This is a genomic window from Micromonospora sp. NPDC049529, from assembly GCF_055586685.1.
The window spans coordinates 324681-382351 of record NZ_JBVJHT010000005.1; the positions used below are offsets into that span (position 1 = coordinate 324681).

The window sequence follows — 57671 nt, forward strand, 5'->3', positions numbered from 1 at the left end:
ATCCCCCCCCCCCCCCCCCCCCCCCCCCTCCCCCCCCCCCCCCCCCCCCCCCTCCCCCCCCCCCCCCCCGCCCCCCCCCCCCCCCCCCCCCCCCCCCCCCCCCTCGCCCCCTTCGTGTTCCGGCCCGGTCCGCACCGGCGCCTGCCGGGCCCGGCAGCTGCGGACCGGGCCAGCGGACCCGCCGGGACGCCCACTGCGGCTTTGGTCGGCCCCTAATTGCTGGGTTGTGCGTTTTCATGCCCATCGGGTGCTTCGTCATGATTCAGTAGATACTGGACGTTTAGTACATGATTGTGCGGTGAGGTGGACGACATCCCGTGCAGCAGAAGACACCTCAGCGGAGGAACGACCATGACCGACATCCCGTCCCCGGCGCAGGTCGCCGAGCCGACCACCGACGACCCCCGCCGGCTCTACACCGACCTGCTGAAGAAAACCCTCACCCGGTGCGTGTTCGGCGAGACCTGGACCCCGTTCCAGCCCCGCCGCCGGTCCCTGGGGGGCGCGGTGTACCGCCGGGGCCGGCGGCTGCTGCACCAGCGCGGGATGGAACTGGTGCGCCGATTCCCGTTCGACGCCGAGGCGCGCGAGCACGGCCGGGACTGGCCGCCGGAGGCGGAGACCATGATCGGCCTGCGCCGGTTGGACAACCTGGAGCACTGCGTACGGGACGTGATCGAACGCGGCGTACCCGGTGACCTGATCGAGACCGGGGTGTGGCGGGGCGGCGCCTGCATCTTCATGCGCGCGATGCTCAAGGCGTACGGGGACCACGACCGTACGGTCTGGGTGGCCGACTCGTTCGGTGGCCTGCCCAAGCCCGACCCGGGCCGGATCGAGGACTTCGAGGACGCACTGTGGACCGTCCCGTTCCTGGCCGTGTCACTGGACCAGGTCAAGAGCAACTTCCGCCGGTACGGCCTGCTCGACGACCAGGTCGGCTTCCTGCCCGGCTGGTTCAGGGACACCCTGCCGAAGGCGCCGGTCGACCAGCTCGCGGTGATGCGTCTCGACGGCGACCTCTACGAGTCGCTCGACGTGGCGCTGCGGTCGCTCTACCCGAAGCTCTCCATCGGCGGTTACGTCATCATCGACGACTACCACTCCGTACGCGGCTGCCGCCAGGCCGTCGACAACTTCCGCGCCGAGCACGGCATCACCGACGAACTACACCGAGTCGACTGGACCTGCCGCTACTGGCAACGCACCCACTAACCCGCCCCGCCCCCCCGCCCCCCGCCCCGCCTCCCCGCCGTCTGCGGGCGCCTCATGTAGAGAATGAGTGGTAATTCCGGTGCGGATAGCGCCTCATTCTCTACAAGAGTGCGCTCTGCGGGCGGGCGGGCGGGCGGGCGGGGGGCGGGGGGCGGGGGGCGGGGTGGGGGTGGGGTCAGGGGTGGGGGGTTAGTTGGGTGGTGAGGTCTTCGAGGGTGTTGAGGCCGCGGCCGGTGCCGGAGAGGTCCAGTTCCACGTCGTACTCGGTCTCGATCGCGTCGATCAGCCGCAGCAGGCCCAGCGAGTCCACACCGAGGGCGACCAGGGAGGCGCCGCTGACCAGTACGTCCTCCGTGTCGACGGTGCCGTCGGTGACCTCGTTGATCAGCTCGGCCAGTCGCCGACGCAGGGCGTCGTTCCCACTCATCGTCCAGCTCCCGAACGTCGTACGAACTCGGCGATCTCCCTGATCGTCGGAGTGTCGAAGAAGACGTCCAGCGGCACCTCCACGCCCAGGTGCTGGTAGATCCGGCCGCTGATCCGGGTGATCGTGAGCGAGTGACCGCCGAGGTCGAAGAGATCCTCCTCCAGACCGATCTCGTCGATCTGGAGGACGTCCTGCCAGATCGAGCGGATCCGCGCGACAACCTCGTCACCACCACCGTCGCCCGCTGGGTCCGGCGAGGCGGTCGGTGGGGTACCGGCGCGTTCCCGTGCCGGCTCGGGCAGGGCGGCCCGATCCAGTTTCCCGTTCGGGGTGAGCGGCAACCGGTCCAGGAACACCCACGCGTCGGGCAACATGGCGGCGGGCAACGTTCCCGCCAGGTGCGTACGCAAGGTGGCCGGTTCGGGTGGGGCGCCGCGCGTCACGACGTACCCGACCAGCCGCGCCTGCGCCTCCTCGGTTCCGCCGCCGCGCAACAGTACGGCCGCCGCGACCACGTCCGGGTGTGTCGACAGACGCGCTTCGATTTCGCCCAACTCGACCCGGTGGCCCCGGATCTTCACCTGTTGGTCGGCCCGGCCGATGAAGTCGAGTCGGCCGTCGGGTAGCCGGATGACCAGGTCACCGGTCCGGTACAGCCGCCCCGCCCCCGACGCCGCCTCCGACTCGGAGGAGGGCGCGGACGGTGGGGCAGCGACCGTGAACGGGTCGGGGACGAAACGTTCGTCGGTGAGGTCGGGTTGGTGCAGGTAGCCGACGGCGACGCCCCGACCGCCGAGGTACAACTCGCCCGGCACACCCACCGGCACCGGACGCTGGTGCTCGTCCAGGACGTACGCGCGCACGTTGGGCAGCGGACGGCCGATCGTCACCCGGTCCGGATGCTCGGGCAGGTCGGCGACGGTGGCGTAGATCGTCGCCTCGGTCGGCCCGTACCCGTTGACCAGGCGGGTCACCCGTTGCCGCAGGTCACGGGCGAGCGACGCCGGCAGCGCCTCGCCACCGGCGAGCGCGACGGCCGGCAGCCCGGGTTCCCGGCCGAGCCCCGCTTCGAGCAGGATCCGCCAGCCGGACGGGGTGGCCTGGACGTGGGTGACCCGCTGGTCGCGGATCAGCCGGCAGACGGCCGCCCCGTCGGCCGCGTGGGTGTTCGACGCGACCACCACGCGGCCCCCGGTCACCAGCGGCAGGAACACCTCGACGGCGGAGATGTCGAACGACAGCGAGGTCAGCCCGAGCCAGCGGTCGGCTGGTTGGCTGGACAGCAGGTCACCCATGCCGAGCAGCAGGTTCGTGAGCGCGCCGTGGCGTACCGCGACGCCCTTCGGTCGTCCGGTCGAGCCGGAGGTGTAGAGCACGTAGGCGAGGTTGTCGGGCCCCGGAACGGAAGCTGTCGTTTCGTCCGGCCCCAGACCGGAAGCAGGAGCGGGAGCGGCTGTGGTGTCCGGGCCGTGCGGGCCGAGGTCGAGGGTGTCGACGGTGAGGACCGGTCGGCGCGGGTCGAGGGCGGCGGCGGCCGACGCGGTCGCGATGACCAGGGCGGGATTCGCGTCGGCGAGGATGAGTTCCTGCCGGGGCAGCGGGTAGCCGGGGTCCACCGGTACGTAGCCGGCGTCGGCGCGCAACACCGCGAGCAGCGCCGCGACCGCCTGCCAGGACCGGTCCAGGCAGACCGCGACGAGGGCGCCGGCCCCGATGCCCCGGCGGCGCAGGACCGCGGCGAGCCGGCCGCTGACCGCGTCGAGTTCGGCGTACGTAAGCCGCCGGTCCCCGTCGACCACGGCGACCTGGTCCGGTCGCTGCCGAACCTGGGCGGCGAACAGCACGGGAACACTCGTGTCGGCGGGGTAGTCGCGGTCGGTGGCGTTCCAGCCGTGCACCAGGTCGGACAGTTCACCCGGCGGCAGCACCGGCAGCGTCAGCATCGGCCGGTCGGGCTCGTCGACCACCGCCGCCAGTACGGTGCGCAGGTGCGCCCCGATCCGGTTGACCGACTCCCGGTCGATCGCGGCGGGGCTGTGCTGGAGGCTGACCGTGACCGCCTCCGGCCCGTCCACGATCTGTACGTGCAGCGCGTTGCGGGCCGTCTCGTTGAAGATCGTCCACTCGACCGTGGTGTCGAGACCGGCGAAGTCCGGGGCGGCCCCGCGTCGCCGGTAGCCGACCGACACCGGGGTCAGCGCGGGAGCGGGTCGCAGCCCGCCGACGGCCTGGGCGAGCGGGACGTGCCGGAAGCGGTACAGCTCGCGTACGCCGGCCCGCACCGCCCGTGCGTGGTCCCGGAAGGTGCCGGCCGGCGCCGGCGGGTGCACCGGCAGTTCGTTGACGAAGAGTCCGACCTGCCCGGCGGTCCCGGCGGTACGGGTGGACAGGGCGACGCCGACCGGCAGGTCCCGGTTGCCGTACCGGTCCAGCAGGGTGTGCACCGAGGCGAGCAGCAGCTCGAAGCGGGTCACGCCGATCTCCCGGGCGGCCCGGTCGACACCGGCGACCAGGTCCGGGTCGAGGGCGAACTCGACGCTGGCGCCGGGTTCGGCGGCGGTCGGCACCCGGTGCAGTCCGGGCAGCCGGACCTCGCCGGGTGTCGACCATCGGCCGGCCCAGTGTTGCCGGGCCGAGGGCAGGTCGGCGGCGACCCGGTCGTGTTCGGCCGCCGCGTGTCCCGCGTACGGGTCGGGAGCCGGGCCGAGGTCGACCGGCAGCCCGGCGACCGCCGCCCGGTACGCCGACGCCAGCTCGCCGAGCAGCACGTCCTTGGACATGCCGTCGAAGACCAGGTGGTGCGCGGTGACCAGGAGCAGGTGCCGGTCGGCCGGCCCGGTGAGCAGGGTGAACCGGGCCAGCGGCCCCCGGCCGAGGTCGAACGGCCGGGTGAGTTCCGCGCGGATCCGCTCGGTGCTGAGGTCGCCGGTGGTGAGGGTCAGTTTCTCCACGGCGGGAACCAGCCGGGGCGCGCCCTCGGGGTCGGGTTCGATCGCCGTGCTCAGCACCTCGTGCCGACCGATGACCACGGCACACGCCTCGGCCAGCGCGGCCCGGTCGAGTCCTGCGCCGAACCGGACGCCGATCGCCAGGTGGTACGCCGTGCCGGCCACCCCGGCCTGTTCGGTGAACCAGACGGCGTGTTGGGCGTACGTCGTCGGTGCGGTGTTCACGGGCCCTCCGGGTGGTGGTTGTGCGTGCTGGGGGTGGGTGCGGACGGGACGTGCCCGAGCCGGTCGACGAGGTGACGTTTGAGTACCTTGCCGGCCTCGTTGCGGGGCAACTCGTCGACCAGCAGCAGTCGGGTCGGGAGTTGGTAGTCGGCGAGTCGGGTGGCGAGGAAGGCGCGCAGCGCGGGCAGGGTGACCTCGGTGGCGGGTGTCTGCGGGTGGGGTACGACCACCGCCGCCACACTGCTGCCCAGCACCGGGTGCGGCACCCCGACGACGGCGGTCTCGGCGATGCCGGGGTGCTCGTACAGGGCCGCCTCGATCTCCAGGGTGGAGATCTTGAACGCGCCGGACTTGACCACGTCCTCGTGCCGGTCGGCGAGGTAGAGGTAGCCCTCGGCGTCCATCCGTCCGACGTCGCCCATCCGTACCCACTCGCCGTGGAAGGTCGCCCGGCTCGCCTGCTCGTCCCGGAAGTACGCGCGCGGGTGGCGGCAGCGCAGCCAGACCTGCCCGGTGGCGCCCTGGGGCAGGGCCCGCCCCTGCTCGTCGGCGATCATCAGGGCACCCACGGTGGCCTTCCCGACGGCGTCCGGGCGGGCCGGATTGAAGATCATGGTGGTCTGTGCGGGTGCCGCCTCGGTCGACGTGTAGTAGTTGACGATGACCGCGCTCGGGAACGCGGCGGCGAGCCGGACGGCGACCGCCGGCGCCAGCGGTGCCGCCGTCGAGCCGATCAGCTGCACCCCGGCGGTGTCGCGGCCGTCGAGCACACCGGCGTTGAGCAGTTCGATCGCCATCGACGGGACGACGAAGACCGTTCCGGTGCCGGCGGTCTCGATCAGTCGGGCGAACCGGGCCGGGGTGAACTGGGGCAGGGTCAGCGCCGTCGGTTTGGCGGTGAGCGCGTTGAACAGCATCGTCTGGGCGGCGTTGGTGCCGATCGCGAACGCGTGCAGGAACCGTTCGGAGTGGCCCAGTGCCAGCCGCCGGGGGTGGGTCGGTGCGGCCACGGTCAGGTTCGCGTGGGTGGCGCCGACGCCCTTCGGTCGGCCGGTCGTACCGGAGGTGTAGAGGATCTGCGCCAGGTCCTCGGGGTGGACGGTGACCTCGGGCGGCGGTGCGCCCGTACCGGCCGTGACGAGTTCGGCCACGGTCGCGGCCGGCACCGCCGTCGGGATGGGCTCGGCACCGGCACCGTCGATCAGGACGGTGGCGGCGCAGTGTTCCAGCGCCTGCCGTACCTGGGTGGCGGCGAGCCGGTCGGAGAGCGGGACGGCGACGCCACCGGCGCGCTGCACCCCGCAGTAGGCGACCGCGAAGTCGGTCCAGTCCGGTGCGCCGAAACGCAGGCCGACCCGGTCACCGGCGGCCAGGCCGCGCCGACGCAGGGCGGCGGCCACGGCGGTCGCGCCCGCCTCCCACTGCGCGAAGGTGAGGGTGGCGACCCGGTGCACCTCGATCGCCACCCGGTCCGGGTGCGCGGCGGCCCGCCAGCTCAACAGCTCGGGTACGGTCCGGGCGGCGAGGATCCGGTCGTTCACCGTACGGGTCATGTCAGCTCCCATTCGTCCGGGTCTCCACCTGCCGGGCGGCTCCGGCCCTGGCCAGCCGGGCCTCGATGCCGAGCAGGCCGTCGGGCGGGGCGTCGGGCACCTCGTCGTCGAAGCGGGCCGACACCCGGGTACGCAGTGACACCACCGCGGTCAGCGCGATGCGGAGCCCGAGCATGACGTAGAGCAGGCCGATGCCCCGGCCCGGTCCCACCCCGATCACCAGTGGTACGCCGACAGTCGCGGCCACCTCGACGGTCGGGGTGCCGTCGGTGGTCTGGGTGAACCGCATCCGCAGGCTGTCGTGCCGTACGGGTAGGTCGACCTCGGTCACGCGGACTGCCTCACTTCGCCGAAGACGCCAGAGGGCCTCCCCGTGTCGTGGCCGCATCGTCGGTCTGTTGGTCGGTCTGCGGTTCGCCGTGCCGTCGCTCAGTGTTAGGTCGGCGTTCCGATTCGCAGTGTGCCCGGTGTGGCCGGTGGCGGGGATCGGCCGAACGGGGCAGCGGATTGGGACCGAACCACTGATGTCCTCCACATAGGACGAATCACCGGAGGAATGCGCTTTCCTTCAGGATGGGCGCGACCAGGGAGCCGACGGCCGTCGGCCGCGCCCGGCGCCGGCCGATACCATCTGGGACCCGACGATCTGGAGGAGCGCATGAGGCGGATGGCGGTGCCGGTCGATTCCGGGTCGGAGCACCCGGTGTACGCCGAGTTCGCCGGTGGCCGGGAGCGGGTCGCGCCGCTGACCTGGGGGCAGCGCGCCATGTGGTGGACGATGGACGACTTCGGGTCGCGCAACAGCTTCCTCAACCTGTGCCGGGTGGTGACCGTACCGCGCCGCTCGCCGGCCGACGTGCCGGCCGTGGCCGAGGTGATCGGCACCCTGGTCGGGCGGCACGAGTCGCTCCGGACCCGGGTACGGCTGGTCGACGGCGAGCTGCGCCAGGAGTCGTACGGTTCGGGCCGGCTGCCGCTGCTCGTGGTCGACGCGAACGCCGCCGCCGAGCGGGTCGGTGACACCGCCGAGCGGGTCGGGACCACGGTGGCGCACACCGACGACGACGGCGCCGGCCTCGCGGCGCAACTGACCGACCGGCTGGGGGTCGTCCCGTTCGACCACACCGAGGAGTGGCCGCTGCGGGTGGCCCTGGTGGTGGTCGACGGCCGGGTACGCCGGATCGTGCTGGTCTTCAGCCACGCCACGGTGGACTTCCACGCCACCGAGACCGTGCTGCGGGACCTGCGGCTGCTGCTCGTACGCGGGCGGATCGACACCGCACCCGGCCTGCAGTCGATCGACGTGGCCGGGCGGGAGGCCCGCTCGCAACAAGGCCGCTCCGACCGGGCGATCGTCTCCTGGACGGACCGGTTCGCCCGGCTGCCGGCCGGCGGGTTCGCGTCGGTCGGTCCGGCGCACGCCCCCCGGTACCGGGTGCTGTCGATGGTCTCCGAGACGGTCGACCTGGCCAGCCGGATGATCGCCGCCCGGCACCGGGTCAGCACCTCGACCGTCCTGCTCGCCGCCACCGCCGCGCTGACCGTCGGCGATCCCGACGATCCCCGGTGCGGCCTGGTCAGCATGGCCAACAACCGCTACCAGCCGGGACACGGCGACGCGGTCGCCAAGCTCAACCAGCTCGCCCTGATCGCCGTCGACCTCGCCGACCGGCCGACCTTCGCCGGGCTGCTGCCCCGGGTCGGGCAGGCCGCGCTGGACGGCTACCGGCACGCGTACTACGACCCACCGGCGATCCGGCGGGCCTTCGCCGACCTGGGGCTCGACTACCTCACCATGCTCGGCCCGTACTGCCTGGTCAACGACGTCAGACTGCCCGGCGACCCCGGTGCGGCCGGACCGGATCTCGACGAGCGGGCGCTGCGGGCGACCCGGTCGGGGACCACGCTGCGCTGGTCCGAACCGGCCAACAGGTTCGTCTGGCGGTGCCGCCTCCAGATGGTCGACGCACCCCGCGCGGTGGGCCTCGTGCTCACCCTCGACACCTGTTACCTGCCGCCGGAGGCGGCCGTGGGGCTGCTGCGCGGGATCGAGGAACTGCTGGTCCGGGCGGCCGTCGGCGACGTGCCCTGGCCCTGGCGACCCGATGGGCGGGCGGACCCGATTTGATCCGGTCGGCTCGGCTGTGCCGGGTCCGGATCAGAAGCCGAGGTCGCTCAGTCCCGGGTGGTCGTCGGGACGCCGGCCGAGCGGCCAGTGGTACTTCCGCTCCGACTCCTGGATCGGCAGATCGTTGATGCTGGCCAGCCGGACCCGCATCAGCCCCTCGTCGTCGAATTCCCAGTTCTCGTTGCCGTACGAACGGAACCAGTTCCCGGAATCGTCCCGCGACTCGTACGCGAACCGCACGGCGATGTGGTTGCCGTCGAACGCCCACAGTTCCTTGATGAGCCGGTATTCGATCTCCCGCGCCCACTTCCGGGTGAGGAACCTGACGATCTCGTCGCGCCCGGTGAGGAACTCGGACCGGTTGCGCCAGTGCGAGTCCGGCGTGTACGCCTGCGCCACCTTCTCCGGGTCGCGGGAGTTCCAGCCGTCCTCGGCCAGGCGAACCTTCTGGATCGCGGTGTCCCGGGTGAACGGGGGAACGGGCGCCGGCATCTTCGCCTCCCGAGCATGGTGAAGGAATTGGGACGAACTACTCCGGTCGAGCGAATATAACAGCGCGGTCGGTGCCGGGGCGGACGATCGGCGTACCGGTCCGCCGGATAGGTTGAACCGATGCATGATCGTCTCGGGCCGGACTCGGGGCGGTCCGGCGGTCCGGTCGTCGCGGGACCCGAACCGGTGGTGCCGGCGCCCCGGCCGCCGGTGACGATCCGTTCCCTCGGACCGACCGTCTACCTGCCGACCGCCATCTACAGCCTCGGGCAGGGCGCGGTCGCCCCGGTGGTCGTCCTGTCCGGCACCGCCCTCGGTGCGTCGGCCAGTGCCGCGAGTGTCCTGGTCGGCCTGATCGGCGTCGGGCAGATCCTCGGTGCCGTACCGGCGGGCGCGCTGATCGCCCGGATCGGCGAGCGGTCGGCGATGCTCTGGTCCACGGCGCTGGTCGTACCGGCCCTGCTCGCCTGTGTCTTCGCCACCTCGGTCTGGGCGCTCGGGCTGGCGGTGGCCGGAATCGGGCTGGTCGGCGCCGTCTGGGGCGTGGCCCGCCAGGCGTACGTCACCGAGGTGGTGCCGTACGGGTTGCGGGCCCGTGCCCTGTCCACCCTCGGCGGGGCGAGCCGGATCGGGGCGTTCGCCGGCCCGTTCGTCGGGGCGGGGGCGATGACCCTGGTCGGCACCGACGGCGCGTACTGGGTGCACGTGGTCGCCGCGACCGTGGCGGTGACGGTGCTGCTCGTCCTGCCCGCCCTGCCGGTCGACCGGGCACCCGGTACGGCACCGGCGAAGGTCCGTACGCTCGCCGTGGTCCGCGACAACCTCGCGGTGCTGCGGACCCTGGGCCTCGGGGTGCTGCTGGTCGGAGCCCTGCGCGCGTCGCGCCAGACGGTGATCCCGCTGTGGGGAGCGCACCTCGACCTGGACCCGGCCACGCTCAGCCTCGTCTTCGGCGTCTCCGGCGCCGTCGACATGCTGCTGTTCTACCCGGCGGGCCGGGCGATGGACCGCTGGGGGCGGCGGGTCGTCGCGGTCCCGTCGATGTTCCTGCTCGGGCTGGCGCACGCGCTGCTGCCGCTGGCCACGACCGTCGTCGGCCTGGCTGCGGTGGCGATGCTGATGGGGCTGGGCAACGGCCTGAGCAGCGGGCTGATCATGACCCTCGGCGCGGACGTGTCACCGGTGACCGGCCGGGCGCAGTTCATCGGCGCCTGGCGACTCTGCGCGGACCTCGGCAACGGCGGCGGGCCGTTGCTGATCGGCTCGGTACTGGCGATCGGGCCGTTGACCGCCGCCGTGCTCACCATGGCCGGGGTCGGCGCGGCGGCGGTCGCCGTGCTGTACCGCTGGACCCCGAGACCGGCGGCGGTCGGTGAGGTTGCCCGGTAGCCGTCGGTGAATCCGCTCGCGTCACAGCGACCGGCACGGGCATGCTGAGCCGACGACCTACGGGGGAGGCGTGGCGTGAGACGTGACCGTGCGGTGTTGCGGCACCGATTAGCGGTGGCCGGGGTGTTGCGGCGTCGACCGGCGGTGGCCGGGGTGTTCCGGGCCGGACTGGCGGTGGTGGTGTCGCTGGCCGTCGCCGCGAGCGGGACCGGCTGTGTCGACCGGGACGACCCGGGTCCGGACCGGCAGACCCGGGTCGAGCAGGCATTCGACCGGTACGCCGACGAGGCGGTCGAGAGGGCGGGGGCATCGGCGGCGCCGGCCCGACACCTGCTCGCCGGCAGCGACAAGCTGGCCGGCGGCACCGAGGTCACCCTCTGGGTCACCGATCCCGATCCAGGCCCCGGCGTCGGTGCCCGGTGCTTCTACCTCGACCTGGAGGACCGGGGCGGCTGGGTCAGCGGGTTCGGCGGCTGTGGCGGCGCCGACGACCAGGTCACGCTCAACCGCAACAGCGAGATCGTGTTCGGCACGGTCGGCCGCTGGCCGGCGACCACCGTCCGGATCAGCCGGGGCGGGCCGCCGACCGACGTCGCCGTGACCGGTGGCTGGTTCCTGGTGCCGCAGTCGCTGACCGGTGCGGCCGACACCAGCTACTCGATCGTGCTGGTCGGCGCCGACGGAGACATGCTCTGCGCGGTACGGGACCTGACCCCGCCGGGCAGCGTCACGCCGGTGACCTGAACCATCCCGCCCCTGCCACCGGACCGGTTCCGGGCAGGCCGTGTGCGAGGATGCGGCCGTGCGCGCGGTGGTGTTCGACGAGTTCGGTGGCCGTCCCGAGGTCCGTACGGTGGCGGATCCGTCGCCGCCGGTCGACGGTGTGGTGGTCCGGGTCGAGGCGACCGGGCTGTGTCGGAGCGACTGGCACGGCTGGCAGGGGCACGATCCGGACATCCGGCTGCCGCACGTGCCCGGTCACGAGTTCGCCGGGGTGGTCGCCGGGGTCGGCGCCGGGGTGTCGGGCGTACGGGTCGGCGACCGGGTCACCGCCCCCTTCGTCTACGGCTGCGGTCGGTGCGCGGAGTGTCTCGCCGGAGAGCAGCAGGTGTGCGCGTTCCAGACCCAACCCGGCTTCACCCAGTGGGGCTCGTGGGCCGAGTACGTGGTGGTCGACCACGCGGCGGTCAACCTGGTCGCGCTGCCCGACGAGGTGGACTACCCGGTCGCGGCGGCGCTCGGCTGCCGGTTCGCCACCGCTTTCAGGGCGGTGGTGACGCAGGGCCGGGTGGCGGCCGGTGAGTGGGCGGCGGTGTACGGCTGCGGCGGGGTGGGCCTGTCGGCCGTCATGATCGCGGCGGCGAGCGGGGCCAGGGTGGTGGCGGTGGACCTGTCCGAGCCGGCGCTGGCGCTGGCCCGCGAGTGCGGCGCCACGGCGACCGTGAACGTTGCCGGGCTGGCCGGGCCGGTCGAGGTGGCGACGGCCGTACGCGACCTCACCGGTGGCGGCGCGCACCTGTCGGTGGACGCGCTCGGCAGCCACGACACCTGCGTGGCCGGCATCCGTAGCCTGCGTCGACGGGGTCGGCACATCCAGGTCGGTCTGCTGCCGGCGGTACTCGGCGCACCGGCGCTGCCGATGGACCTGGTGATCGGCGCCGAGCTGGAGGTACGCGGCAGCCACGGGATGGCCGCGCACGCGTACCCGGCGCTGCTCGGTCTGATCACCGGCGGGGTGCTGGACCCGGCCCGGCTGGTCACCGGGACGATCGGCCTGGACCTGGCCCCCGAGGCACTGACCACGATGGACCGTCCCGGCGCCGCCGGGATCCGCCTGATCGAGCCCGGCGCGCACGCGTGACGGCGGGATGGACGATCGAGGTGCGGCCGTGGGACGACCCGGTCGGCGTGACCCTGCGGGCACGGCAGGAGGCGGAACTCGACGCCCGTTACGGCATCGACAATCCTGAACCGGGACAGCACCCGTCGGCCGCCGACGTCGCTCACTTCGTCGTCGCCGTCGACGCCCACGGGGTGGCCGTCGGCTGCGGTGCCCTGCGGCAGCTGGACCACGGCTCGGCGGAGATCAAACGTATGTACGTGGACCCGGCCGCGCGCGGTTCCGGTGTCGCCACCGCCCTGCTGCGTGCCCTGGAGGCGGCTGCCGCACAGCGGGGCTGGTCGACGCTGCGGCTGGAGACGGGCACCGCCCAACCGGACGCCATGCGCTTCTACGAGCGCGAGGGTTACCGGCGTATCGACGCCTTCGGAAGCTACGTGGGCTCGGCTCTGTCGGTCTGCTACGAACGCCGACTCGGCACCGGGGACCGGCCCGCCGACCGGTGAACCAACCGGCCCGCTCCAGGGCGGATCGAGTGGATCCCGCTACGGGCAAGCGAGATCGTTTACGGGATGGCAATCTGCCCGACGCGGGCTCACAACAGTGGGGCCGTGTCCTTCTCCGTGATCCACATCTTCTCGATCCACTCCGCGCTCGGCCCACCCGGCCGGGCGCGGCCTCATCGAAGGGTCGTACAGGTGCACCAACCCCTTGCGCTACCCCGGCCGCGACGCGTGTCCCGGCTTGCCCTGCTCACCGCCGGCCTCACCGCCGTCGCCGCGCTCGTGGCCGCCGCGCTCGGCGCCGCCCCCATCGAGGCCACCGACCGGCACCGCCCGTTCCCGATCGACCTGGAACGCGCCAGCATCCCGCAGCTGCGCGACGCCCTGAACTCCCGCCGGGTCAGCTCGGAGGAACTGGTCGAGGCGTACCTGGAGCGGATCCGGGCGCTCAACACCAACGGCCCCGGCCTGAACGCGGTCCGGGTGCTCACCCGCGACTCGATCGAGCAGGCCCGCCAGGCGGACTCCGACCGGCGCAAGGGCCGCGCCCGGGGACCGATGCACGGCATTCCGGTGCTGGTCAAGGACAACATCGACGTCAAGGGGCTGCCCACCACCGCCGGTGCGCTGGCGCTGGCCGACTCGTACCCGTCGAAGGACGCCTTCCTGGTCACCCGGCTGCGGGCGGCCGGCGCGATCATCCTGGGCAAGACCAACCTGACCGAGTTCGCCAACTTCACCACCAACGGCATGCCGTCGGGCTACAGCGGCCTGGCCGGCCAGGTGCTCAACCCGTACGACGTGAGCCAGACGCCGAGCGGCTCCAGTTCCGGGTCCGGTTCCGCCGCCGCGGCGGCGCTCGCCGCCGTCACCATCGGTACCGAGACCTCCGGCTCGATCCTCAGCCCGTCGGCGGCGAACTCGCTGGTCGGGGTGAAGCCGACGGTCGGCCTGGTCAGCCGGACCGGGGTCGTCCCGATCGCGGCCAGCCAGGACACCGCCGGCCCGATGACCCGTTCCGTGTACGACGCCGCCGCGCTGCTCACCGCGCTCACCGGCATCGACCCGGAGGACCCGATCACCTCCACCAGCAAGGGCGTCGTCGGCACCGACTACACCCGCGCGCTGTCCACCACCGCGTTGCAGGGCAAGCGGATCGGTGTGGCCAGCACCCCGACCGGCAACCAGGGCGTGCTGTTCAACGAGGCGCTGGACGTGCTCCGGGCCCGGGGCGCCACCGTCGTACCGGTCACGGTCGCCACCGGTGGCCTGCCGCCGGGCATCCTGGACTACGAGTTCAAGCGGGACCTGAACGCCTACCTCGCCCGGCTGCCGCGCAACGCGCCGATGGACACCCTGGACGACGTGGTCCGGTACAACCTGGCCCACGCCGCCGAGGGGACGATCAAGTTCGGCCAGACCCAGCTGGTCACGTCGAACAACATCGACCTGACCGACCCGGTGGCCAAGGCGGCGTACGAGACCAACCGTGACACCGGCATCGCCGGCGCGCGGGACCGGATCGACTCGGTGCTGCGGGCGCAGACCCTTGACGCGATCGTCTTCGTCGGCAGCGGTTCGGCCGGCATCGGCGCCCGCGCCCAGTACCCGTCGGTCGCCGTCCCGATCGGGTACGACCCGGCGAACGGCCGCCCGGTCGGCCTGTCCTTCCTCGGCACCGCCTACACCGAGGCGTCCCTGCTGGCCCTCGCGTACGACTACGAGCAGGCGTCGAAGAAGTGGCTCCCGCCGTCCCAGGTGAACCCGTCCCTGTTCCGTTGCAGTTCCCTGGAGCGGCGCGGATCGAGCTGCGCACCGTGACCGGAGAGCGGTCGCGGCAATGAGTTCGGCCTGCACCTGAGGCAGGCGGCACGAGGCAACGAGTCGGCCCGGTGGATACCGCGAGGTGTCCGCCGGGCCGACCCGTTTCCGGGGACCGTGGGCCCGGTCGGACGTCGCGATCCCGGCGGAAGCGTTGATTACCGACATCTTGGGCTATTCGGGTGAATGCCGACCCAACCGTACTTTAGTCTTCGAAAGACGCATTCGAGACTTGGCATGATCAGTACGGGGGAACAGGGTGAATGGCGGCAGCAGTCTGCGCGGGCTACGCCGGAACTGGTGGTTGGTGCTGGTGGCGGTGATCTCCGGGATGGGGATCGCGGGCGCGGTCACCACGATGGAGGTGCCGCAGTACGCGACCACCACGACGTACTTCGTCACCACGCCCGGCAAGGGAACAACCGACGTCATGCAGGGCAGCGCCTTCTCCCGAGAGCGGATCAAGTCGTACGTGGATCTGGTCCGCGGTGACCGGTTGGCCGGCATGGTCGCGGGCAAGCACCCCATGGGACTCTCCGTTCGGCAGATCCAGGAGCGGATCACGGCGCAGGCCGTACGCGACACGGTGCTGTTGACGGTGACCGTCACCGACTCGGACCAGGTTCGCTCGGAACGGCTGGCGCGTGCCGTCCTCGGTGAGCTGACGGTCCTGGTCGAGGCCCTCGAAGGGTCGCCCGGTGCCGATACGCCGGCGGTGAAACTGGAGGTCATCGCCGGCCCCACCCCGGTGACGGTGGCGTCGCGACCGCTGCGCAACCTCGCCCTCGGCCTGCTGGCGGGCCTACTGGTCGGCCTGGCGGCGGCACTGCTCCGGGAGGCGCTCGACAAGACGATCCGGACGTCCGGGAAGCTGATCGAGGCGACCGGGGTGCCCGTCCTGGCGGTCGTTCCGCACCAGGGCTCGATGGCGAGGAGACCCGCGTTGCTGCGGGGCAGGTCCTCACCGGGGGCGGAAGCCTTCCGTCAACTGCACACGAACCTTCGCGCCGTGCACCCCGGGATGCGAGTCCTCGCCGTCACCAGCGCCATGCCCAGGGAGGGCAGGTCCACCGCCGCCGCGAACCTGGCCGTCATGGTCGCCGAGACCGGTCGGCGCGTGCTGCTGGTGGACGCGGACCTGCGGCGTCCGCGGATCGCGAAATACCTGAACCTGAAGAGCACGCCCGGGTTGTCCGACGTGCTCATCGGTCGGATCGACGTGTCCGAGACGCTACAGCGGTGGGGGCAGCACCCCCTCTGGGTACTGCCCAGCGGCGCCATTCCGTCGAACCCGAGCGAACTCATCGGTTCGGGGAGGATGTTGGCGCTCCTCGACGACGTGCGGTGGAATTTCGACCTGATCGTGATCGACACGCCGGCCCTGTTGCCGGTGACGGACGCAGCCGTCGTGGCCAACGCCGCCGACGGTGTGGTCCTGGTGGCGCGGGCGAACAGGACCGGACAGGAGCAGGCCCAGGCAGCGTCCGCCGCACTCCGGACGGTCCACGGACAGGTCGTGGGCTGCCTGCTCAACGACGTACGGCGTCGCGACCTCGGGTTGGCGCACCGCTATCTCGTGGGTGCGGGGATCGGCGCGGGGTCGTGGTCCAGCGGTGACGTCATGCCGTCGCAGCCGGCCGGCCACGCGCACCACCGCGCCGGCCCCTGGTGGCACGACGAGGCGCCATCACCCGTGCGCCGGCCGATCGAGGCGGTCGTCAGCCCGGCCGAGTCGGCGGAGGTCGAGGTTCCGTTCACCTCGGCACGCTGATTCCGCCCAACCCTCTCCCGATCACACCGCTGTCTTTCGCTTGCCCCGAACGTCGCGTCCAGGAGGCGTCGTTGAGAAAGCTCCCCGGCACCCTGCCCACCCAGGCGACCGCGTCGCCGGTCGTCGACGGGGTGCATGGCGTCGATCAGCTGCCCGGCATCGACGAGCCGCGCGACGACCGCCTGCCGGACACCCGTCGACGTCGGGGCAGGACCGCCTTCGGCGCCTCCCACCCCGCCCCGGGCGGCGCTGCGACGACCGAGGGCCCCGATTCCGGGGTACGGGTGTCCGCACCGGCCCGCAGACGGGTCCGGGTGGCCGTGGTGGACTCCGCCACCCATCCCGCCGCCGACCGCCTGGACGAGGAATTCGAAGTCGTGATGCGACTGTCCACGCCGTTGAAAGTGGAGCAACTGGACGCGCTGCTCCTGCTCTGCCGGCCGAAGATGGTGCTGATGAAGGAGCCGCTGGACTCGGTCGACCCGCGACTGATGGCCGCCTGCCTGACGCGTCAGGTCGACCTGCTGGTGCTGGCGCGCCCGACCTACGGCCTGCTCCGACCGGCCCGGCTTCGTCGGGTCGGCGGGCTGCTCTGGGTGCACGTCCGATGGCCGTCCGGTCCTTCCGCATGCGGGCGGGTCAAGCGGTGCCTGGACGTGGGGTTGGTCCTCGCCAGCCTCCCCTTGTTGCTGCCGGTGCTCCTGATCATCCTGGCAGCGGTGCGTGTCCGTGGGCCGGCCCTCTACTTCCAGGACCGCGTCGGTGAGGGCGGCCGGCTGTTCCGCATCGTCAAGTTCCGTACGATGCGCCCCAACGCCGAACACGGCCTCGGGCCGCAGATGGCCACGCCGAACGACGGTCGGGTGACCGCGATCGGGCGAACCCTGCGCCGGTCCCGCCTGGACGAGTTGCCCCAGCTCTGGAACGTTCTGCGCGGTGAGATGAGCCTCGTCGGGCCCCGCCCGGAGCGGCCCGAATTCGTCGACGGCTTCAGGGCGCTGCCCCACTACGACCTCCGGCACCTCATCCGACCCGGACTCACCGGCGTCGCGCAGCTCACCGGCGGGTACGCGGCCACGGCGGAGGAGAAGCTCCGCTACGACCTGCTCTACCTCAGCTACCGCTCGTTGCGGTTGGATCTGACCCTGCTCGTGCTCACCCTTGCCGACATGGTGCGGGGGTTCCCCCGTGGCTAGCGTCGCGCACACCGCCGGACGACGGATCGCCCACAACACGGGCAGCCTGTTCGTCGCGCGGGCCGTGGTGGCGGTGGCGAGCCTGGCGACACTGCCGGTGCTGTACGACGGTCTCGGGGTACGGGGTTTCGGCGTCTGGGCACTGCTGGGTGTGCTGGCCGCAGTCGTCTCCCTGGCCGACCTCGGGCTCGGCACGGCACAGGTACGGGAGGTGGCCCGGGCGCACGACGACGAGGGGCGCCGTCGTGCCCGTGCCATCCTCGGCCTGGGCATGTTGTGCTCGGTGGGTCTCGGCCTGCTCGCCGTCGTCGGGACGCTGCTGTGTTGGCCCCTGCTGGCCCGCCTGTTCGACATCGGTGACCTGGTCCACGAGGCACGCAACAGCGCGCTCTGGCTCATGGTCGGAGTGCTCCTGGACCAGGTGTCGCTGCCCTGGCGGTCGATGCTGGCCGGAACGCAGCGGTACACGGCGATAGCCTGGACCACCGCGGCGACCGCCCTGCTCGGGGCGCTGCTCGGGGTGGTCGTGATACGGCTCGGCGGTGGCCTGGCCGCACTGGGCGCGTCGACCGCCGCCACCAGTGCGGTCCGCGCCGTGGTGTTGATGGTGACCGCGCACCGGGGTATCGGATGGCTGACCCCCAGGGTTGCGGGCATCCGCCGATCCGACGTACGTTCCGCCGCCGGTTACGGCCTGCCGGTCCAGGTGACCCGCGCGTCCGGGGTGGTGAACGCCGAGGTCGGCCGGCTGGTCGTGGGTGGATCGTTCGGCCCCGCGCCGGTTGCCGGATTCGACCTGGGCAGTCGGCTGCTGAGTGTACTGAGACTGCCGCCGGAGCTGATCTTCACCGTCCTCTTCCCGTACGCCGTCGCCGGCGTCGCCGAGCACGGTCGCGACTGGCTCGACCGGTTCTACCTGACCACCACCCGGTACGTGGTGGCGTTCGCCGGTCCGTGCGCCGCCGCCCTGATGGTCTGCGTCGATCCGCTGATCCGGGGCTGGATCGGTGAGCCGGTGCCATGGGCGGCCGCGACCGTCCTGATCCTGGCACCCGGTTACACCCTCGGTCTCGCTGCCGGCGCCGCCACCCTCGTCACCCGGGTGGAGGGGCGGCCGGACCGGGAGACCTGGTACCTGCTGACGGCGTTGGGACTGAACCTGGCGCTGGTGCCGCTCCTGATGCGGCTCTTCGGTCCGCTCGGGGCGGCGCTCTCGACCACGATCGCGATCACGGCCAGCAGCGTGTACTTCTGCCTGCGGTTCCACCGGGCGACCGGGCGACCGGTCGCGGGACTGCTGCGCGCGGTGTACCCCGGACTGCTCGCCGCGGTGGTGGCCGGTGTCTGCGGCGGCCTCGTCGCGCCGTACCTCCCGGAACTCTCCGGCCGGCTGGGAGCCGGGCTGACGGTGCTGCTGCGTGGCGGCACCGTTCTGCTGGTCGCCGGTGTCGTACTCGGCGCGACCGGGTTGGTCGGCCCCGCGGAGCGGGCCTGGCTGTCGCGCCGCTGGTCGGCGTACGGCCGGATGTTGCTGACGAAGCGGCCGGTGACTCCCGTTCGTGGGAACCCCGCGGACGCCACGATTCGGAAGGATTTCCCATGACCAGTCTCCTCGCCACCGAGCACTGTGCGCTGTGTGGCGAAACGCGCAGTGAGCCAGTCCTGGGCGGGCTCCTGCGCCGTTGCCGGACCTGCGCGTTCCAGTGGACCGCCGACGGGCTCGCGCCGCCCGACGAATTGTACGACGAGTCATATTATGAGAGTGAATCGTACCGGCGGTACTTCGCCCTGGCGCCGCAGTGGCGATTCGAGGCCGCCCGGCGACTGCGGTGGCTGCTGTCGGCGGCGCGACCGACCACGCTGGTCGAGGCCGGGCCGGCGGGCGGGTTCTTCCTGAAGGCCGCCCGCGACCACGGCATCTCCGTCCAGGGTGTCGAGGTGTCGGAGGTGGCCGCGCGGTACGCGCGCGAACAGCTCCGCGTTCCCGTGCGGCAGGGGATGTTCGAGAGCACGATCCTCGCGGAACCGGTCCAGGCGGTGTGCGCCTTCCACGTGCTCGAACACGTCACGGATCCGCGCGAGTTCCTGCGGGCCGCCCACGACAGGCTGACGCCGGGTGGGTGGCTGGCACTGGAGGTGCCCAACATCATCTCCGCGGCGGCCAGCCGGTACGGCGCCTCCTGGGTGGACCTGGCCCCGCGCTACCACCTGTGGCACTTCGACCCCGACTCGCTGACCCGACTGGTCAGCGAGTCCGGCTTCGAGGTCGTCCGGTCCGACACCATCTTCGCCTCCCACTACCTGCGGCCGAGTCGCTGGTTGAGTCGCTGGGGCCTGGCCAGTCACTGGCGTGGTCTGCGCACCACCGCCTCACTGCGGTCGAGTCACCCGCAACTCGGCGACTACGTACGGGTGCTGGCCAAACGCCGGGAGACCGGGGGAGTGTCATGACCGCGGCATCGGCCATCCCACCCGCGCGGACCGAGCAGTGGCCGGTCCGACCGGGGATGCCGGACACCGCGCCGCCGGACGTGTCGGTGCTGCTGGTGAGCTGGAACACCCGGGACAAGACCCGGAACTGTCTGGAGTCGCTACCCGCCGCGATGACGGACGCGCTTCGGTACGAGGTGGTGGTGGTCGACAACGGCTCGGCCGACGGCTCGGTGGAGCTGCTGGCGGCGTACCCGGGTGTGCGACTGATTCGCAACGAGCGCAACCTCGGTTACGCGGAGGGGGTCAACCAGGCGTACCGGGCCGCTCGGGCCGACCTGGTCCTGCTGCTGAACAGCGACGTACGGTGCCAGCCGAAGGCGGTGTCGACGTTGGTGGACTTCCTCCGCCAGCGGCCGGCCGCCGCGGGCGTCGGGCCGCAGTACCTCGACGAGAACGGTGAGGTCGAGCCGCACTACCTCGGGCTGCTCGGCTTCCGGGCGGCGCTCGGTCTCGCCGCCGGACTGCGTTGGCTTCCGGGCCTGCGGGAATCCTGGCTCGCCTACCAGTTGGCGGACGGGGACTTCCACCGGCCCCGGCCGGTGCCGCAGCCGGCGGCGAGCTGCCTGCTGCTCCGCCGGGAGGCACTCGAACCGCACCGGGTTTTCGACGAGAATTTTCCCCTGTACTTCAACGACGTGATGCTGGCACACCGGTTGGCCGCCGCCGGCTGGCGACTGTGGATGACACCGGACGCGCTGGTCACCCATGACCGTGGCTCGTCCACCCGGCTGCTGGACCCGGCGACGCGGTCCCGTCATCACCTCGCCGGACTTGTCCGCTACGTGGCGCAGACCCAACCGCGTCACCGGCTCCGCCTGCTACAGGCGCTCACGCTCGTCGACCGTCAGCTGCGCTGGGTGCTCCGGATCCGGGGACAGCTCGGCCGGCGCGACCTGATCGCCGCGCTGCGTGGCGACCATGGCCCGTTGCCCGGTGGCGATCTGCGGGACTGGGTGGTGATGTTCAGCGGTGTCGACTGGAGCACCGAGGCGCACCGTCAGCACGCGCTGGCCCGGGAGCTGGTCGCCGACCGCCGGGTGCTGTTCGTGGAGCCGCCGGGTCAGCGCCCCCGGTGGCGGTTCACGGTGCGTCAGATCGCGCCGTCGCTGTGGCGGGCGGTCCCGCCGACGGTGCTGCCGGCCGGCCGGCAGCTGCCGCCGGTCAACTGGGTCAACCGGCGGATCGGCGCCCTGCTGGTCCGCCACTGGTTGGACCGTCACCCCGGCCGACGGCTGGTGTGGATCGACGAGGACCTGTCCGTGACCGCCGCCCGCCACCTGGGAGGAGAAGCGGTCATCTACGACGGTGCCGATCTCGACTGGACGTTCACCCGCTGGTGGAACCGGTGGCACGTACGCCGTGGAATGCGCAGTGCGGTCGGCGCCGCCGACCTGGTCCTGGCCTCCTCGCCGGCGCTGGTGCACCGGCTTCCGGCCGCCCGCCGGCCGCCCGTGTCGCTACCGAACGGATGTGATCCCGATCGGTTCAGCCCGGCCGGACCGGTCGCCGGGTGGGCGGAGCAACTGCCTCACCCCCTGCTGGGATACGTCGGGGCGGTGGACACGCGCGCGTTCGACGCCGAACTAGTGGCGGAGGTGGCCCGACTCCGCCCCGACTGGACCTTCCTGATCGTCGGCCCGTCCACTCCCGCCGGCCGCGCGCCGCTGGCCGGACTGGACAACGTGCTGCTGCGGGATCCGGTCGAGTTCGCCGGGGTGCCCGCCATCCTGCGGGCGTGCGACGCCTGTCTCATCCCGTACCGGCTCGGCGGCCTGATCGACTATGTGCACCCGAAGAAGTGCTACGAGTACCTCGCGCTCGGCAAACCGGTGGTCGCGACCCCACTGCCGGCCCTCGAACGGCTCGACGGGCCGATCCACCTGGGTGCCGGGCCGACCGCCTTCGTGGCGGCGATCGAGGAGGCCCTGGTTTCCAGCCAGAGCCCGGACGCCTTGGCGCAGCGTCGGGCCGCGGCACTGCGCAACAGTTGGGCGGCGCGTGGTGATCAACTGCGGGACCTGATCGCCGGGTTGGCGGCGGGTAGATGAGGGCAGCCAAAATGCTGCCGTCCACGGTTGTCGGGGCGGGGCTGCTCGCGGCTGCCGCCGTCACGCTTCCGCATGACGCCGCGGTGGCAGCCGTCATCCCCGCCACGACGGGGTCGGCGACCCGCGACTTCGGCCTGCTCGCCATCGCCGTGGCCGGGTGTTGCGTCGTCTTCACCGGATGGCCCTGGACCGTGCTGCCGACGGCCATCATCGGAGTCCTCGGCACGACGGCCCTGCTCGGTGACAGTTCCGTACGGGCGATCCTCGGGCTGCACGCCTGCCTGCTCGCCGCCGGGGCCGTCAGCCTGTTGGTACGCCGGCTGCTGCTGGGAGAGGCGGAGGGACGTGCCCGCACCGTCGCCGACCTACCGATGGCCCTGTTGGTCGTGTACCTCGCCGCGTCGGCCGTGTACGGCCTCCTCGTCGGCGGCTCCCCCACCAAGGTGGTGATCTCGGGCTACCACTTCGCCGTCATCCCCATCTACTACTTCATGGCGACGTACACCCTGACGACACCGCGCCGGATCAGGTCGGCCGGTTCCCTCTTCGTCATCCTGTGCACCGTGCTCACCGTCGTGACCATGACGGCGCCCGGACGGCACGGCGGCGCCTGGTCCCTGATCGCGGCCGTGCCACTGCTGGTCCTGAGCTGTCGTACCAGCGGTTGGCGACGTGGCGGGCTGATCGGGTTGTCCGCGCTGTTCCTGGCCGACGTGGTCCTGGCGTCGTACCGCACGACGTGGGTGCTCGCCGGGGTCGCCGTGCTGGTCCTCCTGGTCTACGGGACCGGTGCCGTCCGGCTCGCGGCCGGGGCCATGACCACCGCGACCGTACTGTTGCTCGCTGGCGCGATCATGATCAGTGCGGGTGTGCGGAACCGGTCCGCGGAGGTCACCGCCGCGCTGGAGCAGGGCGCCGGATACCGGGTACCGGAGGCGACGGTCGGAATCGACGCGTTCCTGGCGAACCCGCTCGTCGGCCTGGGGCTCGGGCACTCCACTCCGGACGTGTACCTGCCCACCTTCCAGGTGACCGACGTCGGACCGCTGTACCACGTCTTCTACGTGATGATCCTGGCCAACCTGGGGATCGTCGGGCTGGTCCTCCTACTCTGGCCGATCCTGCGGGCGGTACGTGAGGGTCTGGTCGAACGGGACGGACTGCCGTTCGCGTTCGCTGCCCTGATCTGCGGATTCCTGGTGTCGGTGCTGTTCTCCGGCCCGGCCACCGGGCACTGGGCGCTCGGCCTGCTGCCCGCACTGGTGCTGTTGACGAGACGATCGAACGGGACCGCCGTCGCGGCCTCTCGGACCGGGGCGACGAACATGGCGACGGCGTTGGGGACGCGATGACACCGCCACCCGCCACCGCTGTCGTGGTCACCTACAACTCGGCCAACCACATCGACGACTGCCTGACCGCGTTGACGCGGGCGGACCTGCTCGTCCGAGTGGTCGACAACGCCTCGGCGGACCGGACCGTCGCCCTGGTCACCGAGCGGTTCCCGAAGGTGGACCTGATCGTCAATCCGGTGAACGTCGGCTTCGCGGCGGCGGTGAACCAGGGCCTTCGCGACATCGACACGGACGTGGTGCTGCTGGTCAACCCGGACTGCGTGCTGCCGCCGGCCACGGCACGGGAACTGGTCGGGACCGTACGTACCCGTCCGGATGTCGGCGTCGCCGGGCCGCGACTGCGGGACCAGGCCGGCCGGATCGCGATCAGCGCCCACCCCTTCGAGTCGCTGAGCAGCGTGCTCGCGTCCCGGTTCGGTGGCGCCCTGCTGCCCGTGTCGCTGCGTCGGCTGTTCAGCGGTACGCACCGACGGCGCGCGTACGACGCCTGTACGGGGCCGGCGGCGACCGTGGCCGTCGACTGGCTCTCCGGCGCCTGCCTCGCGGTTCGCACCCGGTTGTTGACCGAGATCGGCGGACTCGACGAGGGCTATTTCATGTACTACGAGGACGAGGAACTGTGCCTACAGGCGTGGCGGCGCGGCGCGACCGTGGTCTACGTCCCCACGGTCGAGGCCATGCACATAGGTGGTGCCAGTAGTGGCCCGGCAGCGACGCCGCCGCACCTCTACCGCAGCATGCTGCGGTTCTTCGCCCGGAACCGGCGCCGAACCTTCCACCTGGTACGCCTGGCCGTCGTGCTGCGCGCGCTGATCGGAATGGCGCTTGCCGGTGTGCGCTGGGTCGGCAGCTCGAAGGAACGGGCCGGGTGGCGCGGCCCCGCCTGGTTCGAGGTCTGCCGCATCGCGCTCGCCGCCCGGCCGGACACGGTGGGCCGGGAGCACCGTACCGAACTCAGGAGACCGCAATGCACGTGATGATCAGTATTGTCGGTAAACGTACCGAACACTGGATCAGTCTCTTCGCGGCGCTGGCCGCCCGGCCCGGAGTCAATCTCACGATCCTGGCCGCCGACGTGTCGGAGAGCACCCATCGCGACCTGGAACGGCTGAGCCAGCGCTGGCCCCGGCTGCGCTGTCACGTCGTGGCGCACCGGTGGAGCGAGGACCGCACCGGACACATGGCCTCGGTGCTGTTCCCCCGGGAGAGCCTGCGGGCACTGGCCCGGGAGCAGCCGCCGGACGTCATCCACATCATCGGCGAGGCGGCCTACCTGAGCACCTGGCAGGTGATGCGCCTGCGTCGTCGGTACTGGCCGAACGTGCCGGTGACGCTGTACGCGGCGCAGAACGTCGTGATCCGGTTTCCGCTGCCCTTCCCGCTGATCGAACGGCAGGTCTACCGCGCGGTCGACCACATCTTCCCGATCACCCCGGCCGCGTTGAACGTGCTGCGGGTGAAGGGCTACCGGGGCCGGGCCAGCCTCGTACCCCTGGGTGTGGACACGGCGGCGTTCCAGCCGGCGCCGACCACGCCACCGCGCCCGTTCACGGCCGGGTTCGTCGGTCGGCTCGAACCGCACAAGGGGATCGGCGACCTGCTCTGCGCGGCGGAACTGCTCGACTGTGACCTGCTGGTGGTCGGCGATGGCAGCATGCGGGCCGACGTGGAGCAGGCCGCGGCCCGTCGACCGGGCAGGGTGACCCTGTGTGGCTGGACCGACCACGACGCGCTGCCCGGCCTGCTCACCCGGATGGACGCGCTGGTGCTGCCGTCGATCGAGTTGGTCCAGCGCAACATCGTGCCGTGGATCGGCATCCCGCTGCGGGAGCAGTTCGGCCGGGTCCTCGTGGAAGCGATGGCGTGCGGGGTTCCCGTGGTGGGCAGCGACGTCGGAGAGATCCCGTGGGTCATCGGCTCGGCCGGGCTGACCTTCCCGGCGCACAACGCCACCGCGCTCGCCGACCGACTGGGCCGGCTGCGGGAGGACCCCACCCTCGCCCGCGAGTTGGCGGCGCGTGGACACGTCCGGGCGACCACCGAATTCGGATGGCACCGCATTGCCGAACAGATGTGCCGGATCTGGGCGCAGGAGGCCGGGTTGTCCGGGGGCGGTGGCGCCGACAGCGTACGCCTGACCACCGGTCGGGTCGCCTCGGAGGATCACGCCGCTGCGGGTCGACGGCCCGCTGCCTCGCTCTCGCGACAGGGAACACCACCGGTCGCGCCGGATCTCGCGCCCTGGTCGAGTTCATGACGAGATCGGAGTCCGATCGTCGCCTGCGGGTGATCTACATCAGCGGCATGGGGCGCAGTGGCAGTACGCTGCTCGACCGGATGCTCGGCGCGCTGCCGGGTGCCTGCACGCTCGGCGAGGTGACCGATCTGTGGCGGCTCGTCGAACCCGGCAACCTCTGCGCCTGCGGATCCCCCTATTCCGGATGCGACTTCTGGCTCGCCGTGGGGGAGCGGGCGTTCGGCGGCTGGGAGCGGGCCGACATGGAGCGTTTCGTCTACCTGCGACGTGTCGTGCCGCGTATCCGGCATGTCTCCTGGTTGGCTCGTCAGCAGTTGACCGGTGAACGGCTCGCCCTGGTCAACGAATACGTCGACTATTTCGCCCGGGTCTATTCGGCCGCCGTCGAGGTGACCGGCGCGCGGGTCATCATCGACTCGTCCAAGTTCCCCACGATCGGGTTGTGCCTGCGCTTCGCCGGCAGTGTCGACCTGCGCGTGGTCCACCTGGTACGCGACCCGCGCGGTGTCGCCTACTCCTGGACCAAGCAGGTGACCAATCCGGGGACGGGAGAGGGGGTGCTTCCCCGCTTTCCGCCGACGACCTCGGCACTGCAATGGAACCTCCAGAACTCCATCGCGGGCCTGCTCGGCTCGGCGCGCGGGTGGGGCGAGGGAGAGTCGGCGCACCGGCTGCCGGTGCGCCGCGTCTACTACGAGAAGCTGCTCGAAAATCCCCGCGACGGGATCAGGGACCTCGCCGAGTTCGCCGGGATCGACCTGGCCGACGGAGATCTGTCGTTTCTGGGCGACGGCTACGCCGACCTCGCCGTACCGCACAATCTCGGTGGTAATCCGATGCGTTTCTCCACCGGTCGTCTGCCACTTCGCCGCGACGACAAGTGGCGAACCGCGTTCCCGCCGCGTCAGCGTCGGCTGGTCAGCGCCATCTGCGCGCCGCTACTCATCTCATACGGTTATCCCCTGAGGTGACCGCGCACGTGTTCTGACATGTAGAGGTCCGAGCGAATCGGCGATTCTTACACCTCATGTACGTGCCGACACGCTGGACCCGCTCGCCCGCCACAGGGGAGGATCCGATCACGGACATCAGTCCGTATCGGTGTACTTACAGGCGGGGTGAGTAGATGAACGTCGAGATGTGGATCCGTGCGCTGAAAGCCGCTCGGGCGGGCGCGGGGGCTTCGCAGGAACATCTCGCGACTCTGATCAAATGGAGCCCGTCCACCATCGCCGCGATCGAAACGGGCCGGCGCCGCCCGACGATCGAGTTCGCCGCCGCCGCCGACGAGGCGTTGCAGACCGGCGGGCTGCTGGGCGAACTGTTGACGAGCGCCAACCACCGCCGCTCACCCACCTGGTTCGAGGACTGGCGATGGATCGAGGACCAGGCGACCCGGCTGCGAGAGTTTCACCCCTGCCTGGTTCCCGGCCTGCTTCAGACAGAGGCGTACGCCCGTGCACTCATCTCCTCCAATCCGCAACACACGCCCGAACGGATCGAAAAACTGGTCACAGCGCGACTCGACCGTCAGGCCCTGCTGACCGGCGAGCACTCGAAGACCTATGTGGTGGTGATCGACGAGTTCGCCCTGCACCGGATGATCGGCGGCAAGGAGGTCCGCAAGGCGCAACTCGAACACCTGATCCACATCGCCGGCCTGCCGAATGTCAGCCTGCATGTCATTCCCATCGACGCCGGCGCCTACCCCGGCGTGGCCGGCGCCTTCATCCTGGCCACCCTGCCCGAGGGGGACGTGGCCGTCTGGCTGGAAACCTCGGCGTCCGGTCACGTCGCCGACCAGCCCGACGTGGTCGATAGCATGCAGGGCAAGTGGGACGCACTGCTCGGGGCGGCGATGCCCCAGCAGATTTCCCTGGCCATCCTCCAGAAGGCGGCAGGTGAGCTGTAGTGGACAACTTTCGGTGGCGCAAGAGCAGCCGCAGCAATGACAGCGGCGGGTCCTGTGTCGAGGTCGCGGACAACGTGGCCGGTGTGGTCGGCGTACGGGACAGCAAGGACCAGCGTGGTCCGATCCTGACGTTCGACCCGGCCGCCTGGCGCGCGTTCGTCGCCGCAGTCAGGAACTGAACGAAGTCGGTACCGGCTGTGGCGTTCCACTACCCCTGGAGGGGAAACGGAACGCCACAACCTCCCGGCGCCAGGCCACGGGCGCGACGGATCAGTGCCGGGGGTCGGCGGGGTAGGTCAGCTCGATCAGGCGGTAGGTTCCGTCGGCCGTGAAATCGTGCCGCTCACCGGGTGCGAGGTAGTGCACCTCGTCGGGGCGGGAGAGTCCGACGAGCACAGCCGGACAACGCCGGGCCGGCGACGACACGGGCGCACCGGACGTGACCTCGATGCCCCGGACCCGTACCTCGTCGTGGGTGAACACCTCGGTCACGGTGAGACCGGTCGGCCACGGTTCGTCGTCGGTGGGGGAGAGGGCCGGATCCGGTACGCCGGACGCCTCCTCGCCGAGGTCGAGCAGCTCGACGATCCGGTTGCGGTAGTTCGCCTCGCCGTGGTTCGTGAGCATGTGCACCGGCGAGACCGGTCGGTACACCACCCCGCCGACCTGTTCGGAGAGGAACCGGGCCGGGCTGCCGTCGAGCCAGTCCATCCGGCACGGCGACGTCTCCAGGTTCAGCACCACGTACGGGTTGTGGTGCAGGTGCCAGGGCTGCGACTCGCCCGGCGCGAGCCGCACCTCCCAGACCCGTACCCGGGAGTTGACCAGCAGCACCCGCTGACCGATCTCCCCCAGCACGACCGACCGGCCGTCCGGGGCCGCCACGATGCTTCCTGCGCTCACGTCGACGTCCTCACCTGTCGCGGGTACGGGCGCGCCCATCATCGCCCACGCCGCCCGGCAAGATCCAAACGGGTGTGGCGGGACGGCTCGGATTGACTGGCATCGCTTCGGGTGTAACCATTCCTGATAGCGATCGGAAATGTTCGCGAAATTCGAGTTACTCGAATTGGGAAAGTGGCAATCGGACGGCGATCGGCGCGCCCTCCACCATCATCGGGAAAAGTGCAACCTTTACCCGTCGAGTGAAGGGTCGTACGCAATCATGCACAGCAACTTCGGCGGTCCGCGCCGCCGGACGGCGCTCGCCGCGCTGACCGCGGGCGTCGTGGCGCTCACCTCGTTCATACCCGGTGTGGCCGTCGCCGCCCCGGCCGCCGGTCCGGCCCCGGCCGGCGACGTCGGCGCCCAGGTCGCCTGGAACCTGCTCTACTCCGAGGACTTCTCCACCCCGGTCAACCCCGGCAACGCGCCCTGGGTCCGGGAGACCTACGCCAACCCGTTCGACACCATCATGGACGACTCCGGGCAGTGGTACCGCAACGACTACGGGCCGGACTGGAACACCGCGTTCAACTCCTTCAACACCTACCGGAAGGAGTTCCCGGTCGGGCAGAACGGCTGGTTGACCGCGTCGCTGTCGGCCCGCGACTGGGACAAGAACGGGGTCCCCGAGGCCCCGCCGTCGATCACCACCCAGGCCCAGGGCGGCGGCAACGTGGCGGTCCTGAACGTGCCCGACCACACCGGCGGGGCGATCTTCCGGCCGACCAACAAGCTGCCGTCGCAGTACCGGATCGAGTACAAGCTGAAGACCATCGACTTCGGCGGCAAGCGCAACGGCTCGATCGAGTACGGCGGCCGGGTCAACGGCTACAGCACCTCGGGCTGCAAGACCCAGCACCCGTGGGGCGAGGGCTCGAACAGCCCCGGCTGGTCCGGTGACGCCTCCGTGCCCTACTGCGAGTGGCAGGACGTGCGCTCCGGCCCGTACGGATACAACGGTTTCCACTTCCTGTCGATCGTCGACTTCGCCAACCCGGCGCCCCGGAACAACCACTTCTGGCACTACCGCCGCAAGGTGCTGATGGACTCGTTCTCCCAGCACCCGGACCGGGTCGGCAGCGGCACCGGTGGCCGGGTCTGCAACTCCAACACCAACACGTACTACAACTACCGGGACGGCAATTTCAACACGGTCAACATGTGGATCAGCGGCCTGCCGAACTGGAACCCCGGACCGGGCGGACTCGCCGGCAACTCGCAGTGGTTCATGACCAACTGCTCCGGCGGCGTCGCCGAACAGCAGCTCTCCTCGGCCGCCGAAATCCAGCCCGAGCTGATGCCGAACGAGTTCTACACCTTCGCCATCGAGCGCGACGCCACCGGCTACGTCCTGGAGGCCAGCGGCAACTTCGCCCGGGTCGGGCAGAAGACGATCCGCTTCCACCGGCCGTTCATCGTCAACAACGCCCCGATCTGGCACTACAACACCGAACCCGGCGAGTACGACGGCCGCTACAACAACAACCTGGTGCAGAACGACAACAACGGCAGCACCACCTGGGCGAACCAGTGGCCGGCCGGGTCGGCGTACCCGGACTACTTCGTCATCGGCGACCTCTACACCAACGTGTACGAGGGCAGCGCCAGCCTGACCGACATCCGCCTCTACACCCCGGCACCGCCGACCGGCACCAACCTGGCGCTGAACAAGCCGGCCACCGCCGACAGCCAGTGCGCCACCGCCGAGGCACCGGCGAAGGCCGTCAACGGCAGCTGGACCGCCGGCAACGCCGACAAGTGGTGCTCGCTGGGCACCTCGAAGTGGCTGCGGGTCGACCTGGCGTCCAACCAGCAGGTGGGCCGGTTCGTGGTCCGGCACTCCGGTGCCGGTGGCGAGAAACCGGCCTGGAACACCCGTGACTTCGACCTCCAGACCAGCACCAACGGCACCACCTGGAGCACGGTCGCGTCCGTACGCGGCAACACCGCCGACGTCACCACGCACACCTTCACCCCGGTCACCGCCCGGTACGTCCGGGTGAACGTCCTGACGCCGACCAGCGACAGTGACCGGGCGGCTCGGATCTTCGAGCTGGAGGCGTACGCGAGCTGACCGGCGGGTTGCCGCCGGGCGGCGACCGTTCCCGGGTGCGGTCGACAGCTGACCGCACCCGGGCCCCGGTCAGCGCGCCGGTGCCGGGTCGCCGAGCAGGTCACGCAGCCAGCGGAGCTGGACCTGCTGCTGGAACGCGGCCCCACCCTCGTGCCCGTTGTACGGCCACACGCTGATCTCCTTCGTCGCCCCCGCGTAGTGGTTGAACGCGGCGAAGACCGTCGACGGCGGGCAGATGGCGTCCATCAGCGCGACCGAGAACAGTGCCGGGGCGCTCGCCCGCGCGGCCAGGTTCACCCCGTCGAAGTAGCTCAGGGTGGTGAACACCCGCTCGACACTGTGCCGGTGCGTCTTCAGGTAGGAGACCAGTTCGCCGTACGGGTGGGCGTCGGTGATCTCGGTGGCCCGCCGGTGGTGGCAGAGGAACGGCACGTCCGGCAAGACTGCGGCCAGCCCATCGACCAGGCCGCTGACCGCGATGGCGATGCCGCCGCCCTGACTGATCCCGGCGACCACGATCCGCTCCGGGTCGACCAGCGGGTGCGAGCGGGCCGCGTCGACCGCCCGGACCGCGTCGGTGAACACCCGCCGGTAGTAGTAGTGCGACGGGTCGGCGATGCCACGGGTCATGAAGCCGGGGGTCTGCGGCCCGCCGACCGGATCGGGGTCGCCGGTGTCGCCCACCATGGAGCCGTTGCTGCCCTGCCCACGGGTGTCCATCACCAGGTGCGCGTAACCGGCCGCGCTCCAGGTCAACCACTCGTGCGGCAGGCCCCGTCCCCGGCCGTAGCCGAGGTACTCGACCACGCAGGGCAGCGGGCCGGCGGCGTCGCGGGGGACCAGGAACCAACCGCGTACGGGTTGCCCGGCGAAGCCGGCGAACGTCACGTCGTACACCCGTACGGTGGACAGGCCGGCGTCGTACGGCTCGAACCGGGCCGGCGTCGGCGTGGTCCTGGCCTCGGCCAGCGTCCCCGCCCAGAAGGTGTCGAAATCCGCCGGCTCGTCACGGGCGGGCAGGTAGTCGCGCAGGCGGTCCAGGGGCCAGTCGACCAGCATGAGGGGAGGTCCTTTCGGGTACTGCGCGCCGGAGCCGGTGACCACCCCCGCGATCGGCCGAGGCGGAACGGAGGGTAACGTTGCCGTCCTCAGTTCGCTGCTGCCCCGAGGAGGTGGGACCGATTCTCGTCACGAACGGCGGGTGCTCCCACCGGGCGGCGCCATGGATTTCTTGATCTAGGTCGAGCCATGGTAACCGCGGGAGCGCCCACAGGCGTCCCGAAGGGCTCACCCATGTCGACTTCCCACTCCACTCCGGCGCCGAGCCGGGCCACGATCATCCGTACGCTGCGCGCCGCCGGTTGCGTCTTCGCCGAGGACGAGGCGCGGCTGCTCGTCGAGGCCGCCCCCGATCCGGCCACCCTGCTGTCGATGGTGCGACGGCGCTCCGCCGGCCTGCCCCTGGAACACATCGTCGGCTGGGCCGACTTCTGCGGGCTGCGCATCGCCGTCGACCCGGGGGTCTTCGTGCCGCGTCGGCGTACCGAACTGCTCGCGTACCGGGCGGTGGCGCTCACCCCACCGGCGGCGACCATCGTGGATCTCGCCTGCGGCTCGGGCGCGCTGGGCCGGGTGATCGCCGACCGGGTCGACGGTGTGTCGGTGCACGCGGCGGACATCGAGCCGGCCGCCGTACGCTGTGCCCGGCGCAACCTCGAACCGGTCGGTGGCCGGGTCTACGCCGGTGACCTGTACGGGCCGTTACCGGTCGCGCTGCGCGGCCGGGTCGACGTGCTGGTGGCGAACGTCCCGTACGTGCCCAGCGCGGCGGTCGACCTGCTGCCGCCGGAGGCGCGTATCCACGAGCCGCTGGTGGCGCTCGACGGTGGGACCGACGGCCTCGACGTGCTGCGCCGGGTCGCCGCCGGCGCCCGCGACTGGCTCGCCCCGGGCGGGCACCTGCTGCTGGAGACCAGCGTCGACCAGAGCGACGCCGCGCTCGGCGCGCTCGCCGGGGCCGGGCTCAGCCCCGGCATGGCCGGCGACGACGAGCTGGACGCCACGGTTGTCATCGGCCGCTGCTGACCGCCTGCGGACCGGCCGGGGCCCCGGCGCCGATCGTCTCGACGGTGCCGTCCATCGCGACCAGTCGGGCGTTCGTCCCGAGCCCGGTCAGCCAAGACCCGGCGCCCGTGCCGCGGACCAGCGCGGCGAGGCTCAGTGCCTTCGCCGTGACCGGGTCGGCTGCCGCCACCGTGACGTTGCGCCAGACGGGTGCCGGTGGCAGCCCGGTGCGCGGATCGACGATGGGCCGGGCCGGGCCACGGTCGGTGGTACGCGTGTTCGCCAGCGCGCCACCGGTCAGCCCGAGGACGGCGCCGCCGATCGACACCCGCCAGCCGCCCGGTGGTGGTGGGCCGGCGGTCGCCGCACAGCCGCCGAGCACGACCAGTACGCCGCCGCCGGTGCGCGCCGCGAGCAGGTCCGCGCACCGGCGTGCGGTCACCGCCCGAGCGGTCGCGGTCAGGTCCAGCAGCAGCGGTGCCGGTACGGTCAGCGAACCATCGCGCAGTGTCACCCGGCGCCACCCGTCCCGATCCACCACCGGGCCGATCGAGGATCCGCAGACCGGCAGCCACCGGTCGCGTCCGGGCCGGGACAACCGCAGCAGGGCGGCGCCCACCGTCGGGTCGACGTCGCCGTCGGTCAGCTCGGCGGCGGCCAGGGCCGCGGCGACCAACTCGGCGAGCCGCCCGCTGATCCGTACCGGCGTACCGGCGGCGCGGTGCACCCTGGACAGCTCGCTGCCACCCCACCGGTACCCGTGGGCCCGGTTCAGGGCGGCGAGTTCGGCCGTGACGAGCCGACGGGCGATCCGGGACGCTTCCTGCCCGGTCACCACCACCCGTACCTCGGTGCCGTGATCCGACCAGCGTGCCTGCGCCATCGTGCCCTCCCGGTTGTCGCCCGAACCACCCCCGCCACCGTCGCCGGACCTGCTGAACTGCTCGTATGTCGCACCTGTGCGTCCGCTGTGCAAGTCAGCGTCGTACGGTCGCGGGCCGGCGTGGTCCGGTTCGTCGGGGGACGCGGCGCGACGGTGGCTTACACAGCCGGTACACAGGTTCCACCGAGGTGGGGCACAGCGGTCGGCGGCAGCATGGACGGATGACGACGGACACGCGACCCTCCGGTCGGCACACGGAGCTGCGGCGCCCCGACGGCGAACCGGTCCGGGTGCTGGTCGTGGACGACGAGTCCGTGCTCACCGACCTGCTCTGCATGGCGCTGCGCTACGAGGGCTGGGAGGTACGCAGCGCGGACACCGGCCTGGCCGCCGTCCGCCAGGCGAAGCGCTTCCAGCCGGACGTGGTCGTGCTCGACGTCATGCTGCCCGACCTGGACGGACTTGAGGTGCTCCGGAGGCTGCGCGGGCACGCCCCGGCCATGCCGGTGCTCTTCCTCACCGCGCGGGACTCGGTCGAGGACCGGATCGCCGGGCTCACCGCCGGCGGCGACGACTACGTCACCAAACCGTTCAGCCTGGAGGAGGTGGTGGCCCGGTTGCGGGGGCTGATGCGCCGCGCCGGAGTCGGCGTCGCCACCCAGCCCGACGCGGTGCTGGTGGTCGGCGACCTGACCCTGGACGAGGAGAGCCACGAGGTGCGCCGCGCCGGCCAGCTTGTCTCGCTCACCACGACCGAGTACGACCTGCTGCGTTACCTGATGCGTAATCCACGCCGGGTGCTGAGCAAGGCGCAGATTCTGGACCGGGTCTGGAACTACGACTTCGGCGGCCAGGCCAACATCGTCGAGCTATACATCTCCTACCTGCGCAAGAAGATCGACGTCGGTCGGGAGCCGATGATCCACACCCTGCGGGGGGCGGGTTATGTCCTCAAGCCCGCCGGCTGAGTCCTCCGCTCTGCGCCGCCGGCTGACCGGCTGGTCGTTACGGGCCCGGCTGGTCGCCGCCGTGGTGGCACTGCTCGCGGTGGTCTGTGTGCTGATCGGCGCCGCCACCACGATCGCGCTGCGCCACTCGCTGATCAAGCAGCTCGACCAGCAGCTCGGCACCGTCGCCGGACGCGCCGGCGGCTCGTTGAACGGCCCGCCGAACGGTCGCCCGCCCGGCGTGCCGTCCGGCTCGGGAAAGCCGTTCGCACCGGCAGAACCGTTCCCGCGCGGGCAACCGATCGGCACCCTGACCGGGGTGGTGGAGAACGGGGAGGTCGAGTGGGCCGTCACGCTGCCCGCGGACACCACCACCGAACGGGAGCCGGTGCCGGCCGCGCAGGAGCCGACGCTCGCCGGCCTGCCCGCCGACGGCGAGCCGCGTACCCGTGCCCTCGGGGAGTTGGGCGACTACCGCCTGGTCGCCCGGCAGATGCCGGGCGGCGAGGTGATCGTCACCGGGCTGCCGCTGACCGAACTGGAACAGACCGTCTGGCAGATGATCGGCATGGAGGCGGGGATAGCGGCCGGCGGACTGCTGCTCGCCGGCACCGCCGGGGCGCTGATCGTGCGGGTCTCGCTGCGCCCGCTGCGCCGGGTCGCGGCCACCGCCGGCCGGGTCGCCGAACTGCCGCTGGACCGGGGCGAGGTGGCGCTCGCCGTACGGGTGCCGGCGGGCGACACCGATCAACGTACCGAGGTGGGCCAGGTCGGCGCGGCGCTCAACCGGATGCTCGGTCACGTCGCCGCCGCGCTCGCCGCCCGCCACGCCAGCGAGACCCGGGTACGGCAGTTCGTCGCCGACGCCAGCCACGAGCTGCGTACGCCGCTCGCCGCGATCCGGGGTTACGCCGAACTGACCCGCCGTGGCCGGGACCCGGTCCCACCCGACATCGCGCACGCGCTGCGCCGGATCGAGTCGGAGGGGACGAGGATGACCGTGCTCGTCGACGACCTGCTGCTGCTCGCCCGGCTCGACGCGGGGCGTCCGCTCGCCGTCGAGCCGGTCGACCTCAGCGCGCTCGCGGTCGACGCGGTCAGCGACGCGCACGTGGCCGGACCGGACCACCACTGGCGGCTCGACCTGCCCGACCGGCCGGTCTGCGTCGACGGCGACCCGGCCAGGCTGCACCAGATCCTGGCGAACCTGCTGACCAACGCCCGTACGCACACGCCGCCGGGAACCACCGTCACGACGAGTCTCACCGAGGTCGGCTCGGACGGGGTCGCGCTCACCGTGCTCGATGACGGTCCGGGCATCCCGCAGACGTTGCAGGGCGAGGTCTTCGAGCGGTTCGCGCGCGGGGACAGCTCGCGCTCCCGGGCCGTCGGCAGCACCGGGCTCGGGCTGGCGATCGTCTCCGCCGTGGTCGAGGCGCACCGGGGCACGGTCACCCTGACCAGTTGTCCCGGGCACACCGAGCTGACGGTACGGCTGCCGCGACTCACAGCGGACACATAGGCCACTCACCGGATCGACCTAGCCGGCCCGTCGATTCTGGCCGGCATGACCCGATCAGAGACACTGCCGACGCCTGCGGCGCCCGACGTGCCGGAGACCACGCCGAGCCCCGCCGACCAGCCCGTCACCGAGACGGTCGTACCCGGGTCGCCGGCCTGGGTGCGACCGGCGCTGGCCGCGTTGCTGCTCGCGACCGCGCTGCTCTACCTCTGGGGACTGGGCGCCTCCGGCTGGGCCAACTCGTTCTACTCGGCCGCCGCCCAGGCCGGCTCGGCGAGCTGGGAGGCGCTCTTCTACGGCTCCTCGGACGCGGCCAACTCGATCACGGTGGACAAACCACCGGCGGCGATGTGGCTGATGGGCCTGTCCGTACGGATCTTCGGCCTGAACTCCTGGGCGATCCTCGTACCGCAGGCGCTGGCCGGGGTCGCCGCTGTCGGCGTGCTCTTCGCGACCGTCCGGCGCTGGTACGGCCCGGCCGCCGGCCTGCTCGCCGGTACGGTCCTCGCGGTCACCCCGGTCGCCACCCTGATGTTCCGGTTCAACAACCCCGACGCCCTGCTCGTCCTGCTCCTGGTGCTCGCCGCCTACACCTGCGTGCGCGCGGTCGAGACGGCGGCGACCCGGTGGATCGTGCTGGCCGGGGTGCTGGTCGGCTTCGGCTTCCTGACCAAGATGCTCCAGGCGTTCCTGGTGGTGCCGGTCTTCGCCGGGGTGTACCTGTTCGCCGCGCCGACCGGGGTCTGGCGGCGGATCCGGCAACTCCTGCTCGCCGGACTCGGCCTGGTGGTGGCCGCCGGGTGGTGGGTCGCGATCGTCGAGCTCGTACCGGCGAGCGCCCGGCCGTACGTCGGCGGATCACAGGGCAACAGCATCCTCGAACTGACCCTCGGCTACAACGGGTTGGGTCGGATCACCGGGGAACAGCCGGGCAGTGTCGGTGGCGGCGGTGGTGGCCCGGGCGGCCCGGGTGGCATGGGCGGCCCCTGGGGCTCCACCGGGTGGCTGCGGCTGTTCGGTGCCGACCTGGGTGGACAGATCGGCTGGCTGCTGCCGGCCGCGCTGTTGCTGCTGGTGGTCGGGCTGGTGGTCGCCGGCCGGGCGCCGCGTACGGACCGGGGCCGGGCCGGGTTCCTGATCTGGGGCGGCTGGCTGCTGGTCACCGGGGTCACCTTCAGCCTGATGCAGGGCATCTTCCACGCGTACTACTCGGTGGCGCTGGCGCCCGCGGTGGCCGCACTCGTCGGCATGGGTGCCGCCGTGCTGTGGCGGCAACGCCGGCACCGGGCCGCGCTGCCGGTGCTCGCCCTGGTGCTGGCGGTCACCGCCGGCTGGTCCTGGGTGCTGCTCGGCCGGAGCCCGCAGTGGCAGTCGTGGCTGCGGCCCACCGTGCTGGTCGTCGGACTTGTCGCGGCGGTGCTGCTCGCCCTGCTCGGCTGGCTGACCGCGCGGGTCGCGGCGGGCCGGGCCGCCCGCTGGGCCGCCGCCGGGGTGCTGGCCATCGGCCTGCTCGCCGCGCTCGCCGGACCGCTCGGTTACTCGCTCGACACCGCGGCGACCGCGCACGCCGGGGCGATCCCGTCGGCCGGACCCGCCGTGGCGGGTGGCGGGTTCGGTGGGCGCGGCGGTCCTCCGGGTGGTGGCCGGATGCCCGGTGGCCCGTTCCCGGATGGCGCGAACCCGGGCGCCTTCCCCGGTGGCGGCGGCCCGGCCGGTGGCAACCAGGGTGGCTTTCCGGGCGGCAACCAGGGTGGTTCCCCCGGTGGTGGGAGCCGGGGCGGTGCCGTTCCCGGCGGTGGCAACCAGGCGATACCCGGCGGTGGCAACCGGGCCGTGCCCGGTATGCCGGGAGGCGCCGGGCCGCGAGGCGGTGGACCCGGTGGCATGGGCGGGCTGCTCGACGCCCGTACGCCGAGCGCCGAGATGGTCGCGCTGCTGAAGCAGGACCGGGACCGGTACACCTGGGTCGCGGCGACGGTCGGCTCGAACAACGCCGCCGGTTACCAACTCGCCACCGGTGACCCGGTGATGCCGATCGGCGGCTTCAACGGCAGCGACCCCTCCCCGACGCTGGCCCGGTTCCAGGAGTACGTACGGGCGGGGGAGATCCACTACTTCCTGGGTGGCTCGGGGTTCCGGCCCAACGGCGGCAGCCAGGCCGCCCAGGAGATCGCCACCTGGGTTTCGGAGAACTTCACCGCCAGCACCGTCGACGGCACCACCGTCTACGACCTGAGCACCGGCCGGGAGGGCTGAGCCGTGACGACCTCCATCGCCTCGTCATCGCTACGCGAGGACCGGGCACCCGAACCACCCGCCGCCGTGCTGGACGTGGTCATCCCGGTCTACAACGAGCAGGCCGACCTCGCCCCGTGCGTACGGCGGCTGCACGCGTACCTGACCGAGTCGTTCCCGTACCCGTTCCGGATCACGATCGCCGACAACGCCAGCGTGGACGGCACCCTCGCGGTGGCCCGTGAACTGGCGGGGGTGCTGCCGGGTGTCGACGTACTCCATCTCGACCGCAAGGGTCGCGGCCTGGCCCTGCGGTCGGCCTGGTCCGGGTCGGACGCCCCGGTCCTGGCCTACATGGACGTCGACCTCTCCACCGACCTGGCCGCGCTGCTGCCACTGGTGGCACCGCTGATCTCGGGCCACTCGGACCTCGCCATCGGGACCCGGCTCGGGCGTGGCTCCCGAGTGGTCCGGGGCGCCAAGCGGGAGATCATCTCGCGTGGTTACAACCTGCTGCTGCGCGGCACCCTCGCCGCCCGGTTCTCCGACGCCCAGTGCGGCTTCAAGGCGATCCGCCGTGACGTCGCCGACCGGCTGCTGCCGCTGGTACGGGACACCGGCTGGTTCTTCGACACCGAGCTGCTGGTGCTGGCCCAGCGGGCCGGGCTGCGTATCCACGAGGTCCCGGTCGACTGGGTCGACGACCCGGACAGCCGGGTCGACATCATCCCCACCGCCCTGGCCGACCTGCGCGGCATCTGGCGACTGGCCCACGGCCTGGCCACCGGGGCGATACCCCTGACCGAGGTACGCGCACAGCTCGGCCGCGCCCCGCTCACCGCCCCGCCCGGGGCGATACCGGCCGGCCTGCCCCGACAACTGCTCCGGTTCGCCGCCGTCGGCATCACCAGCACCCTCGCCTACGTCGCGCTGTACGCGTTGCTGCGTACCGGGATCGGCCCGCAGCCGGCGAACCTGCTGGCGTTGCTCGTCACCGCCGTGGCGAACACCGCCGCGAACCGGCGACTCACCTTCGGCATCAGCGGCCGGCGCCACGTCGCCCGGCACCACCTGCAAGGGTTGGCGGTGTTCGCCGTCGGTGTCGGCCTGACCAGCGGCGCGCTCGCGCTGCTGCCCCACCTGGTCGCCCGTCCACCGCGCCTGGTGGAGCTGTCGGTGCTGGTTGGTGCCAACCTGGTCGCGACGGTGGTGCGGTTCCTCCTGTTGCGCGTCTGGCTGTTCCACCGCGGCCAAACGGGTAGCCCCTGACCCGGCTCCTACCGCGACAGGACGGGATCGGCCCTGCTCACGCCACTGTTATCAGACCTCGATACGGGGGCAGCAAACGCCAGCGCGGAGCCACGGAAGTCGTCGCGTCCCTGACCAACGCGCAGCATCCCGATCGAGCCTGCTGAATGCCTGGGCGAACGGGCGTGTCCAACCGAGGGGCCTTCGCCCTGATGCCTAGACTCGCCGGGGTGGCCCACCCGTGAATCCGATCGATGCCAGGGGGCTGCTGTAGCGCTGGGAGCTGGGTGCGATGAGTCAAGCCAAGCTGGTCAGGGACAAGATTCCGCAGATCGTCCGTAACATGGGCGCCGAGCCGCTGACAAGGGTGGCGGAAGCTGATGAGTACCGGGGTCTGCTGCGGGCCAAGCTTGTCGAGGAGGTTGACGAGTTCCTGGCCTCGGAGGATCCGAAGGAGTTGGCAGACGTTTTGGAAGTATTACTCGCCTTGGCCGTTGACCTTGGTATCGACCGGGACCAGTTGGAAAAGCTGCGGTTGGCCAAGATTGTCGAGCGTGGCGGGTTCGCTGAACGAATCGTGTGGTTGGGCAATGCGCTGTTGGGCGATCGGATCGGCTACGGGAGTTTGCGAAACAACACCTGACCGGCGGTGGGTGAGCTGGACGGCAGGATCTGCTCCGGGGCGGGTCGCAGTCCGGCCCGCCTGCCGAGGGCGATGATTTCCCCGGCCGGTACGCCCTTCTGGAACGTGCCCTTGGCCTCGCTCGACCAGTAGCCGTCATGATGTGCTCGCCACTTGGCGGAGACGGCTCGTGGAGTGACGTCGGCCGGCGAGCGGGTGACGACGAGCAGGTGTCCACCTGGGCGAACGAACTGTGCAGCGTGCTGGATGGCCTGGATTCGCTTCCACGGGTCGGGCAGGACGTTGAGCACGAAGATGTTCGTAACCAGGTCGTACAGGCGATCGGGATCGGTGTTCCGGCCGAAACCGGGGTGAGGGTCCCAGCCATCGGCATCCAGCCCTGAAGCCCGGTAGTGGTCGACGTCGCTGCCCCGCCCGCAGCCGTGGTCGAGGATACTGGCGATGCTCAGCTTGGGAGCGAGGACGTCGACCACCGCGCGGGCGAACGGGGATGACCGGCCGCGGGTCATCGCGGTCTTGTGGGGTTGATACTCGGCGCGAGTGGACAGAGTTTCGACAGGCTCGGGTAGCAGCGCGAACAGGGTCTCCTGCTCGTCGTCGGCGAGTGGGGCAAGAGTGATGGGAACGTCGATAAGGATGGCGGAGTGGTCGGTGAATGCCCTGTCGCCAATTCGGGTGGCGTGGTCATAGCGCAGGGTGACCGCTGGGAGTAGATGGTCGGGAACGAGGGCCAGGTCGCAGCGGAACTGGCTGGGCCGACCCGATTGGTTGCGTTCGATGGTGAACTCGGGCGGGTCAGTCGCGGTGGCGTCGACCAGGCCGGCGTCTGCTAGCAGCGTGAGCAGTGGCGCTCGGTCTGCGATGCTGTTGAAGGTGCTGAATTGGCCGTTGTTCAGTCCGTCGATCGGACGAGGGGCGAGGTTGAAGTCTCCACAGGCGAGTGCCGGGCGCTCGTGTTCGCTTTTGATGATCTGGTGTAGCCGGTTGAGCTGTCTACTGCGCACCGTGGTCGATCCGCAATCAAGATAGGTGTTGTAGACCACGAGCCAGGCCAGTTCCAGGCGCTGTACGAAACTGTCGGGCCGTGATGCCGGCGGGACGGTGAAACGTTCGGCGATCCAGCAGAACAGGTTCCCGTCCCCGTCGACCGCCCGGAAGCCGGCAAGGTCGATGGGAATACGGTTCACGGGCTTCCAAGGTTCCTGTGCGACGAGCACGTCCACCTGGTGATAGTGCAGCCAGAGGGTGAGTCTGGCGCGGGCGGCGGGGTTGCCGAGACGCTTGTTCAGGTTGATCGATGCCATTCGCACGAGAGGTCTCCTGCAGGTTACGGGGCTCCGAGTCGGGTTTCTTCGCCAAAGGCGCGCCACAACATGTTGAGCGGATGTGTGGGCACGTACTGTTGTCGTTCGCCCTTTCGGGCGAATACGCCGGTGACCAGTGCGAGCATCGGGTCGAAGTCTTCGGCGAATGCGACGAGCCGGAAATCGGGGCTACCGGGCAGCCGCCCTTGGATGGCATCCCGCCCGATCGTCTCGGAGACGATCATGCAGCCGTGGGCCATGCCGGAGCGTAGCAACGCCAGACCGTAGTAGATGTCGTCGATGGTCGCCACGACGTTGAGCTGGTTGCGATAATCCCCGCCGTACCACCGCTTGAGGAAGTCCACGATCACACCACCGGACGGTATGACCAGCGGCACAGACGGTAGCCGGTCGACCCCGACCGCCTTCACTGGCAGCTCGCGGCGGGGCAGGTTGGTCAGCAGTACCAACCCTTCGCGATGCCATTCGAGAAAGTCGTACTGATCGGGCACCTCGGCGCGCCCCGCCGTGGAGGCGAGTCCACCGCACATCAGGTCCACCTCGTTGGTGTCCAGCCGCGTGAACGCGTCCTTGGTGCGTACGTGCAGGACCTTGAGTTCGATCTCGCGCGACGTGAACTCGTCGCTGACGCGCTGCCACACCCGGCTCAGGAGGCCGAGGGTGAATTCGGTGGTTCCCACAGCGATCGTCTGGCCCAGCCGCCGACGCGCGTCGTTGACCGACGCTTGCCAGGTGCTCAGCGTTTCGCGGGCCAGCTCGACGAACTGCTGTCCGGATGGGGTGAACAAAAAGGGCTGTCCCCGACCCTGCTTGATCACCAACAGCTCCCCGCACATCTGCTGGAAGTTGCGGTTGAGTGTGTCCAGTTGCTTTTGGACGCTGGACTGTTCTCGGCTCAACATCCGGGCAGCGCCGAGCGCGGATCCGGTCTCGGCCACCAATATCAATGTACGGAGCTGATCGAATGTGGTCTCCAACAGCCCAGGTCCGGTCGCCATGAACCCGTCGGAGCCCGGCATGCTTACCGGCCCAGTCCTGTCCTCCACGCCTCACCGCCGTCCCGCATTGATGGACTGTCCTGTCGTGCAGTTGAAGTGCACCACATCGCAGTTATTGCCGAAACCATCTTTGGATGTTCGTTAGTACATCTAGACGCCGCGATACGAACCAGGGAACATTTAACCATCGGTGTTCATCTAATAACAGGAAGGAGTCGACGAGTGTTGACGACAGGCGAGATCACGAAACTGATCCACATGGGTGAGATCGATTGGCATGGTGAACTGCGCGGAGACGGCCTCCTGCTGCGGCTGGGCGCACCCTTGCAGTTGTTGATCGCGGCATCGGACGACGGCACTGTCGACCTGACGGACCAGGCCAGTATCGAACGGCTCTACCAACCGCCCCGCGAGCAGTGGGACAGTTTCGAGTTGCCGCCCGGCCGGATGGTGCTCTGCCAGGTCGACCAGCCACTGCGGATCGGCTCCGGCCGAGCGGGCGCGATCGGGACGCTCTCGCACCTGGCCCGCGTCGGCCTGGCCACGCACGTCGCCAGCCCCTGGGTGCTACCCGGCTGGACTGGTCACCTCACCCTCGAACTACTCAATGTCGGCCCCGCTACCCTGCGCGTCCACCAGGGCATGCCGGTGGCCCGGCTGCTCCTGTTCAACATGGACGGCCCCAGCGCACCTGTCGACACACACCCGTTCTACGGCAGCGGCGGCCACCTCGGCAGCCGGTACGCCGACGAGTTCCCCGCCCACGAGTATCAGAGGTGACCGCATGGACTGCGCCTTCTGCACCGAGTTCGCCAGCACCGGTGACGACAGCCGGATCCTCGTCGAGGAGGCTGGTTGGGTACTCCTGCCCACCGTCGGCTGCTTCACCCCGGGTTACTGCCTGTTCATGCCCCTCAAACACGTCGACGCCGCAGCCGACCTACATCCCACCGAACTGGCGAAGGTCGAGGCGGTCGTGGAACAGATGCGGGCACGCATCGAGTCGGTGTTCGGGGCGACCATCCTTGCAGAACACGGCTCACGCGACTGCCGACTCGGGGCCGGCTGCTGCACCCACTGCCATCTGCACCTCATCCCGGTTCCCGACCCGGACGCGGTAACCGGCGCCTACCAGACCACCGGCGGCGCCGGACAGGGGCTGCGTGGACTGGCCGACCTACCCGCCGCGGCCAACGGCCCGTACCTTTACCTCTCGCCCCGACCCGGCGAGCACATGTTCTGGCCCGCCGACGCCCGCTTCGCCCGCCAATACGTACGGCGGGTCTGCGCCCAACTGCACGGCCTCGCGGGCCAGTACGACTGGCGCGATCATCCGTTCGTCCACAACCAACGCCTCACCGCGGACAGCCTGTGCGGTCTCCTCGACCAGCAGACGGCCTGATCGGCGGACTGCGATGTGTCACCTCCGATCCCAACTGCTGCACACACTCGACCGTGACCAACTGGCCGCTGCGGCGGCCGACCAGCGCTGGCCGAAGTGGTCGACCATGTGCCAGCTACGCATGCTCGGCAACCCCGTCCTCAACGGCGTCTGTGTCACTCCCGACGCCAGCGCCATCACCCTGCGCACGGCGGTCGTGGCCCTGGCAGAAGCAACCGGCGCCGCGACGCTGATGGTTCGCTCCGACGGCGGCGTGGAGACCCGCGCCTACTATCGCGGCGGCAACAGCCTCCCGATCGAGCAGATCGAGCCCCACGCCGCCGGTCTGCTGGCGGCCGGTAGGGCAGTCATACTGCTCGAACCCACCAACCGGTTCACCAACCAACTCTCCGTGCTGCTGCGCATGGACAGACCCGCGCCCGGACAATCCGGAACCTTCGTAGTCGAGGCCCTCGGCGCCGGCTACGACGTCGGCGACCTCACCCGGGGCGGGATCCGCCCTCAGGTCTCCGTCTCCATCGCCGGCGTCGCCTGGCATCGCTACGACAGACCCTGGTTTGCCGACCTCCGCGTCACCCGGGACCTGTCACCCGAAGTCGAACACGCTCGCAGGCAGGCCCGACTGCGGCGCCTCCTCCCCCACATCCGGACCGTCACGGGATCAGCCGCTCCTGACGACCAGGACCAAGCGTCCGTGAGCGCAGAGTGGTTGCGTGCCCAAGGGCACCTTGACCTCTGGCGCGACAGCGACCCCACCCAGCGGGTCATCCGATCCGTGCGGGACTGGTTCGACGTCGCGTTCCTGATCGCCGTCAGCCACCCAAACCGCAATTGGCGATGCCTGGCGACCTCGCTGTCCGACCTCGGCGCACGGCGGGTCGTCTACTGGGACGTCGTGGACGCCGCCCACAAGTACGGGACTCGGGGATGGGGAGTCGCATGAGTCGCGATGTCGTCTATCTGGACTATCAAGCCACCACCCCGGTCGACCAACGGGTCGTCGACGCGATGCTGCCATTCCTCACGGAGCACTACGCCAACCCGTCAAGCCCGCACCGGCCCGGTCGCCAGGCTGCGGGTGCGCTGCAAGCCGCCCGCCGACAGGTGAGGGCATCGCTGGGTGCGCGGCACGACACGGAGATCGTGTTCACCTCCGGCGCCACCGAAGCCAACCACCTCGCCGTTTTCGGCGCCGCCACCGCCAGCCGTCGACCCGGTGCCGATCACATCGTCACGACCTCCGTGGAGCACAGGTCGGTGCTGGCGACCTGCGACCACCTCGCCACCACCGGTTACTCCGTAACCATCGTGCCGGTGGATCGCGACGGGCGGGTGAACCCGGCCGACATCGCGGCAGCCATCACCCCGCGCACCATCCTGGTGTCGGTCATGTACGCCAACAACGAGATCGGCACGGTCCAACCGATCGACGACATCGCCGCCATCACGCGCCATCGCGACGTCCTGCTGCACGTCGACGCGGTCCAAGCCATCGGTGCACTCGACGTCAACGTGCACCGGCTCGCTGTCGACCTACTCAGCATCTCCGGGCACAAGATCTACGGACCAAAGGGCATCGGCGCCCTCTACATCCGCCGTGGTACGCCCCTGTGCCCCCAGTACGCCGGCAGCCAGGAGCATGGCGTGCGGGCCGGCACCACCAACCTCGCCGGCGCGATCGCCCTCGCCGAAGCTCTGCGCATTCTCGCGACCGAACGTGAACCCGAGGCCCGACGGGTCGCGAGGCTGCGCGACGGACTCGCCGACCGTCTCCTGGCCTTCCTCCCACACGCGCGGATCAACGGCAGCCGAGAGCACCGGCTACCCGGCAACCTCAGCCTCACCATCCCCGGTATCGACGCCGTCGACCTCATCGACGCCCTGCCCGACCTCGCTATTTCCACCGGCTCGGCCTGCACCAGCGGAGACGTCGAACCATCCCACGTCCTCACCGGGATCGGCCTGGACCGGACGGATGCACGAGCCACCATCCGCCTCAGCATCGGTCGCTACACGAACGAGAGCGACATCGAGCACGCTGCCCATCGGATCGGCACAACGGCCGCTCACTGTCTTGCCGGCACGTGGGCAGCCTGACTGTCCGCCCCAACAGGAGCCCGACTGGTGGTGCACCGCCGGCCGGCCGCTGAGGAGGACCGGCCGACCGGCGGTGGTACGGGCCGGTCGACTGAGGAGGATCAGCCGACCGGGGTCATCGACGCCCCCGTAGCCTGGGCCTCCTCGGCGAAGTGGCAGGCCACCGTCCGGTCCGAGGCGTCTTCGAGCCGGCGCGCGACCGGCTGCTCGGCGGCGCACCGGTCCCGGGCGAAGCGGCAGCGGGTGTGGAACCGGCATCCGCTGGGTGGGTTGGCCGGGCTGGGCGGGTCGCCGATCAGCATGATCCGCTCACCGAGCTTGCGCCGGTTGCGGTCCACCACCGGGGCCGCCGACAGCAGCGCGCGGGTGTACGGGTGCGCCGGGTTGTCGTACACGGTGGTGGTGTCGCCGATCTCGGCCAGCCGGCCCAGGTACATCACCGCGGTCCGGTCCGCCACGTGCCGGACCACCGACAGGTCGTGCGCGATGAACAGCAGCGCGATGTTCATCCGCCGTTGCAGGTCGCGCAGCAGGTTGACCACCTGGGCCTGGACCGACATGTCGAGCGCGGAGACGGGCTCGTCGCAGACCAGCACCTCGGGGTCCAGGGCGAGCGCGCGGGCGATGCCGATGCGCTGGCGCTGTCCGCCGGAGAACTGGTGCGGGTAGCGGTGCATCAGCTCGGGGGCGAGGTTGACCAGGCCGAGCAGTTCGGCGACCCGGTCCCGCAGGGCCGTCTTGCCGGTCACCCGCCGGTGTACGGTCAGCGGCTCGCCGATCAGTTCGAGCACGCTCATCCTCGGGTCGAGCGAGGTGTACGGGTCCTGGAAGACCATCTGCACCTGGCGGCGCAGCAGCCGCCGGTCGCGTCCCCGTACCCGGGTGACGTCGCGTCCGTGGATTTCGATGCTGCCGGAGTCCGGCCGTTCCAGTCCGACCAGCATCCGGGCCAGGGTCGACTTGCCGCAGCCCGATTCGCCGACGATGCCGAGCGATTCGCCGGCGTGCAGCCGCAGGCTCACCCCGTCGACCGCGCTGACCCGTGAGCGGCGCAGCCCGGACCGGCCGGTGGCGAAGGTCTTGTGCAGGTCCCGGGCATCGAGCACCAGGTCACCCGGGGACGGCGACATGGCGCACCTCCTCACTGCGGTGGCAGGCCGCGGTACGGCCGGCGGAGACGACGGTGGGCGCGGGGCGCTCGGTCCGGCAGCGGTCGATCACCCGGTCGCACCGGGGGTGGAACGGGCAGCCGCCGGGCTGGTGGGCCGGGCTGGGTGGGCTGCCGGGGATGGCGTAGAGGTCCCGTCCGCGCTGCTCGGCCTGCGGGACCGAGCGCAGCAGCGCCTCGGTGTACGGGTGCGACGGTCGGCTGAGCAGGTCGTCGGCGCTGCCGGCCTCGACCACCCGGCCGGCGTACATGACCATCACCCGGTCGGCGACCTCGGAGACGACGCCCAGGTCGTGGGTGATCAGCAGGACGGCCATGTTGAGGTCGCGGCGCAGTTCGTCGAGGAGTTCGAGGATCTGCGCCTGCACGGTCACGTCCAGCGCGGTGGTCGGCTCGTCGGCGATGACCAGTTCGGGGCGGAGCGCGATCGCCATCGCGATCAGGATGCGTTGCCGCATGCCGCCGGAGAACTGGTGCGGGTAGTCGTCGACCCGGCTGGACGGGGCCGGGATGCCGACCTGGCCGAGCAGTTCGACCGCGGACGCCCGAGCCTGCCTGCGGGACACCTGCCGGTGGGTGCGGAACAGTTCGCCGAGTTGGTCGCCGATGGACAGCACCGGGTTCAGCGCGGAGAGCGCGTCCTGGAAGACCATGCTCATCCGGCTGCCGAGGACCTCCCGGCGCTGCCGGTCGGGCAGCGTGAGCAGGTCGGTGTCACCGAGTCGGAGCCGGTCGGCGGTGACGGTGGCGTTGGGTGCGGACAGCCCCATCATCGCGCGGGCGGCGGCCGACTTGCCGGAGCCGGACTCGCCGAGCAGGGCCACCAGTTCGCCGGGTGCGACGTCGAGGTCGACGTCGACGACGGCGGGCACCGGGCCACGGCGGGTGCCGAACGTTACCGAGAGGCCGCGTACGTGCAACGCGGCGTCGGGCGGGTGACGCATGTGTTTCCTCCCGGTAAACCAAGTGGACGCTTGTGCCCGTAGATAGCTCAATGGGTAGCTGTTCTGCCCGTTCTTCTTTTGCATCTTGACTTCTGTGCCGGATTATTGCAAGCCTTGCATGGGTCGCCCCGGCTGCTGTTTTCGTCGGCCGGAGCGGCGACCACATCGCGCCATCACCAATCGGCAGTGCAGCGACACGGAGTGTCACCGAATAGCGGCATTCCGGGGTCACGAAGAGAGGGGCTTTGATGCTTGAGAGCGCAAAGCGATACACCGGTTACACCGCGTATGACTACCTGGAGCCGGGCAAGGACTACCGGGTCTTCGAGTACGCCGAACAGATCGGCCGCGTACCCGCCTACCAGGGGCTGGAGCTGTCGGACAGCCAGCGGGAACGGACCGTTCGGCTACTCACCGACGAAATCGTGATCTCGTTGCACGACCACGTCCAGGTCTTCCCGAAGGACATGGGTCAGCTCCGCGAACACATCCGTCAGGGCCGCGAACCCACCGGGTACCAGGGCCTGGCCCGGTCCGGCATGACCGCGGTCTTCGACAACGGCATGGACGGCACCTGCTGCATTTCCAGTGACGCCGGCTGGAAGTACCAGGACGTCCTTTTCGACCTCGGCGTCCGAATGGCCGACCTGGCCCACCAGGACTACGTCATCAAGGCCGAGTCGCTGCGCGACATCCACCGGGCGCACGAGACCGGGCGGCTGGCCCACGTCTTCGCGCTGGAGGCGGCCACCCCGATCGAGAACGAGGTCGACCGGCTCGACGTGCTGTACGGCTTCGGCGTACGGCAGATCGGCATCGCCTACTCCGAGGCCAACTACCTCGGCAGCGGGCTCAAGGAGCGGGGCGACGGCGGCCTGACGTACTTCGGCGAGCGGGCCGTGGAACGGATGAACAAGCTCGGCTTCGCCATCGACATCTCGCACTCCGGTGACCGCACCGCGCTGGACGTCATCAACTACTCCACCAAGCCGGTCCTGATCACCCACTGCGGTTCGCGCGAGGTGTGGCCGACCAACCGGATGAAGCCGGACGCCCTGATCAAGGCGTGTGCCGAGCGTGGCGGCGTGATCGGCATCGAGGCCGCCCCGCACACCACCCTCTCCGAGGCGCACCCCAACCACTCGCTCGAATCGGTGATGGACCACTTCACCCACCTGGTCGACAAGATCGGCATCGACCACGTGACGTTCGGCCCGGACACCCTCTTCGGTGACCACGTCGGGCTGCACACCGCCTTCTCGGGCAACCTGTCCATCTCCCAGGCGCACGGCCATGTCGAGCACCCGAAGGTGGAGTACGTCGACGGCCTGGAGAACCCGGCCGAGTGTTTCTACAACATCATCGGATGGCTGGTCAGCCACGACTACTCGGACGACGAGATCCGCAAGGTCGTGGGCGGCAACACCATCCGCGTTCTCGAGGAGGTCTGGGTCTAGATGCGTGTTCGTAAACCCCTCATCGCGGTCGCCGCCCTCGCGCTGGCGTCCACGGTCGCCGCGTGCGGCCCGTCCGCACCGTCGAAGACGGCCGACGGCGGCACCGACGCGACACTCACCATCGCCACCACCACCGACGTGGTCAACTTCAACCCGCTGGTCGGCAACAGCCGTACCGACAACTGGATCACCAGCCTGATGTACCCCCGGCTGCTGACCATCGATGCCAACGGCGCCAAGCAGCCCTACCTGGCCAAGTCGTTCGGCTACACCAACCCGACGACGGGCTACTACGAGCTGCGCGACGACATGAAGTGGAGCGACGGAAAGCCGGTCACGGCCAGCGACGTCGCGTACACGATCAACGCGATCCTGAAGGACAAGCCGGCCGGCAACACCACCTACGGCCAGCTGGTCAACGTCGACTCCGCCTCGGCGCCGTCGCCGACCCGGGTCGAACTGAAGCTCAAGACCCCGGACTCGACCGTGGTCAGCGAGGCCGGGTTCTGGATGAACGTGGTCCCGCAGCACGTCTTCGAGCCCAACGGCAGCGTGGCGAACTTCCCCAACAACAGCAACTGGGTCAGCGCCGGACCGTACAAGCTGACCAGCTTCGCCAAGGGGCAGAACTACACCCTGGAGCGGGTCACCCCGTACCCGTTCGCGCCGAACAACACCCCGACCGTGGCGAAGATCGTCTACCGGGTCTACCCGGACGTCAACACCGAGATTCTCGCGCTGAAGAACGGCGACGTGGACCTGATCGCCAACGCGCTGCCGCCGGCCCAGGTGAAGAACCTCCAGACCGCCAGCGGGATCAAGGTCGAGCAGGTGCCGGGCCTCGGCTACGCGCACATGACGTACAACATGAAGCGCAAGCCGCTGGACAACCTCAAGGTCCGCCAGGCGCTCGCGCACGCGGTCGACTACAACGCCATCCGTACGGTCGTGCTCCAGGGGCAGGCGGTCACCACCGGCTCCAGCCCGATCCCGCCGGTGCTCAAGGATTTCGTCGACCCGTCGTTGCAGGAGTACAACTTCGACCCCAACCTGTCGAAGCAACTGCTCGCCGAGGCCGGTTACGGACCCGGCAAGACACTCTCGCTGTCGATGATCTACTCGTTGCAGGACGCGGTCACCTCCCAGTGGGCGACCATCGTCAAGGACGACGCGGCCAAGGCCGGCATCACCATCAACCTGCAGGGGATGGACCGCAACACGTACCTGGCCAAGACCGCCGCCGGAGAGTACGACATCTACGCCGGCAACTTCGCCATCATGGACGACCCGACCACCAACATGGCGCTGACCTACCTGCCCGGTGGTGCGATCAACTACTCCCTCGTCGACGACCCGGCGCTCAACGACCTGATCACCAGGGCGCAGGCGAGCACCGACAAGGCCGAGCAGAAGTCGCTGGCCCAGCAGGCGGCGAAGATCGTCCACGCCAACGTGTACGACAACGTGATGTACATGCAGAACCTCTACTTCGCCCACAGCGACAAGTGGAGTGGATTCGTGATCAAGCCCAGTGAGCTGCTCTCCGTGGTGGATCCGCAGTCGCTGGCCAACGTGACGAAGAGCTGACGCCGATGCCCCAGGTTCGATTCGCGGTGCGCAGGCTCGGTAGGGGACTGCTGACCCTGTGGTTCGCCGCCACGGTCACCTTCCTCCTGCTCCGGCTGCTGCCGGGTGACCCCGCGCTGGCGGTGGCCAGCCCGAACATGACTCCGGAAGCGCGCCAGATCCTGCTCCACCAGTACGGTCTGGACCAGCCGCTGCTCACCCAGTACGCCAAGTACCTGTGGCAGCTGCTGCACGGCAACCTGGGGATCTCGTTCACCCAGCAGATCTCGGTCACGGACGTGCTCCTGGAGCGCCTGCCGTGGACCCTGCTGCTGACCATCTCGTCGCTCGTGGTGACGGTCGCCGTCGGCATCCCGCTCGGGGTGCTGGCGGCGACCCGCCCCCGCGGATTCCTGGACCGGCTGGTCCAGGTCGGCGGCGTGACCGGGCAGTCGTTGTTCGTCCCGAGCGTCGGCATCTTCCTGCTCTTCGTCTTCGGGCTGCAACTGCACTGGCTGCCCATCGGCGGCGCCTACAGCCCCGGCATCTACGGCGCGGCCTGGTACGGCGACGTCGCCCTGCACCTGGTCCTGCCCTGCTTCAGCCTGGTCCTGGTGCAACTCGGCTCGTACGTGCTGACCCTGCGCTCCACCCTGATCGAGTCCCTCGGCGAGGACTACTGCGTGCTCGCCCGCGCCAAGGGACTGCCGAACCGGAAGGTGGTCTGGAAACACGGGCTGCGCAACGCGCTGCTGCCCACCACCACCCTGGTCGGGCTGCAACTCGGCTTCCTGGTCGGCGGGGCGGTGCTGACCGAGACCGTCTTCGCCTACCCGGGCATCGGCCGGGGTATCTACGAGGCGGTGACCCAGCTCGACTTCCCGGTCCTCCAGGGCGCGTTCGTGCTGCTGGCCGCCACCGTGGTGGTCGCCAACGTACTCACCGACCTGGCCTACGGACTGCTCGACCCGAGAGTGAGGACGGCATGACCACCGCCGCCACCGCACCCGTCGGCCCACTGGAGACCGTCGTCACCGACCAGGTCACCGCGGCCCGAGCCACCTGGTCGGCGTTCCGCCGCAACCCGCTCGGCCTGGCCTCGGTCGCGATCCTGGCCGTACTCGTGATCGTCGGCGTCTGCGCGCCGCTGATCACCGCCTCCCCGTCCGGGTACGGCGACCAGGTGCTCCAGGCTCCCTCCGGGGCGCACTGGTTCGGCACCGACAACCTCGGCCGGGACATCTTCGCCGAGGTGGTCTGGGGAGCCCGGCTCAGCATCGTGATCGCCGCCCTCTCCTCCGCCCTCGCCATCGTCATCGGTGTGCTGGTCGCCGTGCTCGGCGCCTACTTCCCGAAGGCGGACACGATCATCGGCACCATCGTCGACCTCTGCCTCTCCCTGCCGGTGCTGCCGCTGATGATCCTCGTCGCGGCGCTGGCCGGGCCGAGCCTGGTCACCCTGGTCCTGGTCATCGCGTTCTTCTCCTGGCCCGAGGTGACCCGGGTGGTCCGGTCCCAGGCACTGTCGGTGGTCCGGTTGCCGTACATGGACGCGGCGAGGCTGACCGGCGGGTCACACGTCTGGATCATCCGCAAGCACCTGCTGCCGGCGGTCGCCCCGGTGATCGTCGTGTCGGTGGTGCTGACCGCCTCGCGGGCCGTACTGTCCGCCGCCGGCCTGGCCTTCCTCGGGCTCGGCGACCCGAACAGCTGGTCCTGGGGGCGGATCCTCTACGAGGCCCAGCAGTCCGGGGCGATGTCCAGCGCCTGGTGGACCACACTCTTCCCATCACTGGCGATGCTCGCCCTGGTTGTCTCGGCCACCCTCATCTCGATCGCCTACAACGACGCCCGCAACCCCCGCACCCGGGAGGACTAGCAACGATGCTGGAAACCCAACGGCTGTCACCCACCTTCTACACCGTGCTCCAGGACGACGTACGCGCCGACCTGGCCCGGTCGGGCCTCGACGCGATGCTCGCCGACGACCCCGAGGACGTCGCCTACCTGACCGGGTTCTTCCACCACCCCGGCGAGCGGCCGGTCGCGGTGCTGCTCCCGGTCGACGGCACCACCCGGCTGCTCCTGCCCGAGTTGGAGCGCGAGCACGCGCAGGCCCAGCGCAGCGCAGCCGAACTGGTCGCCTACCCGGAGTTTCCCGGACTGCGTCCCCAGTTCAGCTACCTCGCCCCGGTCACCGGCCGGATCGGGTACGCCGGCAGCATGAGCGTGGACCGGCTGGCCCAGGTCACCGCCGCCTTCCCGGGCGCCACGATGGTCCGTACCGATCTGGTCACCCGGGCCCGGTACCGCAAGCGGCCGGAGGAGATCGCGCTGCACGCGGAGGCGGCCCGGATCACCGACCTGATGCTCGCCGCCGGCCGTACGCTGATCGAAGACGCCGTCGCGGGCGGCGGTGAGCTGCCCAGCGAGGCCGAGCTGGCCGACCACATCACCACAGTCGGCACCCGCACCATGTACGCCGAACACGCCGACGTGGTGGTCGTCTCGCCGCTGGCCGGCGGGCTGGTCTACGCCGGTCCGAACAGTGCCCGCCCGCACGCCCTGCCCTCCGGTTACCGGCTGCGTCCCGGTGACACCTTCATGCTCTCCCTCGGCTGTGCGGTCGGCGGTCGGTTCGTCGAGGGGGAGCGGACGTTCATCCTCGGTGAACCCAGCGCCGACCAGCGCCGCTACTACGAGGCGGTCCGGCAGGCTCAGCAGGTCGGCGGCGAGGCGCTGCGTCCCGGTGTGTCCTGCTCGCGGGCGAACACCGTGTGCCTGGACGTGATCCGGGCCGCCGGGCTCGGCGAGTACCTGCGGCACCGGCAGGGCCACGGCATCGGGCTGGGCATGCACGAGCCGCCGTGGCTCGCCGACGGTGACGACACGCCGCTTCAGGCCGGCATGGTCGTCTCCAACGAGCCGGGCATCTACATCCCCGGCCACGCCGGCTACCGCATCTCCGACTCGATGCTGATCACCGACGACGGTGCCCGGCCGTTCACCTCGTACCCCCGCTCCCTCGACGACGTCGTCGTCGCGCTCTGAGCAAGACCCCGTAGGAAAGGAAAGGCCCGTGCGGCTCACCATCAACGGTAACGTTCTAGAGGTCGAGGTCTTCGGCGCGGACGACGCGCCGGTCCTGATCGCCCACCACGGGGCGCCCGGCCTCGGCTCGCGGTCCGAACCGAGGACCACCTTCAGCCCGTTCGCCGACACCTTCCGCGTCATCGTCTTCGACGCCCGCGGCTCCGGCGTCAGCGAGGGCAACGGCCCGTTCAGCCACGAGCAGTGGGTGGCCGATGTGGACGGCCTGCGCGAGTGGGCCGGCGTCGACCGGTTCGTGATGGCCGGCGGCTCGTACGGCGGCTTCATCTCGATGGAGTACGCCATCCGCCACCCCGAGCGGGTACGCGCCCTGGTGCTGCGGGACACCTCGGCCGACCACGAGAACGACAAGGCCGCCCGGCACAACGCCCTGACCTCCACCAGGGTCACCATCGACGTGGAGAAGCTCGACCGGATCAACGACGGGCTGACCCGCGACGACGCCGACCTGCGCGACTGCTGGCGGGAGATCCTCCCGCTCTACGACCACGTCTACGACCCGGCGAAGGTGGCCGAGCGGGTCGAGGCGACGCCGTACCGCTACGAGACGCACAACTACGCGTTCTCCGTCAACATGCCGAACTACGACATCAAGTCGCAGCTGCACCGGATCACCTGCCCGACCCTGGTCACCGTCGGCCGGGACGACTGGATCACCCCGGTGGCGAGCAGCGAGGTAATTGCATCCCTGATTCCGGACGCTAGGCTCGTCGTGTTCGAAAAGTCGGGCCACTCGCCACAGATCGAAGAGGCGCAGCGGTGGCGACAGGTGGTCCGGGACTTCCTCCACGAGATTGGCGCCGATGAGCAGTAGCACCGACCACCTCGACGACCTCGACCGGCGGATCATCGCCGCGTTGCAGAGCGACGGTCGGGCCAGCTGGACGGAGATCGCGGAACTCTCCGGCAGTTCGGTCGCGACCGTCGCCCGACGAGGCCAGCAACTGCTGCGCGAGGGAGTCGTACGGGTCGCGGCGATCCCCGGCAACAACCACGCCGGGGCGGCGGACCTGTTCGTGCTGCGCATCACCTGCGAACCCGGTACGCAGATGGACGTGCTCGCCGAACTGGTCCGCCACGCCGACCTGCGCTTCCTCAGCCTGGTCACCGGCCCGTACGACATCCTGGCCGAGCTGAACCTGCGCCGGGAGGAGTCGTTGCAGGCCCGGATCGTCGAACGGATCCTCGCCATCGACGGGGTGCAGCGCTGCGACACCGACCTGACCCTGCACGTCTACAAGGTGTCGCACGACTGGAGCCGGCAGCTGCTCAGCGACGCCCCGCCGGAGGAGGTGGCGGAGGCGCACCAGTGCGACCCGAGCCACTTCGACGCGGTCGACCGCCAGATCATCGACCTGATGCGCGAGGACGGCCGGTCCAGCTTCCGCACCGTCGCCGCCGAGGTCGGGCTGAACGAGAGCACCGTACGGCGGCGCTTCGAGACGCTGCTCGGTCGTGGCTGCATCCTGGTCACGACCCTGGTTCCGGCCCCGGCACTGGGGTTCGAGTCGGAGATCGTCCTCAACATCACCGTCGCCCCGCCGTACCTCGACTCGGTCGCGCGGACCCTCTCCCGCTACCGCGGCGTGCGGTACGTGGCGGCGATGCTGAGCAACAACGCGCTGATGTGCGAGCTGATCCTGCCGACCACCCAGGACCTGTTCCAGTTCACCACGAACACCCTCGGCCGGTTGGAGGGCGTACAGGGGTGGACCGCGAGTGTGGTGCTGCTGGTGCTGCGTCGTGGGTTCGTCGAGACGCCGTGGTGGCGGGGCAGCATCGAGACCGCGCAACGGTGACGCCGCTCCGGGTGAGCGGAGCCCGGCGCGGAGGTCGAACCCGGCGCGGGGGCGTGAGTGGAATCCGGTGTGGCGGGCGCGGCGCGCCGCACGGTTGAGGTAGTGGCCCGGTTGCGCTCCGGGGTCGCTCCCGTGTTCCGGCTGGTCACGTCCGTGGCGTCGGGGACTCCGATCCGGCCGGCCGGACCGCCCGCCTTACCCGGTCGATCGGGGCAGGGGACGGGGTCTATGTTGTGGTGGCGTTTCGGGTGGTTCGGCGCGGTTGCGCCGCCCGATGTCGCGCCCACCGGACCAGGGGATCGGCGTGTTCGCCGAAGGCTCGGGCGGTGCCGGTAGGACCCGACCAAAGCCAGGCCGGCAGCGGCCGGGCCCCGAGGAGAGGGAGCGCAACCCGATGTCTGGAGTCCAGGGCCGGCACTGGCAGGACGATCCGGCGAACGGGTCGGCCATCGGGCGGGGCCGTACAGCCGGCCAGGGGGCGGTCGACGGGCCGCCGCCGGAGGAGGACGCCGACCTCGCCGCCGCCGTACGCGCCACCACCCGGATGCGTACCGCCTTCTACGTCGTGGTGCTGCTGATCGCCCTCGGTGGGCAGGTGTCCGGCGCGATGGAGGCGCTGGCCATGCCCTGGTACGTGGCGCTGCCGGCGGTCGGCGCGCTCGAACTCGGCGGCATGGTGGTGCTCGCCAACGCGGACGTACGCCGCCGGTTGGGCGAGCACGCCACCCTCTCGCGGTTGCTCTCCGCCGCCATCGCCGGGGGAGCGGTGGCGTTCAACTGGCTCGCCCACGACAACCACCTGGAGGGCGGCTTCTACGGCGGCATGTCGTTGCTGGGCTACCTGGTGTGGTTGATGAACACCGAGAACAAGCGCCGGGACCGGTTGCGGGCCAAGCGGCAGCTTCCGCCCACCCCGCCCGCGTACGAGGTGGTCGGGCACTGGCTGCGGCACCCGATGCTGACCCGGCGGGCCCGTTCGCTGGCGAAGGCCGCGCCGGGACTGGGCCTGTACGGCTCGCTGGACGCGGCCCGCACCCAGGTACGGATCGAGCGCCGGCAGGCCGCCCTGGCCAAGGTGCTGCGGCGGAAGATCAGGCGGGCGCTGGACGGCACCACGGCCGACATCGCGGTGGCCGTCTACGACCTCGACGAGATCGCCCGCAGGTTGGCCGAGCGCGCCGACTACGACGGGCTGACCGCGCTCATCGCGGCGGACCTCGCACCCGCCCGCGTCCTCGCGGGAAACCTGCCGGCCGGCCGCCGCCGACGGTGGCGACGGCGTGGCACACCGCTGGACGCCGCGGTGCTCGCCTCGGCCGGACAACTGCTCACCGATGCCCTCTCGCCTGCGACGCAGCCCCTGGCCGGCCCGGACAGCCGCTCCGTAACGGCGGCGTCGCACGCCGCCGTCGACGCCCGGTCGATCTCGGCCGCGTCCCGCGACGAAGCCGACATCCCGTCGATCGACGAGGCCCGGCTGGTTGCGGATACGTCCTCCGCTGACGACGGTCCCCGTTCGGTTCCGGGTACGTCCCGTGGGGATGACGGGCACGGGCGCGTCGAGTCGGTGTCGACGGCGGTGGTCGACCGGGCTGCCCCGGCGGGGGAGCACGTCCTGGCGGTGGCCGCGCCGACCGTCGGGGGCGATCCGGTCCCGGTCCGGGTCGATG

49 protein-coding genes (1 of these 49 only partly in view) are annotated in these 57671 nt (G+C 70.7%); 37 read left to right on the forward strand and 12 right to left on the reverse strand.

Annotated elements, in window-relative coordinates; all coding sequences use genetic code 11:
* The first annotated feature begins 351 nt into the window (after positions 1–351).
* The gene (locus ACZ6QQ_RS10910; protein WP_465875762.1) at positions 352–1215 is read left to right on the forward strand and encodes a TylF/MycF family methyltransferase; all 864 of its coding nucleotides are present in this window, start codon (positions 352–354) and stop codon (positions 1213–1215) included.
* 175 nt (positions 1216–1390) lie between these two features.
* On the opposite strand, the gene ACZ6QQ_RS10915 is transcribed toward ACZ6QQ_RS10910, so the two are convergent.
* Genes ACZ6QQ_RS10915 through ACZ6QQ_RS10930 form a run of 4 tightly spaced genes read right to left on the reverse strand, consistent with a single transcriptional unit; the run spans position 1391 to position 6699 of the window.
* Positions 1391–1642 (reverse strand): acyl carrier protein, encoded by a 252-nt coding sequence (locus tag ACZ6QQ_RS10915; RefSeq protein ID WP_465875763.1) that lies wholly within the window; start codon positions 1640–1642, stop codon positions 1391–1393.
* Positions 1639–4815 carry a non-ribosomal peptide synthetase gene (locus ACZ6QQ_RS10920; protein ID WP_465875764.1) on the reverse strand — a complete coding sequence of 1059 codons (3177 nt, stop codon included), beginning with the start codon at positions 4813–4815 and terminating at the stop codon, positions 1639–1641. Before ACZ6QQ_RS10920 ends, ACZ6QQ_RS10915 begins: the two co-directional genes overlap by 4 nt.
* A complete protein-coding gene (locus ACZ6QQ_RS10925; protein WP_465875765.1) occupies positions 4812–6368 on the reverse strand; it encodes a class I adenylate-forming enzyme family protein in 1557 nt (518 codons plus the stop codon). Before ACZ6QQ_RS10925 ends, ACZ6QQ_RS10920 begins: the two co-directional genes overlap by 4 nt.
* Before the next feature lies 1 nt (position 6369).
* Entirely contained in the window at positions 6370–6699 is a 330-nt protein-coding gene (locus ACZ6QQ_RS10930; RefSeq protein ID WP_465875766.1) for a hypothetical protein, read from the reverse strand.
* Positions 6700–7026: 327 nt separating this feature from the next.
* On the opposite strand from ACZ6QQ_RS10930, the gene ACZ6QQ_RS10935 reads away from it, so the two are divergent.
* Positions 7027–8496, forward strand: a complete 1470-nt coding sequence (locus tag ACZ6QQ_RS10935; protein WP_465875767.1) for a condensation domain-containing protein — start codon at positions 7027–7029, stop codon at positions 8494–8496.
* Between the two features lie 30 nt (positions 8497–8526).
* On the opposite strand, the gene ACZ6QQ_RS10940 is transcribed toward ACZ6QQ_RS10935, so the two are convergent.
* The gene (locus ACZ6QQ_RS10940) at positions 8527–8988 is read right to left on the reverse strand and encodes a nuclear transport factor 2 family protein (RefSeq protein ID WP_465875768.1); all 462 of its coding nucleotides are present in this window, start codon (positions 8986–8988) and stop codon (positions 8527–8529) included.
* Between the two features lie 120 nt (positions 8989–9108).
* Between ACZ6QQ_RS10940 and ACZ6QQ_RS10945 the strand changes: the two genes are divergently transcribed.
* The 16 genes from ACZ6QQ_RS10945 to ACZ6QQ_RS11020 all read left to right on the forward strand — a co-directional run bounded on the left by ACZ6QQ_RS10945 (position 9109) and on the right by ACZ6QQ_RS11020 (position 27752).
* Complete coding sequence (locus tag ACZ6QQ_RS10945; RefSeq protein WP_465875769.1) at positions 9109–10377, forward strand: MFS transporter; 1269 nt, start codon at positions 9109–9111, stop codon at positions 10375–10377.
* 75 nt (positions 10378–10452) lie between these two features.
* On the forward strand, positions 10453–11121 hold the full coding sequence (locus tag ACZ6QQ_RS10950) for a hypothetical protein (protein ID WP_465875770.1): 669 nt from the start codon (positions 10453–10455) through the stop codon (positions 11119–11121).
* Positions 11122–11179: 58 nt separating this feature from the next.
* Positions 11180–12238 carry a zinc-dependent alcohol dehydrogenase family protein gene (locus ACZ6QQ_RS10955; RefSeq protein WP_465875771.1) on the forward strand — a complete coding sequence of 353 codons (1059 nt, stop codon included), beginning with the start codon at positions 11180–11182 and terminating at the stop codon, positions 12236–12238.
* Positions 12235–12723, forward strand: a complete 489-nt coding sequence (locus tag ACZ6QQ_RS10960; protein ID WP_465875772.1) for a GNAT family N-acetyltransferase — start codon at positions 12235–12237, stop codon at positions 12721–12723. The genes ACZ6QQ_RS10955 and ACZ6QQ_RS10960 overlap by 4 nt, the downstream gene beginning before the upstream one ends.
* Before the next feature lie 105 nt (positions 12724–12828).
* Complete coding sequence (locus ACZ6QQ_RS10965; RefSeq protein ID WP_465875773.1) at positions 12829–14541, forward strand: amidase family protein; 1713 nt, start codon at positions 12829–12831, stop codon at positions 14539–14541.
* A 259-nt stretch (positions 14542–14800) separates the two neighbouring features.
* Positions 14801–16312 carry a tyrosine-protein kinase domain-containing protein gene (locus ACZ6QQ_RS10970; protein WP_465875774.1) on the forward strand — a complete coding sequence of 504 codons (1512 nt, stop codon included), beginning with the start codon at positions 14801–14803 and terminating at the stop codon, positions 16310–16312.
* A 71-nt stretch (positions 16313–16383) separates the two neighbouring features.
* Positions 16384–17508, forward strand: a complete 1125-nt coding sequence (locus ACZ6QQ_RS10975; protein ID WP_465875775.1) for a sugar transferase — start codon at positions 16384–16386, stop codon at positions 17506–17508.
* Positions 17501–19111: an oligosaccharide flippase family protein gene (locus ACZ6QQ_RS10980; protein WP_465875776.1), complete on the forward strand. Its 1611-nt coding sequence runs from the start codon at positions 17501–17503 to the stop codon at positions 19109–19111. Before ACZ6QQ_RS10975 ends, ACZ6QQ_RS10980 begins: the two co-directional genes overlap by 8 nt.
* Positions 19108–19959, forward strand: coding sequence for a class I SAM-dependent methyltransferase (locus ACZ6QQ_RS10985; protein WP_465875777.1), 852 nt, complete (start codon positions 19108–19110; stop codon positions 19957–19959). The genes ACZ6QQ_RS10980 and ACZ6QQ_RS10985 overlap by 4 nt, the downstream gene beginning before the upstream one ends.
* Positions 19956–22049 (forward strand): glycosyltransferase, encoded by a 2094-nt coding sequence (locus tag ACZ6QQ_RS10990; protein ID WP_465875778.1) that lies wholly within the window; start codon positions 19956–19958, stop codon positions 22047–22049. Before ACZ6QQ_RS10985 ends, ACZ6QQ_RS10990 begins: the two co-directional genes overlap by 4 nt.
* Positions 22046–23401: an O-antigen ligase family protein gene (locus ACZ6QQ_RS10995; RefSeq protein ID WP_465875779.1), complete on the forward strand. Its 1356-nt coding sequence runs from the start codon at positions 22046–22048 to the stop codon at positions 23399–23401. Before ACZ6QQ_RS10990 ends, ACZ6QQ_RS10995 begins: the two co-directional genes overlap by 4 nt.
* Positions 23398–24381 (forward strand): glycosyltransferase family 2 protein, encoded by a 984-nt coding sequence (locus tag ACZ6QQ_RS11000; protein WP_465875780.1) that lies wholly within the window; start codon positions 23398–23400, stop codon positions 24379–24381. The genes ACZ6QQ_RS10995 and ACZ6QQ_RS11000 overlap by 4 nt, the downstream gene beginning before the upstream one ends.
* A complete protein-coding gene (locus ACZ6QQ_RS11005) occupies positions 24372–25661 on the forward strand; it encodes a glycosyltransferase family 4 protein (RefSeq protein WP_465875781.1) in 1290 nt (429 codons plus the stop codon). The genes ACZ6QQ_RS11000 and ACZ6QQ_RS11005 overlap by 10 nt, the downstream gene beginning before the upstream one ends.
* Complete coding sequence (locus ACZ6QQ_RS11010; protein ID WP_465875782.1) at positions 25658–26632, forward strand: sulfotransferase; 975 nt, start codon at positions 25658–25660, stop codon at positions 26630–26632. Before ACZ6QQ_RS11005 ends, ACZ6QQ_RS11010 begins: the two co-directional genes overlap by 4 nt.
* A 155-nt stretch (positions 26633–26787) precedes the next feature.
* On the forward strand, positions 26788–27573 hold the full coding sequence (locus tag ACZ6QQ_RS11015) for a helix-turn-helix domain-containing protein (RefSeq protein ID WP_465875783.1): 786 nt from the start codon (positions 26788–26790) through the stop codon (positions 27571–27573).
* A complete protein-coding gene (locus ACZ6QQ_RS11020; RefSeq protein WP_465875784.1) occupies positions 27573–27752 on the forward strand; it encodes a DUF397 domain-containing protein in 180 nt (59 codons plus the stop codon). Before ACZ6QQ_RS11015 ends, ACZ6QQ_RS11020 begins: the two co-directional genes overlap by 1 nt.
* 91 nt (positions 27753–27843) lie before the next feature.
* Here ACZ6QQ_RS11020 and ACZ6QQ_RS11025 read toward each other — a convergent pair whose 3' ends face one another.
* Positions 27844–28476, reverse strand: coding sequence for a cupin domain-containing protein (locus tag ACZ6QQ_RS11025; protein ID WP_465875785.1), 633 nt, complete (start codon positions 28474–28476; stop codon positions 27844–27846).
* Between the two features lie 262 nt (positions 28477–28738).
* Here ACZ6QQ_RS11025 and ACZ6QQ_RS11030 point away from each other — a divergent pair, with 262 nt between their 5' ends.
* A complete protein-coding gene (locus ACZ6QQ_RS11030; RefSeq protein ID WP_465875786.1) occupies positions 28739–30592 on the forward strand; it encodes a discoidin domain-containing protein in 1854 nt (617 codons plus the stop codon).
* A 69-nt stretch (positions 30593–30661) separates the two neighbouring features.
* Here ACZ6QQ_RS11030 and ACZ6QQ_RS11035 read toward each other — a convergent pair whose 3' ends face one another.
* Entirely contained in the window at positions 30662–31651 is a 990-nt protein-coding gene (locus tag ACZ6QQ_RS11035; RefSeq protein WP_465875787.1) for an acetylxylan esterase, read from the reverse strand.
* A gap of 234 nt (positions 31652–31885) precedes the next feature.
* Here ACZ6QQ_RS11035 and ACZ6QQ_RS11040 point away from each other — a divergent pair, with 234 nt between their 5' ends.
* Complete coding sequence (locus ACZ6QQ_RS11040; protein WP_465875788.1) at positions 31886–32677, forward strand: putative protein N(5)-glutamine methyltransferase; 792 nt, start codon at positions 31886–31888, stop codon at positions 32675–32677.
* On the opposite strand, the gene ACZ6QQ_RS11045 is transcribed toward ACZ6QQ_RS11040, so the two are convergent.
* Positions 32661–33539, reverse strand: a complete 879-nt coding sequence (locus ACZ6QQ_RS11045; protein ID WP_465875789.1) for an FAD:protein FMN transferase — start codon at positions 33537–33539, stop codon at positions 32661–32663. The genes ACZ6QQ_RS11040 and ACZ6QQ_RS11045 overlap by 17 nt on opposite strands.
* A gap of 221 nt (positions 33540–33760) precedes the next feature.
* On the opposite strand from ACZ6QQ_RS11045, the gene ACZ6QQ_RS11050 reads away from it, so the two are divergent.
* From ACZ6QQ_RS11050 to ACZ6QQ_RS11070, 5 genes are all read left to right on the forward strand, one after another.
* Positions 33761–34507 (forward strand): response regulator transcription factor, encoded by a 747-nt coding sequence (locus ACZ6QQ_RS11050; RefSeq protein WP_465875790.1) that lies wholly within the window; start codon positions 33761–33763, stop codon positions 34505–34507.
* Positions 34485–36008, forward strand: a complete 1524-nt coding sequence (locus tag ACZ6QQ_RS11055; protein ID WP_465875791.1) for a HAMP domain-containing sensor histidine kinase — start codon at positions 34485–34487, stop codon at positions 36006–36008. Before ACZ6QQ_RS11050 ends, ACZ6QQ_RS11055 begins: the two co-directional genes overlap by 23 nt.
* Before the next feature lie 45 nt (positions 36009–36053).
* Positions 36054–38264, forward strand: coding sequence for a glycosyltransferase family 39 protein (locus ACZ6QQ_RS11060; protein WP_465875792.1), 2211 nt, complete (start codon positions 36054–36056; stop codon positions 38262–38264).
* Positions 38265–38279: 15 nt separating this feature from the next.
* Positions 38280–39512 carry a bifunctional glycosyltransferase family 2/GtrA family protein gene (locus ACZ6QQ_RS11065; protein WP_465875876.1) on the forward strand — a complete coding sequence of 411 codons (1233 nt, stop codon included), beginning with the start codon at positions 38280–38282 and terminating at the stop codon, positions 39510–39512.
* A gap of 271 nt (positions 39513–39783) precedes the next feature.
* Positions 39784–40134, forward strand: coding sequence for a nucleoside triphosphate pyrophosphohydrolase (locus tag ACZ6QQ_RS11070; RefSeq protein WP_465875793.1), 351 nt, complete (start codon positions 39784–39786; stop codon positions 40132–40134).
* Here ACZ6QQ_RS11070 and ACZ6QQ_RS11075 read toward each other — a convergent pair.
* Positions 40107–41438 carry a methyltransferase domain-containing protein gene (locus tag ACZ6QQ_RS11075; protein ID WP_465875794.1) on the reverse strand — a complete coding sequence of 444 codons (1332 nt, stop codon included), beginning with the start codon at positions 41436–41438 and terminating at the stop codon, positions 40107–40109. The genes ACZ6QQ_RS11070 and ACZ6QQ_RS11075 overlap by 28 nt on opposite strands.
* A 23-nt stretch (positions 41439–41461) precedes the next feature.
* A complete protein-coding gene (locus ACZ6QQ_RS11080) occupies positions 41462–42478 on the reverse strand; it encodes a LysR family transcriptional regulator (protein ID WP_465875795.1) in 1017 nt (338 codons plus the stop codon).
* 201 nt (positions 42479–42679) lie between these two features.
* Between ACZ6QQ_RS11080 and ACZ6QQ_RS11085 the strand changes: the two genes are divergently transcribed.
* The 4 genes from ACZ6QQ_RS11085 (at position 42680) to ACZ6QQ_RS11100 (ending at position 45956) form a co-directional block, all read left to right on the forward strand.
* Positions 42680–43237, forward strand: coding sequence for a dCTP deaminase (locus ACZ6QQ_RS11085; RefSeq protein WP_465875796.1), 558 nt, complete (start codon positions 42680–42682; stop codon positions 43235–43237).
* Between the two features lie 4 nt (positions 43238–43241).
* Positions 43242–43859, forward strand: a complete 618-nt coding sequence (locus tag ACZ6QQ_RS11090) for an HIT family protein (RefSeq protein ID WP_465875797.1) — start codon at positions 43242–43244, stop codon at positions 43857–43859.
* A 121-nt stretch (positions 43860–43980) separates the two neighbouring features.
* A complete protein-coding gene (locus ACZ6QQ_RS11095) occupies positions 43981–44802 on the forward strand; it encodes a hypothetical protein (protein ID WP_465875798.1) in 822 nt (273 codons plus the stop codon).
* Positions 44799–45956, forward strand: a complete 1158-nt coding sequence (locus ACZ6QQ_RS11100) for a cysteine desulfurase family protein (protein WP_465875799.1) — start codon at positions 44799–44801, stop codon at positions 45954–45956. Before ACZ6QQ_RS11095 ends, ACZ6QQ_RS11100 begins: the two co-directional genes overlap by 4 nt.
* A gap of 101 nt (positions 45957–46057) precedes the next feature.
* Here ACZ6QQ_RS11100 and ACZ6QQ_RS11105 read toward each other — a convergent pair whose 3' ends face one another.
* Positions 46058–47086 carry an ABC transporter ATP-binding protein gene (locus ACZ6QQ_RS11105; RefSeq protein WP_465875800.1) on the reverse strand — a complete coding sequence of 343 codons (1029 nt, stop codon included), beginning with the start codon at positions 47084–47086 and terminating at the stop codon, positions 46058–46060.
* The gene (locus ACZ6QQ_RS11110) at positions 47067–48068 is read right to left on the reverse strand and encodes an ABC transporter ATP-binding protein (RefSeq protein WP_465875801.1); all 1002 of its coding nucleotides are present in this window, start codon (positions 48066–48068) and stop codon (positions 47067–47069) included. Before ACZ6QQ_RS11110 ends, ACZ6QQ_RS11105 begins: the two co-directional genes overlap by 20 nt.
* A 248-nt stretch (positions 48069–48316) precedes the next feature.
* Here ACZ6QQ_RS11110 and ACZ6QQ_RS11115 point away from each other — a divergent pair, with 248 nt between their 5' ends.
* The 8 genes from ACZ6QQ_RS11115 to ACZ6QQ_RS11150 form a co-directional block, all read left to right on the forward strand.
* Positions 48317–49525, forward strand: a complete 1209-nt coding sequence (locus tag ACZ6QQ_RS11115; protein ID WP_465875802.1) for a dipeptidase — start codon at positions 48317–48319, stop codon at positions 49523–49525.
* Positions 49526–51112, forward strand: a complete 1587-nt coding sequence (locus tag ACZ6QQ_RS11120; protein ID WP_465875803.1) for an ABC transporter substrate-binding protein — start codon at positions 49526–49528, stop codon at positions 51110–51112.
* A 5-nt stretch (positions 51113–51117) separates the two neighbouring features.
* Positions 51118–52080, forward strand: coding sequence for an ABC transporter permease (locus tag ACZ6QQ_RS11125; RefSeq protein WP_465875804.1), 963 nt, complete (start codon positions 51118–51120; stop codon positions 52078–52080).
* Positions 52077–52970 (forward strand): ABC transporter permease, encoded by an 894-nt coding sequence (locus ACZ6QQ_RS11130; protein WP_465875805.1) that lies wholly within the window; start codon positions 52077–52079, stop codon positions 52968–52970. The genes ACZ6QQ_RS11125 and ACZ6QQ_RS11130 overlap by 4 nt, the downstream gene beginning before the upstream one ends.
* A gap of 5 nt (positions 52971–52975) precedes the next feature.
* Positions 52976–54142 carry a M24 family metallopeptidase gene (locus ACZ6QQ_RS11135; protein ID WP_465875806.1) on the forward strand — a complete coding sequence of 389 codons (1167 nt, stop codon included), beginning with the start codon at positions 52976–52978 and terminating at the stop codon, positions 54140–54142.
* Positions 54143–54170: 28 nt separating this feature from the next.
* Complete coding sequence (locus tag ACZ6QQ_RS11140) at positions 54171–55016, forward strand: alpha/beta fold hydrolase (protein WP_465875807.1); 846 nt, start codon at positions 54171–54173, stop codon at positions 55014–55016.
* The gene (locus ACZ6QQ_RS11145) at positions 55006–56001 is read left to right on the forward strand and encodes an Lrp/AsnC family transcriptional regulator (RefSeq protein WP_465875808.1); all 996 of its coding nucleotides are present in this window, start codon (positions 55006–55008) and stop codon (positions 55999–56001) included. Before ACZ6QQ_RS11140 ends, ACZ6QQ_RS11145 begins: the two co-directional genes overlap by 11 nt.
* A gap of 394 nt (positions 56002–56395) precedes the next feature.
* Positions 56396–57671: the 5' portion of a hypothetical protein gene (locus ACZ6QQ_RS11150; RefSeq protein WP_465875809.1), read on the forward strand. 848 nt of this gene lie beyond the right edge of the window; only the first 1276 of its 2124 coding nucleotides appear in the window; it begins with the start codon at positions 56396–56398; the stop codon falls past the right edge of the window.

What these genes read in the sequence shown, in the direction of transcription:
- ACZ6QQ_RS10910 (WP_465875762.1), top strand. Translation starts at nt 352, where the DNA reads ATGACCGACATCCCGTCCCCGGCGCAGGTCGCCGAGCCGACCACCGAC.
- ACZ6QQ_RS10915 (WP_465875763.1), bottom strand. Translation starts at nt 1,642, where the DNA reads ATGAGTGGGAACGACGCCCTGCGTCGGCGACTGGCCGAGCTGATCAAC.
- ACZ6QQ_RS10925 (WP_465875765.1), bottom strand. Translation starts at nt 6,368, where the DNA reads ATGACCCGTACGGTGAACGACCGGATCCTCGCCGCCCGGACCGTACCC.
- ACZ6QQ_RS10935 (WP_465875767.1), top strand. Translation starts at nt 7,027, where the DNA reads ATGAGGCGGATGGCGGTGCCGGTCGATTCCGGGTCGGAGCACCCGGTG.
- ACZ6QQ_RS10940 (WP_465875768.1), bottom strand. Translation starts at nt 8,988, where the DNA reads ATGCCGGCGCCCGTTCCCCCGTTCACCCGGGACACCGCGATCCAGAAG.
- ACZ6QQ_RS10945 (WP_465875769.1), top strand. Translation starts at nt 9,109, where the DNA reads ATGCATGATCGTCTCGGGCCGGACTCGGGGCGGTCCGGCGGTCCGGTC.
- ACZ6QQ_RS10985 (WP_465875777.1), top strand. Translation starts at nt 19,108, where the DNA reads ATGACCAGTCTCCTCGCCACCGAGCACTGTGCGCTGTGTGGCGAAACG.
- ACZ6QQ_RS10990 (WP_465875778.1), top strand. Translation starts at nt 19,956, where the DNA reads ATGACCGCGGCATCGGCCATCCCACCCGCGCGGACCGAGCAGTGGCCG.
- ACZ6QQ_RS10995 (WP_465875779.1), top strand. Translation starts at nt 22,046, where the DNA reads ATGAGGGCAGCCAAAATGCTGCCGTCCACGGTTGTCGGGGCGGGGCTG.
- ACZ6QQ_RS11000 (WP_465875780.1), top strand. Translation starts at nt 23,398, where the DNA reads ATGACACCGCCACCCGCCACCGCTGTCGTGGTCACCTACAACTCGGCC.
- ACZ6QQ_RS11005 (WP_465875781.1), top strand. Translation starts at nt 24,372, where the DNA reads ATGCACGTGATGATCAGTATTGTCGGTAAACGTACCGAACACTGGATC.
- ACZ6QQ_RS11010 (WP_465875782.1), top strand. Translation starts at nt 25,658, where the DNA reads ATGACGAGATCGGAGTCCGATCGTCGCCTGCGGGTGATCTACATCAGC.
- ACZ6QQ_RS11015 (WP_465875783.1), top strand. Translation starts at nt 26,788, where the DNA reads ATGAACGTCGAGATGTGGATCCGTGCGCTGAAAGCCGCTCGGGCGGGC.
- ACZ6QQ_RS11030 (WP_465875786.1), top strand. Translation starts at nt 28,739, where the DNA reads ATGCACAGCAACTTCGGCGGTCCGCGCCGCCGGACGGCGCTCGCCGCG.
- ACZ6QQ_RS11035 (WP_465875787.1), bottom strand. Translation starts at nt 31,651, where the DNA reads ATGCTGGTCGACTGGCCCCTGGACCGCCTGCGCGACTACCTGCCCGCC.
- ACZ6QQ_RS11040 (WP_465875788.1), top strand. Translation starts at nt 31,886, where the DNA reads ATGTCGACTTCCCACTCCACTCCGGCGCCGAGCCGGGCCACGATCATC.
- ACZ6QQ_RS11045 (WP_465875789.1), bottom strand. Translation starts at nt 33,539, where the DNA reads ATGGCGCAGGCACGCTGGTCGGATCACGGCACCGAGGTACGGGTGGTG.
- ACZ6QQ_RS11050 (WP_465875790.1), top strand. Translation starts at nt 33,761, where the DNA reads ATGACGACGGACACGCGACCCTCCGGTCGGCACACGGAGCTGCGGCGC.
- ACZ6QQ_RS11055 (WP_465875791.1), top strand. Translation starts at nt 34,485, where the DNA reads ATGTCCTCAAGCCCGCCGGCTGAGTCCTCCGCTCTGCGCCGCCGGCTG.
- ACZ6QQ_RS11060 (WP_465875792.1), top strand. Translation starts at nt 36,054, where the DNA reads ATGACCCGATCAGAGACACTGCCGACGCCTGCGGCGCCCGACGTGCCG.
- ACZ6QQ_RS11070 (WP_465875793.1), top strand. Translation starts at nt 39,784, where the DNA reads ATGAGTCAAGCCAAGCTGGTCAGGGACAAGATTCCGCAGATCGTCCGT.
- ACZ6QQ_RS11075 (WP_465875794.1), bottom strand. Translation starts at nt 41,438, where the DNA reads ATGGCATCGATCAACCTGAACAAGCGTCTCGGCAACCCCGCCGCCCGC.
- ACZ6QQ_RS11080 (WP_465875795.1), bottom strand. Translation starts at nt 42,478, where the DNA reads ATGCCGGGCTCCGACGGGTTCATGGCGACCGGACCTGGGCTGTTGGAG.
- ACZ6QQ_RS11090 (WP_465875797.1), top strand. Translation starts at nt 43,242, where the DNA reads ATGGACTGCGCCTTCTGCACCGAGTTCGCCAGCACCGGTGACGACAGC.
- ACZ6QQ_RS11095 (WP_465875798.1), top strand. Translation starts at nt 43,981, where the DNA reads ATGCTCGGCAACCCCGTCCTCAACGGCGTCTGTGTCACTCCCGACGCC.
- ACZ6QQ_RS11100 (WP_465875799.1), top strand. Translation starts at nt 44,799, where the DNA reads ATGAGTCGCGATGTCGTCTATCTGGACTATCAAGCCACCACCCCGGTC.
- ACZ6QQ_RS11105 (WP_465875800.1), bottom strand. Translation starts at nt 47,086, where the DNA reads ATGTCGCCGTCCCCGGGTGACCTGGTGCTCGATGCCCGGGACCTGCAC.
- ACZ6QQ_RS11110 (WP_465875801.1), bottom strand. Translation starts at nt 48,068, where the DNA reads ATGCGTCACCCGCCCGACGCCGCGTTGCACGTACGCGGCCTCTCGGTA.
- ACZ6QQ_RS11115 (WP_465875802.1), top strand. Translation starts at nt 48,317, where the DNA reads ATGCTTGAGAGCGCAAAGCGATACACCGGTTACACCGCGTATGACTAC.
- ACZ6QQ_RS11120 (WP_465875803.1), top strand. Translation starts at nt 49,526, where the DNA reads ATGCGTGTTCGTAAACCCCTCATCGCGGTCGCCGCCCTCGCGCTGGCG.
- ACZ6QQ_RS11125 (WP_465875804.1), top strand. Translation starts at nt 51,118, where the DNA reads ATGCCCCAGGTTCGATTCGCGGTGCGCAGGCTCGGTAGGGGACTGCTG.
- ACZ6QQ_RS11130 (WP_465875805.1), top strand. Translation starts at nt 52,077, where the DNA reads ATGACCACCGCCGCCACCGCACCCGTCGGCCCACTGGAGACCGTCGTC.
- ACZ6QQ_RS11135 (WP_465875806.1), top strand. Translation starts at nt 52,976, where the DNA reads ATGCTGGAAACCCAACGGCTGTCACCCACCTTCTACACCGTGCTCCAG.
- ACZ6QQ_RS11145 (WP_465875808.1), top strand. Translation starts at nt 55,006, where the DNA reads ATGAGCAGTAGCACCGACCACCTCGACGACCTCGACCGGCGGATCATC.